We start from the raw sequence: 57,671 nt of genomic DNA, 5'->3' as shown, positions 1-57,671 counted from the left end.
TCACCTTCAGGGAACTTACGGAATGGGAAATCGATCACTATGTAGACCATTTCAAGCCCTACGACAAGGCGGGTGCCTACGGCATTCAGGAATGGATCGGTATGGTAGGGATTGGGAAGATTGAAGGTGATTACTACAATGTGGTCGGAATGCCTATTGGAATGGTTTGGGAGGCCTTGAAGGGTTTTGGAATGGCGTAGAATCGAATTTTGCGTCGCGAAGGAATTTTTATGGGAAATCTGATTCGAATTCACTAACTTTTGATTATGACCAAGTTAAGCGTAAATATCAACAAGTTTGCCACCTTGCGTAACGCACGTGGTGGCAACAATCCCGACGTGCGTCAAGCCGCGATTGATTGCGTGCGATTTGGTGCCGAAGGAATCACCGTTCACCCGCGTCCTGACGAGCGCCATATACGGCGCTCGGATGTCTATGAAATCGCTGATGCGATTGCTGTCGAATTCAACATTGAAGGCTACCCATCCGAGGATTTTTTGAAACTCGTCGAGCAGGTGAAACCTGCCCAATGTACACTCGTTCCTGATCCGCCGGGCGTCCTCACAAGCAATGCCGGTTGGGACACCCTCACCCACCGCGATTTTTTGCGTGATACCATTGCACGGCTTCATGCTTCAAAAGTTCGCACTTCCATTTTTCTGGGTACTGACCTCAAGCTCGTCGATGGTGCAAAGGAAACCGGAACCGACCGCATCGAATTGTACACGGAACCCTACGCCGCAGAATATCCGAAGGATCATGTGCATGCGATCGCGCCGTTCATTCGCGCGGCGCGCCACGCCCACCTGCTAGGACTCGGCCTCAATGCCGGCCACGACCTCAGTCTTGAAAATCTGCGCTATTTCAAGGAAAACATCCTCCACCTGCAGGAAGTGTCCATCGGTCACGCCCTCGTTTGTGACGCGCTGTACATGGGATTGGAAAAAACGATTCAGTCCTATTTGGGATGCTTAAAATGAGAAATGAGAAATTAGATGAAGAATGCCCACCATTTCTCATTTCTAATTGCCGCGACTCCTCACGTTAGCTGATTGCCATATTTTTTCTTGACTTCACTCACGACGGTGCGGATTTGTTGCTCGTTTTCCATTTTGCAGATCAGCAACACGTCCCCGGTATCGACAACGATGGTATCCGTTAACCCGTGAAGCACCACAAGTTTTTTGGGATCATTGACTTGTACCATGTTGTTGGCGGCGTCAAATGCCATGACTTGTCCCTTGACCGCGTTTCCAAGGTAATCCTGCGTCATTTGCTCGTAAACAGACACCCATGTGCCGAGGTCGCTCCAATCAAAAGAAGAGGGGATGACATGGACGTTGTGCGCCTTTTCCATGATACCCAGGTCGATGGATTCATTCAGGCATTTTTCGTAGGCCTCCCTGACCACGACGGCCTCGGTATCTGTTCCCAATTGTGGGCTGATGGCTTGGAAAATCTCAAACAGGTCGGGCATGAGCTCCGAGAAACTGTTCAGAATGGTAGTGGTCGAGAAGATGAACATCCCGCTGTTCCAAAGAAAATCGCCGCTTTGGAGGAAGGTTTTGGCCATTTCCAGATCTGGCTTTTCCGTAAACATCTTGACCTTGTAAAAAGGTTTTGGGGCTTCCCCTTCGATGTACTGAATGTAGCCGTATCCGGTGTCGGGCCTTGTCGGGCGAATGCCAAGTGTCATAATGACAGGTTGCCTGCGTGCTTCGTCAAGGCCCAGTGCGGCGTCTTTGAGGAAATTGGTGGTGTTGCGGATGAGATAATCGCTGCCCACCACGAGGATGCATGCCTCAGGATCGCGTTGTTTGATCTTAAATGCGGCATAAGCGACGCAGGGTGCGGTGTTTCTGCCGACCGGCTCAAGCAGTATTTCCGAATCCCGGATCCCCGACAATTGCGACTTGACCAAGTCTGCGTAGCGCTCGTTGGTCACAATAAAGATGTTTTCTCGCGGGATGAAATCGTCAAAGCGTTCGTAAGTCATCTGAATCATCGTTTTTCCGATGCCCATGATGTCGTGGAACTGCTTCGGAAGGCTGGTACGGCTCATCGGCCAAAACCGACTGCCGATACCGCCGGCCATGATAATCACATAGTCATGTGTGCGCATACATTCTACTTTCACGTGGTGGGAATCGCCCTTCAGGCTCCCAAAGCCGACCTTGGTCGAAAAGTCCAAGATTCGGCAATTTTTTCGACTTTTTTTTACAATCATCCTGCGGTTTTGGCCCAATCCTTGAGGGGTGCGCCGCGGATGGGTTGTTTTGGCTGGTTGTCTTGTCTTTCCTTGGTTGTCGCCAGTGGGAGGTAGGGCCAAGCCAAAGCCACCGACAAAGGCGAAACAAAAATAATCCCAAAATTTACCTTTTCAGGGAACGTTTTCGGTTTAAATTGTTATCTTAATTGAATGTTACGGTCGACATGCAATCTGTCGTGCGGCCATAGTCAAAGATTTGTAATGGAAGTTTTAGAAAAAGAAGATATAAGGGCCGCACTCAAACAGTACTTCGGGTTCGACGAGTTTCGTGGAAGGCAAGAAGAGGTTGTGCGCCATTTGCTTGATGGTAAGGATGCTTTCGTCATTATGCCCACAGGGGCAGGCAAATCCCTCTGCTATCAACTCCCTTCGATTGTCATGGACGGGACCGCCTTGGTGATTTCTCCTTTGATTGCCTTGATGAAAAATCAGGTGGATCAAATGAGTGCTTTGGGGATCGAAGCAGGGTTTTTGAACTCAAGTATGTCGCGCGCCGACTACGATGAGGTCAAGCGCAAGGCCATCGAAGGCAGCCTAAAATTGCTTTATGTCGCGCCCGAGTCATTGGTCAAGGAAGAGTTCATTGATTTCCTGCGCCAGGCAAAAGTAGCGTTTGTTGCAATTGATGAGGCCCACTGTATCTCCGAATGGGGGCACGACTTCCGTCCGGAATACCGCCGAATCCGTGAGATCTTGAACCACATTCACAACGTTCCGATCATCGCGCTCACGGCAACCGCTACCCCGAAGGTGCAGCTCGACATTCAGCACAACCTTCAGATTCGCGACGCAGAGGTTTTTATTACCTCCTTCAACCGCAAAAACCTGTACTACGAAGTCCGCCCCAAACACGACCCGATCACGGACATCATCAAGTACATCAAAAAGAATCAGGGCAAATCAGGCATTGTTTATTGTCTCAGCCGCCGCAAGGTCGAGGAGTTGGCTGATTTGCTCAAGGTGAATGGGATCAATGCGGTGCCTTACCATGCTGGCTTGGACAGCAAGGTCCGCACCAAGCATCAGGATATGTTCTTGCATGAGGACGTAGAGGTTGTTGTTGCTACGATTGCCTTTGGAATGGGCATTGACAAGCCCGATGTGCGCTACGTGATCCATTATGACGTGCCCAAAAGCATTGAAAGCTACTATCAGGAGACGGGTAGGGCAGGTCGTGATGGCCTCGAAGGGCATTGCATCCTCTATTATGACTTCAACGACATCATCAAGCTCGAGAAGTTCATGAAAGACAAGCCGGTGAGCGAGCGCGAAAGCGGCCGCCTCCTGCTGTATGAAATGGCGAGCTTTTGCGAGTCGGGCATGTGCCGTCGCAAGTACATGATGCACTACTTTGGCGAATTTTTTGACCATAGCAAGTGCAGCGGCATGTGTGACAACTGCCGCTTTCCTAAAGAGACCTATGATGCGACCAAACTCGCCAAGCAGGCTTTGGCTTGTGCAAAGCAGGTCAAGGAAAAGTTTGGTATTGACCACATGGTCAAGGTTTTGCGCGGCACTTCGAGTCAGCAAGTTGTTCTCAATGAGCACCACAACCTCCCCGTTTTTGGCCGCGGGAGCGAAATGGGCGACAAAGAATGGAAAGCGGTCTTTGCGCAATTGCTCGTGCAAGACTTCTTGGAAAAGGACATTGATGACTACGGCGTAATCAAGCTCTCCAAAAAAGGCCTTGCTTACATTGCCAACCCGGAGCCGCTGATGTTGATCAAGTTTCAAGACTTTGCCGAGATGGAAAAGCAGCGCGAAGCTGCGGAATCCATCGTCACCGAGGTCTTTGATCCTATCTTGTTTGATAAGCTCAAAAAGCTGCGCAAGGAGATTGCCCAGAAAAAGAGCATTCCTCCCTTTGTGATTTTCCAAGACCCGAGCTTGGAAGACATGAGCATCAAATATCCGATCACACTCGACGAATTCCAGAATATCATCGGTGTTGGACGTGGCAAGGCTGAGAAATTTGCCAAGCCGTTCATGGAAATGATCAAAAAGTATGTCGAGGACAACGATATCGAGCGTCCCGACTCACTCATCGTCAAAAAGGCAGGCAACAAGTCGATGAACAAGCTGTTTTTCATCCAACATGTGGATCGGAAAACGCCTCTCGACGAGATTGCAAGGCTCAAAGGCGTGTCATTCCCGGAATTGATGGAAGATTTGGAGCACATTATTTACAGTGGCACCAAATTGAACCTCGATTACTATATCAAGTCCGAAATGGACGACGAGGTTGTGGATGAAATCTACGACTACTTCCTCCACGCAGAAACGGATGCCTTGAGTGTTGCCGAGGATTCATTTGGCGGTGAGTATAGCCGCGAAGAAATTCAACTTGTGCGTGCCAAGTTCATCTCAGAGGTAGGCAATTGATTCGAAGGATAGATTTTTCACTGCACTTGCCGGTACGCAACCAACGTTGCCGTCGGCAAGTGCAGTTTTTTTTGAGCGTGCTTTCGCTCACTTTGTTCTTTGCGCCGACACGCGCGGCAGGTCAAGGATCGATCGCGGACAGTGTCACCACATTTTTGATTGACGCGAATCTGAAGCCTTTTTTGGGCTTTGGATGCGAGATCATTCAGCGGGGTGAGCCTGATTTTACTTTCAGCTACGGTTACACCAACAACGAAAACAAATACGACTGGAGCGACAGTACGATTTTCAACCTAGGTTCGGTTTCCAAGTTGTTCACGGCCATCGCCGTCGTAAAGCTCGCAGACGAGGGCTTGCTCAAACTGGACGATCCGGTGTACTATCATTTTCCGGAATTTCTTGAAATTCAGGGACTCAACCGTAAGGCGCCTGAAATCACCCTGATGGATTTGCTGGCACATCGCTCTGGCATCACGCAGAGTATGGAGGACTTTTATCCTGAAAAATTTGGGAAAGAAGCGATTCAGAGCGAGGATGCCTTCTACGAAAACACGCACAACTATCGCGCCTTTATGAGCATGGCCGATTTCAAGGAACGGTTCTTGATCTATGCCCGCATCGACGAAAAGCCACACCGGAAATACCATTTTTCCAACCTCAACTATGTATTGCTGGGCTATGTCGTCGAAGAAGTTGTGGGCCTGAACCTTGGGCAAGTGGTAACGAACAAGATTCTTGTTCCCTTGGAAATGAATGACTCGCATTATTACCAAACGCACGATTCCTTGTTGGGGCGTCTGGCTTGGGGATATTATCGGCTCACGGACGGGAGTTACCTGAATGTTCATGAGAATGAAGTCGAAAGCCCAAGTCCAACGGGCGACGGGGGCATCAAAACGAGCATGCGTGACATGCGAAAGTTTATGAAGTTTCTGCTCGGCGACTGGAAAAATCCGGTGTATGACGAAGTCATTTCCCGGTCAGCGCTGTTGTCGATGATGGCACCGCTTCAAAAAGGGCCTGACAAGGCTACTTGGGTCGGATTGGGATTCCACAATTTGCAGCCCTACAATTTTAGCGGACATGCAGGTGGTTGGGATGGGTTCATGGCCATTTTGTATGTGCATCCCGAGTCCCACTCCGGGCTGTTTTTGGTAACGAATCGGGAAGACAATGACCTATTCAGTTTCTTGCGGATTTACGCAGCCTATTCAATGCTTTACCGGGAGTTTGAGCCCGAGCGGTCGTCCAAGTAGGGCGGGTGACTTTTACCATTCTTTGCACAGAAACCGCTTTTTAGTTTCCTTATTCCGATTTCCTGATTAATTTTAGCCCTTCAATTTTTTTACCTAGGCAAAATTGTAAATCGTTATGAGTCTGGCAAAAACGCTTGCACAGCTAGAGGAAAGATACTACGACGAGCTCGAAGAAGATCGCAATGCAGTGATTGCCGAGCTTTCCGTCTTGCATGTCGCAGCCCTCAAGAAAAGTATCGAAGAGTTTCGGGCATTTTCGAAAGAAGCCATGGCAATCTGTGGTGGCGTCTATATTCCTTACGTGATGTGGGTGGAGCTTGCACAGTTCATCGAGCACCACAACAACCGCGAGCAGCTGTTTGGCATCATGCAAGCGTTTGTTGATTCGGGATTCGAAGAAGAGGAACGCAAGAAGATGAAGTCCATGTTGATCACTTACTTCGCCATCGAGCGCGAGTTTGAAGTCAACAAGATTCTGACACTCATTGTAGAGAAATCCCATCCATCCGTGGTGGAATATTTCAAAAAGGTCCAGACGTTTGTCCTCAAGAACAAAACCTCTGTGGACATGTATATTGAGAAATTTCAGATGTTGAAGGACGGTTTCCCTGATTTCGAGCTGCTTGCTTTGCCGCTGATCAAGCTCAAGGAGCAACTCTAAGTTTTGGAATCATTCTGAATTTTACCATTTTTGATGCAAAGGATATAAAATGCGCAAAAGATTCCCAGCCGTCACGGCATCGCTTTCTGCTTTGGCTCTCCTCATATTGTTGGTTTCTGCCTGCAAAAAGGATCCATGTGAGACTGAAATTTGTCTTCCATGCCCTAGCTCACGCATTGTGATGCAGTATGTAGACAGCTCCGGCAGCTGCCTGCCTACTTTTCATTCTTCGGCGAGGGTCTATGCATTGCATAGCCGCACCGCCGACACATTGTACAGCTATACCTTCAGCGACTCCTGCCAAGTAGGCTTTTTGGTGGCCGATTCCGTCGAATACCATCTCATCAGCACCGCCCACGGTGTCAATGACGTGATCACCCTCGACAATTGGGAATACCAAGAGCCGATCAACGTCACCGAATGTTGCCTTTGTTATCCCGTGAGTCATATCCATGGTAAGCTCAATGGCCAAGCACTGGAAATCGAGTTTCCCGTCGGTCAATACGAGAATACCCCCTTCATTCGTACGATCTAAGGATCACGCGAAGCAAGAAAAAGGTCGTTCCACTTGAATGGAACGACCTTTTTTATTGTGGCCCTTTGTCGGGATTATTTCTGCAAGGTCTTCAAAATGAGCATCTCTAAAAAGTCTGAAAGTTGCTCCTGCAACGCGGCCGGTGCACTGATTTCGGTCACGGTGGGGATATGCACGGCAAAAAACAACTGCTTTCGCGACCCTTCGATCACCGTAACCGCCAAGGCTTTGGGATACTCAAAGTCAGGGTTCACAGCGGCGATGATCCCGGCCAATTTGTCGACCAACTGAACATAACCCTCAAAAAGTCCTTGCTCGCGTTCGCCATCTACCGATTTGGTGAGAAATGCTTTGGAAGATTCTGCAATCACAATGCGGTGCAGGGAGGCCTCGTTGATGTGAGCTGTGAGCGGGTCTTCGATATTGGCATTGGCCAGCGCCTCGATCGCCAACCGCAGCCGACGCCGCGGATCTTCAATATTGTGAATTTGGTAGTCAATGGTGTAATCCAACCATGCCCAATACCAAGCCACGAGGTACACCAACAACTTGTGTTTGTTTTCGAAGTACCTATAGACTGAGGCCTCTGTGGAACCAATGGCTTTTGCGAGTTTCTTGAAGGTAAATCCTTCAAATCCCAACTCATCTATCAGTAAAATACTATGATTCAGGATCTTTTGCCCCAGTTCCGTTTGGTTGGGATCGCGAAGGCAAAGCTTCTGGCTCAATAACAGGCGGATGGAAACACTCATATTTTCAGATTTAAACGATGGTCAATCAAGTCCCCAATCCTCGTATTGGTAAATTTCGTGCATCTCATCGTTGTTGCGAACGGTCACCCCGAGGTCGCGAATGAGACCATCTTTGAGCGAATACACCCAACCATGCACATGAGGATGACTGCCACGTGTCCAGGCCTCCTGAATGATATTGGTTTTGCAAAGATTGTTAACCTGCTCGATCACATTCAGTTCCACCATCCTGTCAGACAATTCACGGCCCTGGATGCCAATGAGTTCTTTCATATGCAGGCGGTAAACATCCTTGATATTGCGTAACCAATTGTCGATCAGGCCATAACTTTTGTTGCTGAGCGCTGCATCGACACCGCCACATCCGTAGTGTCCGCAGACAATGACGTGCTCGACCTCCAGGACATCCACGGCATATTGCAAGACCGACAGCATGTTGATGTCGGTGTGAATGACCATGTTGGCGATGTTGCGGTGCACAAATATCTCACCGGGATTGGTCCCCGTGATTTGACTCGTGGGAACGCGGCTGTCGGCACAGCCAATCCAAAGGTAACGTGGCTTTTGGCCGTTGGAAAGGCGGTCAAACAGATCCGGATCTTCGGAATTGGTTTTTTCTACCCAATTGCGGTTGCGGAGCAACAGTTCTGAATAGGAATCTTCCATGCAGAGTAGTGTTTTTTCTGTTGCAATTATAGTCATAATTCCCTGAAGTCGAAGTATTGCTATCACAATGCAACCGTTCGCTAGCGACTAGCTGATGAAAACATTGTCGATATGCTGGAAATCAGATTTGCGCTTGGCCTTGCGCGACAAGGCCTCTTTGTCCCGAAATGCAATGACCATGGCTTCTACGCCTTGTTTCGGCTCTGGAATTTCACCGTCTTTTTTGGCCCGCAACAATACGTATTCCAGACTCTGACTTTTTAAGGCAATCGGTTGATCAAACTTAAACAGGAAATAGCGGTTGTCGCCATTCAGTGAAATGCGTGAAATGACTTCACCTTGAACCGGGAGCAAAGGGGCAAGCAGGCTGTCACTCGTTTTCGGAATCAATTGAAGGCGCATGCCCAATGCACGATTGTGGTGCACGCGGGAACCAAAGTCCCAAAGCCGCAGCCAAATCCATTCGCCTTGCACCACATCGATATTTGTGAGGTTCAGCACAACAAAAAACATCAGGAAACTGCCCATTCCCAACGAATTCAGCAAGGAATAATTTCCAATACTTGGCCCATAGACCAAGCTCAATCCGAAGTATTCAAAGAGCAACACCGCGATTAATCCGACTGTGAGAAAGCTTGCCAGTTTGGAAGGATTCAGGACCACTTGCCCCTTGGAAACGTTTGTATGGTTGAGTCCATTGTTGAGGTAGGCTGCATATTGAAAGGTGGCATAGATGAAAAATGCGTAAGTAAGGAAAACAAAGGGCCCTACGGATTCGCTGATGAGCCAGAAGTCGTAAAATCCATGGTAAAATGATGCGATCAAATAACCTACCAAAAACAGTGGAAGCTGCATTTTGCGGTATTTGAATTTGCCAAGCATCATCGCAAAGGCAATGGTCGAGGTCGCGAACATGTGAAATACCACACAGAGCAGGATACGCCCGTGCATGATGCCCACATGGCTTTCGTCAAAATACATGAGGTTCTCTACGAATGCGAATCCCATTGCCGAAGCGGAGGCATACAAGAGGTAGTTAATCGGCTTGTCGAGCCGCTTGCTGAATTGAAGCACGAGCAAAAACGGGATGATTTTGACGAGTTCCTCAATCGCTCCGATTCCAAAGACGCAGTAGGCAAAATCATGGAAGAAAGAGCTTCCATCATTGTAGAAGCCCAATTCGAAGTGGACAAAATCGTAGAGTACCAACGCGAAAAAGGCAAAAATGGCACCTCCCGTGAAGGTTCCCAGCAGCAAAAGCCAAGGCTCCTGCCGGTTGGGGTCCAACTTGCGCAAAAACAGCATCCACAAAATTGTTCCCATCAAGGCCCCCAACAGCCCAATCCACTGAATGTTGACCCACCAATCGCCCACGATGACCTTCATGTAGGGCACGATTTCTGATTTTTTGGTGTAGAGGTAGCGTTTGAGCCTCTGCGGAACGTAGGAATGCAAGGTGCTGTCGGTGATCAGCCGCTGCATTTTGTCAAAGGAATCCGGTTGCTGATAATACATCATCCAAGCCATGTCATTGACCGTGAGGTCAGTCGCTTCACCCAAGGCAATTTCCTTCCTGAAATGGTACTCCGCGGAGTCGAGTTCGCGCCAGCCGAGGTGAATGCGGCCCATGAACAGATGGCGGTAAGGCACGTTTTCATCCGTGATGGCACTCAACTGTGCCATGGCAAATGTGGTCTGCTTGGTATAATAACTCGCAATCCCAAGGCCCAGCCTGGACATGTCTTGCAAGCGTGGATTTTTTTCATTGCCCAGCCGGATGTAATAACGCTTGGGATCCTCTACACTTGGGTCGATGTTTGCATCCACCTCTCCGCTTTCCAATGCCCAGTCTTCGCGTTGATAATGGGCGGCGAGGTATTCGAAGTGGTATTTTGGGAGGCCGGGATACTCCTCTGCTAGCCTTCGGTAAGCCTCTTCAGCCATTTGAGGCATCTTTCGCAATTTGGAAATCTCCCCTATGTCATGCAAGGACTTGCTGCTGAATGGATTTGGAAGCAGAAGGTTGACCGTCATCACGATCACGGCCACAAAAATCCCCAGTTTAACCAGCGGGTTTTGCCAGGCATATTTCCGGAAGGACGCCTTGCCACCACCGGTCAGGTAGCGGTTTTTATAGGTCCAGCGCAAGGCCATTGTGCCGACGATTGCAATCAAGAGCAAAATCGTGAGCGACATGACCGCCTGGGAATAATTGACCCATTCGGCGTAGGTGATTTTCTTTGCAAAGGTGGGAGTGGCGGCCAACAGGCCCAATGTCAGGAGTAGCAGTTTTCGCATGTAAATGAAATTGTCTTAGCAGGAAAAAGAAGGTTCAAGCAAATACGGCGACCTTGAAATTTGGTTGAAGTGATTCGTCGAAAAAACAGCAACTGAACTTGCTGCCATTGCAATATCTCAAAAAAGCAACAGCCGGACAAATTGCCCGGCTGCTGATAAATTGGTTTCCTTTCTTGGGAAATCAGATGTCAAATACGATGCCTTGTGCCAATGGCAGGTCCTCGGACCAGTTCAAGGTATTGGTTTGGCGACGCATATAGGCCTTCCAAGCATCGGAGCCGGATTCACGGCCACCGCCTGTTTCCTTTTCGCCACCGAATGCACCGCCGATTTCAGCGCCGCTTGTGCCGATGTTGGCATTGGCGATGCCGCAGTCGCTGCCTTTTGCGCTCAGGAACAGCTCGATTTCCTTCATGTTTTCGCTGAAGATCGCCGAACTCAAGCCTTGCGGCACGTCGTTGTGCATCGCAATGGCTTCTTCGATCGTTTTGTACTTGAGCAAATACAAAATCGGAGCAAAAGTTTCCTCTTGGACCGATTCGAATGCGTTTTTAGCCTCCACAATGGCTGGAACCACATAAGTTCCGGTCTCAAAACCTTCGCCACCCAGCACTTCGCCGCCAAACAACACGACGCCACCTTCGTTTTGCACGACTTCCAGGCGATGTTGCATCATCGAAACCGCATGACGGTCGATCAATGGCCCGATCAGCGTGTTTTTCTCCAATGGATGCCCGATTTTTGCCTTCAGCGAACCATAGGCCTTGACCAAACTTTCCTTCACCGCCTCGTACATGCTCTCATGGATGATGAGGCGACGTGTAGAGGTGCAGCGTTGTCCGCAGGTGCCCACGGAACCAAACACCACAGCCGGAATGGCCAATTTCAGGTTCGCGTTGGGGGTGATGATGATGGCGTTGTTGCCGCCGAGTTCGAGGAGGGATTTGCCAAGGCGTGCCGCAACAGCTTGAGCCACAGCCTTGCCCATGCGGGTGCTGCCGGTTGCGGACACGAGCGCAACGCGCTTGTCATGTGACATGGCCTCGCCGATCACGCGGTCGCCCACGATCACGCTCATGATGCCTTCGGGCAAATTGTTCTTGCGCAACACATCTTGGATGATGTGGATGCAGGCGATCGCCGTCAGCGGGGTTTTTTCGCTGGGTTTCCAGATCGAAACGTTCCCACAAACCGCAGCCAACATGGAATTCCAAGCCCAAACAGCGACTGGAAAGTTGAAGGCTGAAATGATGCCGACGACACCAAGTGGATGCCATTGCTCGTACATGCGGTGCATCGGGCGCTCGCTGTGCATGGTCAAACCATACAATTGGCGGCTCAAACCGACGGCAAAGTCGCAGATGTCGATCATTTCCTGCACTTCGCCCAGGCCTTCTTGGTAAATTTTGCCCATTTCCATGGTCACCAATTTGCCGAGTGCCTCTTTGTGTGCACGCAGTGCATCGCCCATTTGACGCACGATTTCGCCGCGTTTGGGGGCTGGAACCATGCGCCATTGCAAATAGGCTGATTCTGCTTGCGCGATCACCGATTCGTATTCGGTGGTGCCTGCCATTTGTACGCTTCCGAGCAGGCGGCCGTCGGCGGGTGAATGGATGGCTGTGTATGCGCCGCTCGCGGCATGGCCGGTTTCAAGGCCGGTGAGCCAGCAAGGGTTTTGATCACCCAAACCAAGTTGGGTCAGAAATTCTTCAGTTTTGACCATTGTCCTGTCGGAAAAGGGGTACTTAGATAATTGAGAAAAGCTAATCAGTGTGCGCCTTCTGCGGAAGGTTCGATCAAAACGCCATCGGCCATGAAGGTGATGCGCTCCTCAGGCTTGGTGATTTTGGCGATTTCCTCGGCCGGTTCGCCGGCATCTTCTGCAAAGTGTTTCAATTCGTCCACGGAAACCATCTCGCGGTAGGCCCAGCCATCGACCACAGCGGCTTTGCCGGCAGCGTTTTTGGGAACGAAAAATCCGTAATCCTTGAATTTAACGGTCATTTCCCTGTCAGCGGTCAATGGCATTGTCATCCAGCAACCTTTGGCTTGGCAGCAGGAATTGATGTTGCCTTTGACTTTGATGCGGATCGAATCGGTTTTTTTGAGTTTGCCCAGCAAATCAGCCGATGCAATGGCACCTTCTGCGGTGACCGCTGCACCAAAAGTGCCGACCGCGTCTGGATCAGGAAAATTTTCCGTGGCCTCTTCGGCTGCAGCCTCCTTGGTGGAGTCGGTTGCCACGAGTTCGCCATGCTTTTCGCCCGCATCGGTGGATGTTGCGGTGTTTTCGCAGGCAAAAAGTCCCGCGCAAAGTATCATTACTGGAATCAACCTTTTCATATTCTGTGCTTTTAGAATTGAGCCAAATTTGTTGTTTGGCGGAAAATCGATACGCGCACCTTTTTTGTGAAAGTGGAGAACCATGATTGAGGTTGAGACTGCGAATTCCTACCTCCTACGATGTGAAAAAACTCCAAGGACGGGCAGTGGAATCCCAATTTTGATGGAGGTACTTTCAGATTCAACCGGAACCAAGGCATCAATGGTTTCACTACCAATGTTACTGATAAGAGGTCATCAGGAACCCAACCCTTGGTGTGCTAGGTGGGTGATTGATTTCGTTGGGTGACCTCGATGATGTACATCCCGCGGGGCCAATTGCCGGTTTCAATTCGAAGAGAAGATGAATTCATTGTTTGGGACAACATTTCATTTCCCAACATGTCCCAAATGCGAAGTGCCACGGGTCCTTGGGCCGTTCCTTCAAGTCGGATCTCAAACCAATTCCCGGCGGGATTTGGCGAAATTTCAAGCGTTTGCAATTGCAAATCAGAGATTCCGACAACCGTCGTGGTGATTTCGGAGGTATCACTTCCGCAAGCGTTCGAGCTGATCAATTGGATCGTGTAGCTGCCATCCGTCGCGTACGTATGCGTGGGGGAGGCCTGCGAACTCGAATCCCCATCTCCAAAATACCATGTTTGGGCAGATGCGCCAACGGAGGAATTGGTGAAGGAAAAGGTCAGATTGGACTGCGAATAGGTGAAATTGGCGCTGGGGATACCCAAAACTTCCAAATCCCCGCCATTGTCATTGCCGATGATCGACGGAGAGCTGCTGACGATGCGAATGCGGTAACCCAGGGCAGGAGGGGTATTCGCAGGAATCCAGCAAGCAATGGTTCCCGCACTCACACCATTCAGTTGGCCGATCGTGGTTGCGATACCGAAATTGCCATTGCTGTCTGACAATTCGACGGAAAAGACATTGCCAGCGCAAAAATCCGTGACCGTTGAATAGGGAACGGAAATGCTGTCTCCGGGGCAAAATACCTGCGGAGAGGCCAGGTTGACCTGCGCTGAATAGTTGCTTGTATTGGTGATCGATCCCAAAACTCCTTGGCTCAAATTGTAATAGGAACCACTGTAGCCCATTCGCAGTTCTTCGGCACGGACCATGTAGCGGTAATCGCCAGCCTGTTTGCAGGAATCTGTGAAAGTTGTCGCATTCGCAGCCACTTGACCGATGCGCCAATAGCGTCCATCCGTTGTGTCTTGCCTGAAAATGGCGTATCCCAAAATCGGATCGGGAGAAGCCGTCCAGGTCAGTTCATGCGAATTCCCTCCATTTACAAGTTGGATGGAAAGATTGCTCGGCGGCGCACAAACATGCATCCGCAGGCTAGGGTCACCCATCAGGGCAATATGAATGTTTCTTGCTCCGTATCCCGTCAGATAAGTACTGAAGTTGTTTTGGGTCACCCGCGCCGAATTGCCAATGGGTTCGCCAAGTCCCATGTGTTGAAAATGCCAATTGGGGCGACCGGCCCAGGCACAGCTCAAAATATGCCCCTTGCTCGCCAAAGCTGCACGCATGAAGTTGTCGTCGCTGTCCCAATCGCCATGATACGATCCGAATATCATCGAAAAAACGCCACGCAAGCTGTCCCCTGCAAAATCCGTTGTTGATCCGACCCCGCCTGCGCCTTGATACCATCCTCCGCCGCATCCATAGGCCCAGAGGTGGTCGCGCGCAGATAAATCCGTGCGAAAATCCCCTGCATACGTATGATTGGAACCGATCAAGGGCGCCATATTCCGCCATCCACTCGTCGCAAAAGCCTCGCCGCCAAAGAATCCGAAGTTGTCGTCCACCACTCCCGAATCGGCAACAGTGAAGGCTTTCATGCGCCAAGCATGGTCTTTTTCCAAGTATCGCCGCAAAAGCGCCTCTTCACCTTCAACAAAAGCAGGCATGTTGGCAAAATCCACCCGACCCACTTCCAGTTCCACATCCCCAGGGATGATCGAATTGTCAAACTTCCCGTCACCCAATGTATTGCGGTTTTGTGGTCTTGCGGCATTGATGTTGTTGACCGTATTGTCGGTCCAAGCACCGTTCATTTCGCCATAGTATACGTCGGCAGGCCAAGCACCTTGGTGGTCTGGATGCCCATCAGGATTTAAATTTCCGGAATAGGGAACGGGCACATGGCCGAATAAAAACACCGAACGCACATTCGCGGGATCTGCAAGCCATTCGTTTTGAATCCTTGCTTTAACATTGGGGACTGAATCGTTGCGATCCACCGCGATGCGAATCACCTGCCAGCCGTCCCCCCACAAATCTTCCTCCAATCTTGCCAATTCGGATGCCAGTCCTGTGGCAAAAGTGGTGTCCACGACCAACAGAAGCTTCCCGAAATAATCCTGTGAAGGCTTTTCGATGCCGGCATAGCAATAGCCTTGCCCATTGTAACCCGATGCGGATTTCAGAATCCTGTATTCCCAGCTTTCGCCAAGGAGAGCGGTATTGTCTGTAAACGTCGTGTCTGTGCCTGCAACAGTTCCCAAGGAAGTCGTCCAACCCACTGCCGTTTTTGCTTTGCGGAATATGCTGTACGTGGTCGCATTGGGGTCTTGCGGCCAATGTAACGTGATGCTCGGCGGTCCATTTTGCACCGTAGCATGTACTTGCACGGTGAGGTTTGCTGGGGTTTGGGCATCAATTCCCAGACATATCCCCAAAAACAGCACAAAGGAAAAAAGGCGGACAAGCATCGTGGACATCTTCAATTGATTGAAAAGGAAAGGTAGCGAATTCTTGAGGAAGTTGGCAAAATCGCTGCAGAAACCGCATTTGCCGAGTCCCAAAACAGGGTCGGCCCCGAGGAGGTTCCCCCGGGGCCGACCCTGCGATATCCAGAACTTCAATTATTTCTGTGCTGACCGAACCATTTTCACACTCGGCTCTGATTTCTGAAGTGTCGCGGGAATTGCGGAGGGTGCTTCGTCGGCGAGACTACGGGTAGCTTCATTTTCCGTGAGCGGCACAGCCACTGTTTTTGCTTGCGGACCTGGCGCAGGCGCAAAGCGCTCGTCTGAATACCTTGAAATGGTTCCGTCAGGGAGCGTTTCGTCGGCACGGTTGGCCACAATTGTATAGCTGAAGGGGGTATTCGATGTACCGCCGTTGAGTTCAGTGACATCGAAGCTGCTTCCAGTCTTGTTTTCGACGAATACACCTTGGCAATTGCCTTCGAGCTGCACAAAAACGCGAAGTGGGTGCTGTGCATTCACGACGATGTTGCGTGCAAAGATCGGATCGATTGCGATATGGGCGCGTCCGTTGACGAGTTGGCCTTGGCCGTAGTCTTGGAAAAGGTTTTCGGGTGCTTCAGGGCAGCTGAGTGCCACGCGGTTGCCTTGGAGGTCGGGAACAATCGTGTTCACGGTTCCAGGGCCGATGATTTTCCTAAGGACGCCGCCATTGTCACGTACGCCGACATAGGCCCAAGTCTGCGGCACTGCCGCGGCATCGACCTCAAAATAGCCACCTGCGGAGGCAGCTGCGCCGTTGGTGCCCGAACTTGAGCTACCGTTGGTATTGACGGTCGTCGTCGCAAAGCCCATGACACCATATTGGGCACCCGTCGCGGCAATGCCGCAGCCGGAGGCAGGCGTGAAGATCGATCCCGTCAAGTTGTTGCCGATGGCTACCACGCCAATCCCGCTTGCAGGCGTTTTTGCGATGGCAAATTCGCCGATTCCTGCGCCATTGACAGCTGTGCCTGTTCCAGTACCGAGGTAGGTTCCACCTGCGTTGTTTCCGACAACCAAAAGACCTGTTCCCGAGAGATTGGTATTCACGGCATCCATGCCAAACCCTGTGGCTGAAGCTGATTGGCCATAGACACCATAAGTGGCGCCGGAGGCTCCACTGCAGTCCCCACGGACGCCCATTACAAACCCGGTACCGGTGGGTGCAGCATTTGCGCTACCACGCACGCCAAAACCGTTTTGTCCGGTTCCGATTGCAGTCGCACTGTTGAATCCTCGAACGCCTGCAGCGCTGCCGAGGGCAGCTGTCTGCCCTTGTACTCCGTGTGCCGGCGCAGCGCTGACATCCAAATTGACACCAAACACACCCATCGCGGCAGGCGATTGTGTTTGTCCATAGACGCCGTGTGCAGCACCGGCAGTTCCAGAATTGACACCCAGCACACCCATCGTGAAGGCCGTCCCGGCGGCGCCGGTCGCCTCCCCGCGTACGCCCGTTGCGACACCGGCTGTAAGTCCCGTACCCAAAGGTGCGGTGCCATTGGTTCCCCAAACACCCTCGCTTGTGGTTGATGCGGTGGTTGCGGTTCCATAAAGGTTGCCCCAAACAGCGGTTCCCGCGCTTGACGCGCCACCATCCACTTCGCCGTAGATGCCGGTACCGTTGCCCGATGCATATCCATTGATCGCAAATGTGCCAATGGTGTTGCTGATCGAAGGCGTAGTCCCGTTGGTTGTATTGTTGGAGTATACGGAAAATGCATCTCCAGCAAATATCCCCGTGTTATTGACAATGACTTGACCAGGCGTAGCGCCTGCTCCGATCACACGCATGCGTTCGTTGCCAGCCGCACTACCCGCAGTTTTGGTGACAAAGTCTTGTGCATCACGTGTTCCAATGAAGTTTGTTGCAGGGACTGTTCCCAGATTCCCAAGCGTGTACCAAGCATCGGCATTGCCCGCACCTGCTGTCGCACCGCGGTACATGACACCGTTGGCATCTACAATGACCACTGCCATCGGTCCAGTGCCAGCCGCCAATGTGGTGGTCGTACTCAATCCATTGACCCGGATCGTCGCTGCATTGGGGAGTGTAGCATCGGAAACGTGCAATTTTTGCGTTGGAGCGGCATTGCCGATTCCGACATTTTGGGCTTCAAGGCTACCAAAGAGACATAAGGCAAGGGCTGTCGCAGACAGAATTTTCTTCATAACAGAGATATTATTACCAAGCCTTAAAATTGGATAAAAATGTGAATTGCTACAAGTGCGGCAATCGGCAATTTCAAACAACAGCCTCAGTGGGAAAGGCGCATCAGCAGGAACCGGCCTATCAGGCCTATGGTGGGCAGCAGTACGGTGAAAATCGAAAACCATCTGCCACCAGCAGATTTGTTGTGCAGGTATTCTTCCCAGAAAAAGGGCATTTCCAAACAAAGAATCATGAAAAAGAAGATTCCAGCTGTAAATCCCCAGTTGATGGGGGAGATGATCACATACATCATGTGCTGATTCTCCCAAAGATAGACCTTCCAAATCGCAGCGTACATCATTGCGATGAACACAAACAGCATCACGTCGCCAATCCAAACCCTGATTCCACCCGGGCGAGGAAGTTTTTCCCGTACGGTGTCCAGCAGCATCGAGCGAACGCCAAATTCCTTCATTGTAGCGTAAAGAATGATCGGCAAAAGGAAATAATCGGAAATGACCAAGGCCCCCATGATGTCAAATGCGAGGGTGGCAAATGCCCCGCTGATGAGCAAACGCGGAATGAAGGAGAGTCCAAACAATAGCGGAACCTTCCGATGAATGGAGTTTTCAAAAGAAAACAGCAACCTTGACTTGAACCAAATACCCGCAAACTCTAGAAAAAGCGCCACCATGAGACCAACTCCCAAGTAAAAATTGAGATTGCTGAGGTCAGGTATCAGTTGGAACCAGTATGGATCAATCCCGAAAATCAGACCCGCCAACAAGATGTTGAACACCAAAACGCGGTAGCGATATGAAAAACTGCCAATTGTGCTCATAAGGGCCAGTGGGTTACTTCAGACGGCCAATGCCGAAAATTAGCAAAAAAGAACATTGCAAAGTGAAAAGCCTTCGAAAGTAAACATTCCTTGCATTTGAACCTGCGCCCAGTTGCAGATTCCATCAGAAGGAGGAGGACGCACCAATTTCAAGCTTCAGCGGTCAATATCTAGCTTTGAACGGCCTTTTGCGCAGGCTGACACTTTGGTAACTTGCACCCGAAAACAATCCATCGTTTGCATTGCACCTTACTTCCAGCAGAAACCAAAAAGCAATAGTTTTATCATTATGAAAGAAGGCCCCATGGATCCGGCAAATCCGAACCCTACCTCGCTTGCGGGGTTTGTGACTGCGCTTTTGCAGGAGGGCAATGTTCTTCTTGCCCCGGAATTGACGGATTTTGAGGAAGCCGATCGCTTGCAAGTGGAAACATTGATGGAAAGCTACCACCGTTGGGATGCTTTTCATCTGCCACGCAAAGCGCCTGATTATCAACCAAAAGCCGCCGTTTGGGCCGCGGAATATTTGTATCGTGCCTTGCAGTTTCTTTTGTTGCGCAATCTTGGCGCTGAATTGATCCCGCTGCATTTGAAAGCCTTCCCAGGCGAAATCACGCCGGAGTCGGTTTATTCGGCGGATCTTTTGCTGCGCAATCTGCCACATGTCTATGACCTTGCCCGCAGTCTTTCCCCGTCGGATCCGCTTGTCGTCCAGATGCAGGAAATTGCGTCACAATGGCCTTTTTCGGCGGTCGGCATTCCGGTCGAATCGATGTCCCCGCTACCGGATCATGCCGGGTTGCAATTGGCGTATGCAGATCGGGTCATCGCGGCACGCGACAGGAAATTGTCCCGCATTCCGCAACTCAATGCCCTGATCCAAGCCGCCGTCGGCAGTCACGGAAAGTTGTTTTGGCCAGATTTTGAACCCCTTACATTCGAAGAATCCAAAGTATAAATGGAAAATTCATCCAATACGGAAATGCCCCTGATCGACAAGCTCAATGCGGTTCTGAGGCATCTGAAAAGCACATTTGTCGGCAAAGACGACATCATCGACCTCATGGGCATTTGCCTCGTGGGACGCGAAAACCTGTTCCTGCTCGGACCTCCCGGCACAGCCAAAAGCGCCATGGTGCACGCTTTGGGGCAACTGATCGAAGGACATACCTTCGAATACCTGCTCACCCGCTTCACCGAGCCCAACGAGCTCTTCGGCCCCTTTGACATCCGCCGCTTGCGCGAAGGCGATCTCGTCACGAACACCGAAGGCATGTTGCCCGAAGCCAACCTCGTGTTCCTCGACGAATTGCTCAACGCCAACAGCGCCATTCTCAATAGCTTGCTCATGGTGCTCAACGAGCGCGTGTTCCGGCGCGGCCGCGAAACCCGCGCACTCCCCGCGCTCATGATCGTGGGCGCGAGCAATCACCTCCCCGAAGACGAAAGCCTCCAAGCCCTCTTCGACCGTTTCCTCATCCGCGCCGAATGCGCCAATGTCGATCCGGCAGATCTCGAAAAGGTGCTGAATGCGGGTTGGAACCTCGAAAAGCGCATGCGCGACAACCTGCCGACCATCGCGGCAGACGACATCCGGCAATTGCAGCTGATGATTTCCGGCGTCGAATTGCAGCAGGTGCGCCCTGCCTACATTGGCCTCATCCAAAAACTGCGCAACGCCGGTCTGGCAGTTTCTGACCGCCGCGCGGTCAAATTGCAGCGCCTTTTGGCAGCAAGTGCCTTGCTCTGCAAGCGCAACCACGTCATCCCGAGTGATTTCTGGGTCCTGCGCTACATCTGGGACACTGAGGAGCAACGCGAAGTGATCTCGAGCATTGTCAACGCTGCCGTGGAAGCCGATACGGACAAGCAAAATCAGCATCCGCGCGCGAGTCAAAGTGCAAGCCCCGACGCAGACGAAATTCATCGCGAAGTGCTCAAAATGACCGCGGCTTGGGAAAATCCTGAGACCCCGATCGCCGAGCGTTCCTTGATCAAGGATCGCCTTCGTTATCTGAATGGACGATCTGAATGGATCGTCAACGATACGCAACGCATTTATGTCCAGGGTCCAATGAATGCTCTCTGGGAAAAAATCCTGCGGTCCTCATGAAAGAGCAAGTTGTCGTAATCGCTGCAGCCGATCAGGAATTCCTGGGTCATGTGCGTTGCATTGCCGGCTTGCGTGTCGCAGTCCGGGCAGATCAAATTTGGATTCGCGGTATCCTTGACGATGGCAATGTGGACCTGCGGATTCGGCAATTGCCAGCGATTCATCGATATATCCTGAGCGACAATGATCAATTGTTCCCTCAAAATGGACATACGCCCATTGCCTACCTCCCGCGAATGGATTGGACGTCGATGCTTCAATTTTTGCCCCTGGAATTGCCCACAGCGGCCTTTTCTGGACAATCATCGGAGCGAATCGGAATTCGGTTGGTACCGTCAAGCCAAGTTCAAAACCCCGTTTTGTTGCGCTGCAACCTGATAGATCTTCAATCTTGGGTCGATTCCGCACCAGAAATCCGAATCAAATGCCTGAAAATGGTGGCCGACCGCGATCAAAACGTGCTGGTGATGGGCCATCCGCTTCCAAACATTCCCGGAACCTCTTTTTGGTCCTGTGAAGGGCTGTTGTTGCCTGCAGGATTTGTCCTCGAATTCCCCGTTTTGGCACCGATTGTACTTTCGAAATGTAATCCTGAGGGTGATGCGTTGGTGATGATCCACACAGACGGCTCGTGGCAGCGAATTCCCTTGGCATTGTTTGTTGCTGCGAGTCGCAGTGGCATTCGACAGACCCCTTTAGAAACGACATGATCCCCGTAGACAAAAACATCCAATTGGGAATCCAATATTTCCAGGCTCCTGTAGCCTTTTTTTGGCGCTGGGGTAGCGATGGGAAGACCATTGATTGGCAAGATGGCCGCACACTTTGTTTCAAGCAAGAATTGGAGGGCTACCTTGATGCCTTGAAGGACCAAGGTTTGCCTTCGCTTTCATCTATTTTGCTCGTGATTGCGGCTGCAAAAGGAAATCTGAAGGATTCGCTCGTCACGAGGGAACGTTTGCTGAAATTTGCAGAAGCCTTTCAAGAGGCTTTGCCGGAGGAATTTCCCGAAATCTGCCATTTGCTCATGCGGATCAACGATTTGCCCCAAGCATTTCGCAGTCAAGAAAACCGTGGATGGTTGTTGCGTGCCATTTTGCCTGACAATGATCCCGCCCACGCGGCCGTTTCATTTTTGGATACCAAAGATGTGCTCCACGCCTTCAAACAAGGCAAAATTGACCCTTGGCTGAACCATGTTGCGATTTCGGAGACGGGCGAATATGTCAATGAAGCGTTGCGACCGTTGATCTGGGCATCCAGGGAGTTTCCGACCTATTTCGCCTTGGATACGTTTGTGCGGACTGGTTTGAAGGATATTCCAAAACCGGCAGACATAACGCTCCCGCCGCCGCCCGAGCCTGAAGGCGAACCGTCGCTGATTCAGGAATTGCTGGAAGACAACCGTACGTGCGGCATTGCGCATTTGGCGCAGCACCTCGTCGCGGCGCTCAACATTCCGATGCAAGCGCGCGGCAGCAACGACATGCCGATCGGTGGGGTCTCGGACATCACCAATAAAGGCAACTTGGATCGCCTCTTGCTCAGCGAATTGGCGCAGGATGACTCCACCCTCATGGCGCGCTTGGCCAACAACGAGGCGTTGTACCTGCGGCGCGAGGAGCCGCCCTTGAAGGTGGAGCGCGAACGCATCGTGCTGCTCGATGCCACGTTGCGGCTTTGGGGTTTGCCCCGCGTTTTTGCGATTTCGGCGGCACTTGCTTGCAAATTGACCTTGGAAGTTGGATTGCCTTTGCGGGCATTTTCCCTCGGGGGGACCAATTATTTTGCGACCGATTTAAGCGCCAAATCCGGGGTGTTGGATGCACTATCCAGGTTGGATGCCCATTTGGATTGCAGCGAATCCTTGGAAAATTGCCTCAACGAGGTCGGCCACGCCGGGAAGGAAGTCATTTTTATCACGGGCTTGGAAAATCTTGATTCGCCTGAATTCGCCGCAAAGGTCACCTCCCTGCAACCTCAATTGGATGTCTTGATCGGCTTGGGACGCGACGGACGAATGGAATTGTATGAAATCAAAGGCGGCCGTCGCAAACTGCATTCCTCGGCAATGTTTGACCTCGGAGACTTGCTTTTTCGCCTTCCGGCGCGCAAAAAGGCATCCGACCGTGAACCACAGCGCCCGGTGGACGACTTGATGCCGGCCTTTTTTGGTCAAGTTCCAGCGCCATTGCATTTTCCGGCCATCTCGATGCGCCTCCGGAGCACGAATACCCGAAAGCTGACGTCCACTCGCATCGCGGTGATCACCGATTCGCGACGGGTATTGCTTTGGCAAATGGGCGGAATGGGTGCTTTGCAGCTTCTGCCATTCTTGGAGGAGGCCGATTTGATCTGTATCGAGGAGGAAGTGCTGGCGCGCGCTGTGTTGATTTTGATGCAGGATTGGGCCAAGAAGGTCCTGAAAATTCACCGTTACGACCTGACGTCGCATGAACTCCAGACCTTGGATTTGACGCATCTTGAAACGGGCCACTACGTTTCGTTTGGTATGGATGATGGGAAACCCATTGTCCATTGCCAGTTTTTCAGTGGTCAACTGCGGGTGAAAAATTTCCGTTGTGATGTCCAATCCGGGCAAATTGAAGAATTGCCCCCCAATTTTTCCTTTGTCAAACGCTTGGACCCAATGGGGTCTTATAAATTTCACAAGGCGGATCTCAAAAACGTCATCAATTCGGGTTACAGCACGATTTGCAAGGCCAAGCGCCTCGGGATTACCGAGGATGGTCATTTGATTTTTGATGGTAATCGTCTCATCATCACTGAAACTTTTCACAGGGAATTGATTTGGCAGCAAAATCACACTGAAAAACGGCCGGTCCGGCTCGGTCATACCGAGCCGGAGGTGCAGGCTTTGCCATTGTACGCGGGTGGACCACCCGCCTTGCGACGTACCACTTGGGCAGATGGAACGATTGCCTACATGGATCCACGGGGCTTTTTGCACCTGCGGAGCAGCGACTCCAGTTTGCCGGAAGTGAGCATCGCCACGATTGTCGGTCAACCCACTGCAGCTTGGGCTTCCGTCGGTGATCGGGTCGGGAATCACTATTTCTTTTACCATCGCCGGGACCAACAAATCACCATCGAAGCTTTTGTGGCGAAGTATCTTGAACCCATTTTTCAACGCATCCTGAATCACCGATGAAAACACGCCTGATCTACAAGGATTTTTCCAGGCAGAAGGTCCAGGCCGCCTTCTTGCGTGGCTCAGATTTGCGCGAATGGCTGCTCACCATCCAGCCTTGGGGCATTCCTTTGGTGCAATTGGAAGCTTATCTTGTTCCCGAAAGCCTGAAATCTCGGAATCCTGCGGGATTGCTGGTGATTTTTGCGAATTATTCAGGCCCAGTCCCTGAAAATTTGCTGCAACCCTGCTATTTGTTGGGCAAAAAGTTGGTTTTGCCAGTGGGGGCCGCTTTGTTTCCGGATGTTACTCCCGCCGAACTCGATCGAAACCTGCTTTTTGAGCGACAGTTTTACCATCCTAGTCTCGGAATGGTGGGATTTGAAGCTTCTGATCGTATTGACTGGGTAGAATGCTTCGAATTGGGCGAAGAAAAGCAAGGAAATTGGGGGCATGCCCACCCGGGATTTGCGCCTGTGCCACCATTGCAAGATGCGCGGGTGCCGCAGCCGAGTTTGGAGGAGGCCATGGATCAACTGCGCGGCAGCAAGGAACGAAAGTCCTTGGACGATATTCCAGGTGCAGACAAGGACGACGACAGCATTGTGAATCGCTTCAAATCGGGCCTTTTCAAAGGTGCTTTGTCGATGACCAAGGGCCTCATGGAGCAATTCCCCGAGGGGCATGGCGAGGAAGGCGAAGGCTACAAGGCATTTGCGAAGTTTGCGAGTTGGCTTGGCGAAAGGACCAAAGGGCTCGACGGCAAGCGCATGGATGCCCTTGACCGCCTCATGGAAATGCTTGACAGAAACTTGGATGAGGCGCTGAAATATGCCATTCCCCTGGACAATCCTTTTGCGAATCGCGGCACCGGGGAGGCTGGGAGCGACCTTCAACAGCGGGACACCCGCTATGACTGGAACAAATTCAGCGGCGGCACGAGTTCCGGCACCTGGAATGTTGATTCCAGCCGCTACCAAACCTTGCGCGACCGCTACCGCAACGCTGCCAATGAAGCCGTAGCAGCGGGTGATTTTGCCAAAGCGGCCTATATTTTTGCCCACTTGCTCCACGATTTCCAGGCCGCCGCCAACGTTTTGCAACAAGGGAAAATGTACCGCGAAGCGGCATTGATTTACAAGGAGCATCTCAAAAACCCAAAAGCCGCCGCAGAATGCCTCGAAAAGGCCGGTCTTTACCTCGAGGCGATCGACATTTACCTCGAACTCAAGCAGTGGGAGAAGGCAGGTGACCTCTACCGCCTGCTGTCCAAGGAAAAGAAGGCACTGGAGCAATATGAGCGCTGCGTAGAGGCCGCCTTGGAGCAGCTTGATTATCTGGAGGCTGCACGGTTACTGCGTGCCAAGATGGATCGGCTCGACCGCACCTTGGTGACCCTGCTGTTGGGTTGGCACGATCTCAAACAAAGCGAAGCTTGTCTGCGCCTGTATTTGAAGGAAGTGAATGTCCCGGCGGTGGACATGGCCACGCAAATTCAAGGGCTTTACAATCAACATACCGCCTACGAACGGCGCGGAACCTTTCTGGCGATTTTGGCTGATTTGTTTCCCCAATTGCGCGGCGCGGAGGCCCGTGAAGTGGCGAAGGAAATCGCCTACGGTTTTTTGAGTGCGCAGGCCAATCAAGGCAATCTCTCACAGATGCACCTGTTGAACGTGTTTCTGAAGCCCGACAGCCTGGTCAGTACGGATATCGGCCGGTTTACGAGTGCCTTCAATGCCAGAAGTAGATCCAAGGACTTCAGCTTGCGGCTGAACAAGAATATTCGTTGGTATGGGGGAAAAGAGGCTGGTGATCAGAATCTCACCTTGGGTCACGAAGGCAAACACCTTTGGCTCGCCCGGTGGAATTGGAACGGCGATGTTGAATATTTCCACTGGCCGGAAGCCATTGGGGAGGGCGAAGAAGTCTTGCTCCTGCAAGAACCCAGCAACCGAACCAAGATGTTTCTGTACTCACCAGAAGGCTCAGGCTTGTCAGGCAAAGTGCTTGGAGTCCAATTCCAAGTTCGGGAAGGATATTTTGATCCGCACAGCCGCCAATTTGCCCAGCCTGCCCAAGTTGATGGCTGTGTTCCAGTGCGATGGCGACGAATTGGTGATTGTCTGCCGCGACGATGCAGACACGGTCAAGCTCGAGCGATACGGAATTGATGGAAGCTTAAGAAGCAGCAAGGACTGTGTCCTGCAGGAAAACGGTATTTTGTTTAGCTGGGACTTTGTCTGGGCTGGTGAAATGTGCGAGGTGTCAGATGGATTTATTTCGATTTGGCAGGATTTGTTGGTCATTTTTCGCAAGATGGCAAGGTTACGACGCAAACTTGGGAAGTCAGAAGGACGCGTTTTGGCCTTTGCCGAACCTTGTCTGTGTTGGCTTATTGGTACTACCGAAGGATGCTTTCTGCACTTTGCCAACCGGCAAGGCACTTGCAGAAAATGCCGCTTCTGTCCGAATTGTTTCGGGCAACGTAAAGAAGTTGAGGTTTGTAGCAAATGAGCGATTGGTGTACGTGAAGGAAGATTCGGTGGGCGTTTTTCAAGTGCGACAGGACCTGGATCATGGCTATATCATCGGCGAAATTCCGCTGAAAGGCAGCGTGAGCCAAATCGTCTGGGGAGAAAGCCTTGACCTTTTCGGTTTGGTCTTGTCTGATGGGCGCATTTTGCGTTATCAGATTGAAGACAATGGCGATCGCAAGATGGACAGGCGCATTTTCCAGGTCGAATAATCAGGTTGAACCTTTTTCCCGTTGCTGCTGCAAAATTTCCTTCCTATTTCGAATCGGAAACCTCCTCAAAAACAGCTGCAAGTTGCGCAGCGAGGTGCTTGAAATCGAATTGCGACACAAATTCTGCATCGGCGACATATTTGCTTGCCAAGATGTCCTTGTCCAAAATCAACTGACGCAGGCTTTCTGCAATACCTTCTGCATCATCCGGGCCATGAACGACGCCCAAACCTGACTTTTTCATGATGTCGAGCGCATCCGAGTCTTGCCCGATGGTGAGGACCGGCTTGCCGGCTTGGAGGTATTCGAAGACTTTTCCTGGAATGAGCAGCGGTTTGTAACCTGCTTTTGCGAGTTCCAGCGGCAAGAAGAGCGCATCGCAGGCATCCAACTTTGCGCGCGAAGCCGCACGCTCGCGGTAGCCTTCGATCGTCACGATGTCTTGAATGCCCATCGCATTCACCTGCCGCTGATTTTCCGGATCGATGTTTCCCCAGATTTCGACTTGGAGTTGCCCCGCCAATTCGGGATATTTTTCCTTGAACTTGGCCACACCACGGAAAAGGTAAAAACCACAGCGTGAGGTCGGAATGAAGAAGTCGGGCCGGTATTCCCAAAACCACGCCTTGACCATGCGGCTCAAGGATCGCCGATCGTCAATGCCGGGCCGGTGCCGGAACAATGTCCCGCCAAATCCCAGTTTCAGAATGGATTTGCTTTCAGAATCCATTGGTGATCACGGTGATTTTGTCGGCTGTGGTGACGCCGCGTCGCAAATATTGGTCCTTGAGCGCCGGGCAGGTCACGACGAGCTTATCCGCCTTGCCCCAAATGCGCTTTTCCATCCACCGGCTGAAAAACCAGTGCCATTTGGTCGGCCACACCCAGAAGTAGGCCTCCGTAAAAGGGTCCCGCAAATCGGCTACCCATTTGATCTTGCGGCGTTTTTTGAGGCGATGCCCGAGCAATGTGGCGACAAATGGCCCCGAACTCGTCCAGACGAGGTCGATCCCTTCCCGGTCGATAATGTCCAAGGCGGGCTGCAAACAATGCCGCGGCCAACGTGCAGACGGCTCCCACCACCTGAACCAAAACAACATCCAAACGAATCGCATGATATGCAGCTTTACCAGCTTGTCACGCAACTTGGCGTTGTAATCGATCGATATGCGGGTGATTTTGAGGTCTTTGGGCAATGCCTTTTCCATGGATTCATCCGAAGGATAGGCACCTTCCTTGATGTCACTGAGGGCCACGGTGAGAACATGGAGTTCATAACCCATCTCGGTCAAGTGCTGCGCAAAGCGCGTCGCACGGTACACACCCGGGCCCCCCAAGGGCGGGAAGTGGTGTGCTATGAACAAGACCTTTTTCCGCTGTTGTTCCATCCAAAATCAAAGGATTCCTGCGAATCCGCGCGACGAAGTTACCACCGCGACACGGAGCATTCCAAACTTGAAACGGGCATGTCTCGTTTCAATTGCCGATATTGCACCCGAATTTATTGGTTGAACGATGAGTATCGAGAAAACATTGGAAGAGCGCAGCGGATCCGCCTGCGAATTGTGTGGCGCAAAAGACCATTTGGATGCCTTCGTGGTCGCACCCAAATCCGGGGAAAGCGCTGACGACTGCATTTGGGCCTGTGCCACTTGTCGCACGCAGTTGTTGGAACCTGAAAAAATCGATGCCAACCATTGGCGTTGCCTCAATGACAGCATGTGGAGCACGGTTCCGGCTGTGCAGGTCGTCGCCTACCGCATGCTCGATTTCCTGCGTCCGCAGGGTTGGTCGGGAGACCTGATCGACATGCTTTACCTCGACGAGGCAACACTCGCTTGGGCCCAAGCAGAACTCGACGAAAAGGAAGAAGTGACCGTTCACAAAGATGCCTTCGGAGCCATTTTGCAAGCGGGCGACACCGTGATTCTCACGCAGAGTCTCGATGTCAAAGGTGCCAATTTCACTGCCAAACGCGGCACTGCGGTACGCAACATCACGCTCGTCCACGACAATGCCGAGCAAATCGAAGGCCGCGTCGAAGGCCAGAAAATCGTGATTCTTACGAAATACGTTCGGAAAAGCGCCTGATCTTGCGCTCAGACCCTCATCATCCATGCGCCGAGACTTGCCAAGCGGAAAAGCTGCTTGCTGTCTAGTTGCGCAAGTGATTTTGTTGGCCATGGATTGACCGCGCCACCCTCCAACGCGGCTTGAGCATAGCCCTCAAATCGGCTGCGGAATTCCATGATCCATTCCTCGTGCGGCGTCGTAAAACCTTTTTTGTCCTTACGATAGCGAATTTTTTCAGGCAGATCAGGCATAGCCTTGCGAAGAATGAACTTCTGCCAGCCCTCCCGGATTTTGTATTCGTCAGGAATCGTCATGGCAAACTCCACGATGCGGTAATCGAGAAACGGCAAACGTGCCTCAATTCCAAATGCCATCGAGTTGCGGTCTTCGTAACGCAACAAGCTAGGCATGATAAACGAACTCAAATCCAGTTTGAGCACATCTGAGAGGGATGCCGCTGCATTCCAAGCCGTGATTTGTGGTGGTCCGGGGAGTTTGCTGCCCAACTTGAGTTTCAGATATAATTTTACATCGTCGCGAACCGTCTTTTTGACCGTTTTGGCATCCCAGCCTTTGAGCAAACTGTACTCATCGACCAGTTGGTTGGAGGCATTGACTTTGCCTTGGAGCATCAAAGCGCGGGCATATTTGTAAAAATGGTGATGGTAGCCGCCAAACAGTTCGTCGCCGCCTTGACCATCCAGCAATACCGTCACATCGGTCTGCCCCACCGCTTTCATGACTGCCCATTGTGCATACATCGAGGTGCTGACAACGGGTTGATCCTGGTGGTACATGAAGCGCTCAAAGTCCTCAAAATCAAAATTTTCCAGGGGATTGGTGTACTTTGCATCAAGACCCAATTCACCCTCAATGAAGCGTACAAAGGCCGATTCGTCCCCATCCTTGCCCGGGAAAATTGCTGTAAATGTGTGGATGGGTTCGGTTTTTCCAAGCTTGAGGTGCAGTTTGTAGGCAGCATAAACAATGCTGCTGCTGTCGAGTCCGCCTGAAAGGGTGGTCCCCCAAGGGACATCGGTGCGCATCCGCAGTCGGATGGAGTCATCGAGCAAACTCCGGAGTTCCTGCGTTGCATCCTCCAAGCTGATCTTGCGAATGCCCGTGGTTGGAAAATCCCAGAATCGCTGCTTGGGTGCGGTCGGCAATTCTTGGACTCTAGCCTTTACAAAATGACTTGGAGCAAACCGTTGCACATCGCGCAAGACCGTTTGCATCGTCAAATCGATTTGCCCGTATTTCAAGAAAAAGTCCACGGTGGCGGCATCAAGTGCTTTGGGGCCATGAGGAAGGGTGCGAATCGCCTTGATTTCGGAGGCAAGCATCCATTCCTCGGCATTGCCCCATTGGTAGAGCTGTTTGATGCCAATGCGGTCATTGGCCACGAAAACGCGCTGCTGAATGGCATCCCAAATGATCATCGACCACATGCCATTGAAGCGTTGTACGCATTCGGGACCCCATTGCCGGTAGGCTGCGAGCACAACCTCGGTATCTGACTCCGTGGTAAACTTGTGGGCCCGGGTTTTTAACTCGTCGCGCAGCTCATACCAGTTGTAAACCTCGCCATTGAAAACAATGACGTTGCCTTTTTGGTCGCGCATCGGCTGATATCCACGACTCGACAAGTCAAAAATGCTCAGGCGCCGTTGGGCGAGCAAGAGGTCGGCACTGCCTTCGGGGTATGATTCGGCGTTTAAATCCGTGACGATATCGCTTGGGGTATCCTTGGTCTGATACGTCCATGACTTGCCTGTATGGCTGTCGATGAGACAGATGCCTTCGCCGTCTGGGCCGCGGTGATTGAGCGCCTGCAAAGCGCGTTGCGCATGCAAGATGTCTTCTTTCCGAAATCCACCAGCCTTGTAATATCCTAAAATGCCACACATAGGAAAGCGAAGTACGGATATGTCAAAGGATTGCGCAACAGGTGGAAGAAAACTTGCGCAAACTCGACGCATCCACCTTCAATACGTAAAGTGCATTATGATGCACGTTGAATTGTTTTTTGTCGATTTTAGCCTATCATAACCAGCAATAAGTGCTGTTTGATGCACCTTTGGATGGAAATTGCCTTCTCTTCACAATTAAATTCATCAAAAGGGGCTGTGTATTGCCTGTTTTCTTGCTTTTTGGGGCAAAATGGCGTAGATTTGTTCACAGAAGTGCTGAGTATGGCATTTTTGAACCGTAATAATGTGGTGGTGGCGAATCGGAATTTGAAATGGAAGCTCAGCATGTAATTTCGGAAATGAGAAAAAGGCGGGAAACCTTGGCCATGACCCAAGAGCAGCTTGCTGCATTGGCGGGCGTCGGGCTGCGCACTTTGAAGGCCTTGGAAACCGGAAGGAGCAATCCGACCTTGGGGACATTGACGCGGTTGGCAGATGTGTTGGGTTTGGAATTCGAATTGGTACTCAAGAAGGCTAAATAATGCGTTTGGGGCTTGTATACCGCAATGACGAACTTGTCGGGCGGCTGACCGAAGACGATCAGCGGCAGTATTGGTTTGTCTACGACCCGCTTTGGTTGCGGGATACTACCAAGCCGCCGCTGAGCCTGACCATGCCCAAGAAGGAAGAGCCTTATCAGAGCGCGATCCTGTTTCCATTTTTTTTCAACCTGCTGAGCGAGGGCGCCAACCGCAAATTGCAAAGTCATGCCCTCAAAATCGATGAAAATGACCATTTTGGCTATTTATTAGCCACCGCACAATACGATACGATCGGCGCCATTACTGTAACACCTGAAAACGACCTCCCATGAGTTTTCCTGATATCCGATTTTGCCCGGGGACATTGTCAGAAGGCCATGCCACCTACAGCCCGACCTGTCTCAAGCGCGTGTTTGGCGGCAAACTCGTGAGTCATATATTGCCATTTGACCTCAAGACACCCGACGAAAAGACCCAAGAACTGCTGCTCGAAAACCGAAAGCAGATGTCTATTTCGGGTTATCAGGAAAAACTCAGTTTGGTTCTGGAAAAGAACAAATTGCGGCTCACGGCACATGGCGAGCAAGGCGAATTCATTCTGAAACCGCCGCCCCGCGACTTGAAACGGGTAGGGGACTTCCCTGCCAATGAGCACCTTACCATGCAGATCGCGCGGCAAGTATATGGGATTGACACTGCTGAAAATTCCTTGATCTTTTCAGCGGATGGAACGCCTTGTTACATCACGAAGCGGTTTGACGTCAGGCAAGGTGGCGGAAAATGGGCGGTCGAGGACTTTGCTTCGCTCGCCGGTCGCACGCAGGAAAACGCAGGCGACAATTATAAGTACGACTTCAGCTACGAAGAAATGGCCGGGCTGATCCAACAATACCTCCCGGCTTGGCGTGTGGAGGTCGAAAGGTTTTTCAGGTTGGTGGTCTTCAACTACCTGTTTTCCAATGGAGATGCGCACCTCAAGAACTTCTCCGTGATCGAAACCCGTGACGGGGACTTTGTCCTCAGTCCGGCGTATGACTTGGTCGACTCGCGTTTGCACCTGACAGATAGCGATTTCGCCCTGTCGAAAGGCCTTTTTGCGGATACGGTCCGTGTGAAGTATTCGACACCACCCGATCCCGCGACGGGCAAGGATTTCAGGGAGTTTGGAAAACGTATCGGGGTCATGGCCACGCGTTTGGACAAACTCTTGCAGCCGTTCATCGATCCGCAGCCCAAGGTGGTGGACATGGTCGGCCGTTCCTTTTTGTCGGATTCGTCACGCAGCAGCTACCTCAAGCATTACCGCACCCGCAGAAACAACCTCGAGCGTTGATTTTACTTGATTCTTGCTGAAATCAGTCGTTCAAGCCGCCGCCCCAGACGTTGTGGCGCAATTGCCATTCGCCGCGGTCATTCTTGCCCCAAAGGTGTGGAGACCGGAATTTGTCGACCAATTCGCCGCGGAAATAGTCTGGATCGATTTCCAGGTATTCCATCACTTCGTTGAAGTAGCGGTCGGGAAATTCGCCATCAAAGCGCTTGACCAAGGCCACGCCTTCTTCGCGGGTAATGTGGCGGTTACGGATTTCCTGCGAAGCATCGTAGGTCGCCCGGCCGATACCAAACTTGATATGCGTCGTGTAGTAATGCAGGTCGTCGATCTTGTCGTCGATGCTGTTGTACTTGCTGTAGGTGCCTTGGGTGCGGAAGGGGCGGGCTTTGAAGCCGGTATTTTCCACTGCGTAGTAATAAACCTCCTGCGGCACCCATTTGAGGTAGTATCCCAAATAATGCACCTCGATTTTGGACCTTTCGACCTCCTCGACGGGAGCCGGCAAGAACGCAAGGATGTCGCTGAGGCGCACATCATACTTTTCCTGCAATTCGCGGATGCTCACCCCGCCAAGATAAATCTCGTCGAGGTTTTTGAAGCTGTAATAGCTCTTGTCGCGCAAGGAAGCCACATTGTCCGCGATCGGATTGCCATATTCGGCCTCATTTTCCCCGTAAAACACGAGCGGAATGTCAAATTTTGCAGCCAGTTTCGGCGCCAGATTCTTTTGACCGAGGATAAAGGTCTGGAACGGATGCAGCAGGTTGAGGATGCTCAAGCGTGTGAGCAGCTTCATCACCTTGCCGTTGCGGTTGAAGCTCAGGTTGTCAAAGCCCGCATCGATCCAGTTTTTGAAATTTTTCTGGCCGTAGTCGGTGTAGAGAATCGGCGGCCACGTGACGGTCAGCGGATTCATGCCATACTTGTACTTGAGAATATGGGCCGCGTAGGCACTGTCCTTGCCGCCTGAGCCGGGCACGAGGATGTCGTAATAGCCGTCGTTGCGGCGGTATTGGTCAAGGAGCTTGATCAATTGCTCTTCGCGGGCGTGCCAGTCGATTTGATCCTTGATATCGGCCTGCTTGCAGGCATCGCAAAGGCCACCTTCATCGATCTTGAGCGTGGTCTTTTTGCTGTCGATCGTGTGCTTGAATTCGATGGCGGATGCGGGACGTTGATTGCTCATCACACAACGGCTGCACCACGTGACTTGGCGCGGAAGGCCATAATAGGTCTCCAACACTTGATTTTCCTTGTTTCCAGACATATTCCATGGGCCACCTGCTTTGCAGGCGGGCGGCGCGAAATTACGAATTAATCCTTAGTAGGCGCAGGGAATCGGAGCGCAATCGTTGTCAATGTGCCTTGCGGCGACGGCGGCGCATACGTCGCTGCCAAAGTGCGACAATCAAGGCTGCAATGCTGCCCCAAATCAGGTAAGGGGTCCAACTTTTGGGGCCTTGCGTGAGGTAGGGGCCTTCTTCGCCGATCATGACCATCGAGGCCCAATAATGGGGGTGATACTGCATGCCGTCAGCCGGACCTTCGGTGCGCAAATATGCCATACGGGCCTCACGCAGGGCTTGGGCAGCAGGCTTGCCGACCTTCATGGTCTTGTAGAAGTTGCCGGTGAGCTCGGCATTGTTTTCGTTGTCGATGCGCCAAAGGCTCAACATTACCCGCGGACAGCTTGCCGCAAAAAACGTTCGCGCAAGCCCCATCACAGCTTCGCCCGATTGAAGTTCGCCTGAGGAAGTCGCGCATCCGCTCAAAACCGCCATTTCTGCGGAAAGCTGCAGGCCGGTGATTTCATGGAAAAACAGGCTGTCAATGGACTTGTCGTCTTTTTGCAGGCCGATCCAGGATTGTATGGGATTCAAACTGTCTGCAATTGTGGGACTCGCAAAATGCAAAAAGCTGTAATCGCGGCTATTGTCGAGAAAGTCGTTGCGGCTTGCTTTGTCGATTGATTTCCCGTTTAACGCATCCGCAGCCAACCGACCTTCACGTTTTGCAGTTTCCAATTTTGGCATGCCGTCAGCCTGTGGGGAGGCCGACAATGCTAGAATGCTTCGCATAAATGCCGTTTGCGGATGCCCTGCAGGCTGATTCTGCCGGGCCAAAGTTGTCGCTGAATGCCCATAACGAATCTCACAATCCCGCATCAAGTAGGCAGCATGCCTGAAGGCCAAATCGCTCGGCGCCAACAAACGCTGTGTGATCAAACATTCAAATGGGATCAAGGCCAATCTGCCATCGGGTACGATGATCAGCGCGCGGGGAATTCTCGTACGGAAATTCCCTTTGATCAAAGGTCCGATCAACTGCCCAAATAGATAATAGGCTGTGCGCTCATACTCAGAAAAGAGCTTGCGAATCCGGCCCTCGGGTGGCGTGCGAAGCATATTGCCAAACCGTTCAATGGCCTTGAAGAACTCGGGCTTGAGGGGTGCTGAATAGCATTGCGCGTGCTGCTGATCAATGGCGAAAATGAAAAGTTGCTGATCGCCAATAAAATACTCCAAAAAGACTTCGTCCGCATCGAGGTCTTGTTGTACCGAGGCAACACTTACCATGCCATACCGCTGCGTCAATGCGGCAAAACCCGGTGCAACGGTATCGATTCCGCTGGCAAGCTGCGCGGCCTGTTTGTCAAGTTTGGTGAGGAATTCGATGCTTTTTTCTGTTGGGTGGCGATGCATTTCAAGTCTTCGGGACTGAATTGTACGCCATTGTGCGAGCAGCGAATCCGGCAATTGATAGGCAGGGTAGGCACTTGCACTTTGGAGAGAGAGCAGGATTTCATTGGTCTTGCGGCATTCCATGAAATGGAACACACGCTCCAAGTCGGCGGGGGATTTGGTTTGGCTTGCATGTGCAAGGGCAAGCTTCAGGGCGCGTTCGTAGGAAGGATAAATGGCCTTGGAGCTGAATTTTCCCACCTCCTTGACGTGATGGCCTTCGCGGAGATGGTTCAGATAGTCGAATGCATTTTCATAACAGCGCAACGATTGCTCGACCAAACCCAAGGCTTCAAAGGCATGGGCCTTCTGAAGAAAAATCTCAAAAAGCGCTGGATCGTCTGCCCATAAATTCGGATCAGGATTCATGCCAGGAAGGCTGTCTTGGAATCCCGGGACGAATGCCATCAACGCCGCTTGGCTGGCAGCCAAGGCATTGGTCGGTTCTTTCCTCGCCAGCCAAGACTTGGCACGCAAGGTATGAATGGTGCCCAAAAGCCGTTTTGAGGCCAACGAATCCGCATTCGCTGCCTCTAATGCAATGTCGGCTGCCTCTAACGCAGGTTCAAATTCCTGTTTTTGGTAATGATATTCGCTGAAGGCCAACCACAACTTAACCGTTTCTGATTTTTTAAGGTTGTTGCGGAGGTTTTTTGTTTGGTCCAAGTACCAAAAGGCACTGTCAGGCATGCCCCATCCGTTGAAATCATGGGCGACTTCCACCACCGCATCGATATAGGTAGAAGTCAAATTTGCCTTCAAGACAGGTTCCTTGACCCCCTTTAATAATGCTTGTTGCATTTTTACTGCCCTCTGTGCCAGGTCGGTGGCCTCCGCATATTTGCCGGCAGTTCGGAGCATCCGAGCCAAATCCAAAAACATCCCGGCTTGTTGCGTTGGCAAGGAATCGGTCAAACGAATGGCATTTTCGAAGGCAGCACGCGCCGCGTTCCATTGTCCGAGCGTCGTTGCTGAAAGCCCAAGGTTTCGCGAAATCTGAATCAATTTTTCTGAATCCCCAGTGACCAATTCGCGCTTTTTTTGAAGCAAATTGAGGGAGATTTGATAGTTTTCCTTTGCTTTCTGTGGCTCATCCAATTCAGTATACCAAAGGCCAAGTTGCAAGTGCCAATCGATTTTCAAGGAGTCTGCATGTGCCCAACCCAATTCGGCATTGGACAGCAAGGTAGACAAGTCGGATGCGGCGGCGTATTGGTTCGACCTTGACTTCGCCGAATTCCAATTCTCCTTGATTTCCCCGAATTCCTTGATCGCCCCTTGTTTGTCCATTGTTTGGGCATTCAAACCCAAAATGGAAATTGTTCCCAAGCCGATGCATAGGCAGAAAATGCGGAATTGATATGGAATCCTGAGGAAGGGCACGATCATTTTAGGGGCAACTTTCTCCGAAAAGCTAGGGAAATTTCGGCTGACCACCAATTTTGGTGCAAACCGGAGCGCATTGGCAACCTGATTTCACATCCGATTTTCAAAGAAATTCAGCTCGAATTCAGGCCAGGAAGGGTATAGGAAGGCTTAAAGCAATCCGTTGATCGCTCCCCAACTGCGGTAAATTTCCACACCCTCCGGACCACTTTTTTCGGGATGGAATTGGAAGGCCAGGATGTTGTCGCGTTGTACGCCTGAGCAGTATTCGAGGCCTTGATAATTGGTGACGGTCAAGACGTCTCCGGGCACTTCAGGCTGCACGAAGTAGCTGTGCACGAAGTACATGTAACTCTGATCGGGGAGATGTTGCAAGGGTGTACCCTTCCACGACTTGAAAGGCGGTGGCGTGATTTGGTTCCATCCAATTTGCGGCACCCGTGTCTTCTCACCGCGAATTTCGGCAGGGATGCGTACCACGTTGCCGGGCAGCAAATCAAGTCCGCGTTCCTGCGAATCAAATTCGACGCTATGGGTGAAAAGCAATTGGAGGCCGAGGCAGATACCCAGAAAGGGCTTGCCGGCGGCAACTTGGTCCTTGAGAGCTTGCTCGATGCCGAGCTTGCGCAGATTGGCCATGGCCGCACCAAATGCTCCAACGCCAGGAAGGATCAAGCCGTCTGCCGCAGCGATTTTGGCCGGATCATTGCTGATTTCGGCATCCAGACCTACGTGGAGGCAGGCTTGCTGTACGCTGAAGAGGTTGCCGAGCGCGTAATCGACGATAATGGTCTTTTTGCTCATTGGGCTATGGGTGTAAAGGGCCGGCACGGGAGACCTTGAGAAAGCAAGAAATTTTTGATTTCGGGCAAGGTGCAGGTTTCAAAATGCTTGTGAATACGACCGCTGCGCAAAAATTCGGTATTGCCTTCAGTTGCGGATGCTGCTGCACTGGCAAATTTGCCGATGTAATCGTAATGGAGCATACCAGCAACTGCAATTGCGCTTGCTCCCCCTTGCGTCAACACCTCCTGAATATGCTGCAATTTTCCTGGCCCGCCATGGGCGATCACCGGTATGCGTACCGCATCCGCGACCTTGCGCGTAAGGGCGGCATCATAACCTTCGCCCGTGCCTTCGCGGTCGACGGAAGTGATGACGATTTCGCCAGCGCCGAGCGCTTCTGCTTCTTGTGCCCAGGCCACCACTTCGCGGCCGGTATATTCCCGACCGTTGTCGGTGTAGGCGAGGTAGCGGCCATCGCTTTCGCGGATGGCCTCGATGGCCACGACGATCGTCGAACTTCCAAAATCCAGCGCGGCTTGCCGCACGATGTCGGGCTGCTTCAAAGCGGCGGTGTTGATCGCGACTTTGTCGGCACCTGCGCGCAACACACTACGGATGTCTTCCAGCGATCGCAAACCGCCACCCACGGTTAACGGAATGAAAATCTCACGGGCGATCTTGCTCACGATGTCATGCAAGCTGTTGCGCTCGTACAAGCTTGCAACCACGTCCTGGAAAAACAATTCGTCGGCACCGTTTTCGTAATAATGGCGGGCAAATTCCTCGGGTTTACCAAGCACCCGCAGACCTTCCAAGTGGATGCCTTTGACCAAATTGGGGCCCTTGATATCAAGCCTCGGAATCACCCGTATTGCTGCAGTCTGCATTCTCTCTCTTCGATTTCAGGGCCAAAAGTATTGACTTTGTAGCATTTCAAAGCCGATACCCATAGAAATATCTGTCGGGAAGTCCATTTTGCACTCAGATGCAGGTCCAGCCGCCATCGACCATCAAGTTGTGTCCTGTGATGTACCTTGCCTCCTCGGAGAGCAAAAAGCTCACTGCAGGTGCGATGTCATCGGGCTGCCCAAGACGGCCCATGGGCACTTTTTGCTCATAACGTTCGATAAAGGAAGGATGCTGCTGATCGCGAATTCCGCCTGGAGACACGCAATTCACACGAATGCCGCTCCGTCCATAATAGGAGGCCAAGTAGCGGGTGAAATTGACGAGACCACCTTTGATGGCGGCATAGGCGGCTGGCGAAGTGCCGCCATAAGCTTCGTAAAGCGAAAAATCATTGCCAACGACGCCATAAATCGAAGCGATGTTGACAATGGCGCCGCTACCTTGCGCCTTCATGATGGCAAGCACCTGCTGACTGATCACAAAATAACTGTTCAGCTGCATGTCCACATTTTTTCGCCAAGATTCGGGATCCACGTCTTCGAATCGTTTTCCCCAATCAGCCGTCCTTGGATAAGCATTGTTGACCAAGCCGTCGATGCGCCCAAAATGAGCAAAAATTGCGGCAATCGCCTCCTTGACAGCATCGTCGTTGGTGATATCTGCCTGCCACGTGCCATTTTGTAGGTCAGAAGGAACATTGAGATCGATGTTGATCGGTCGCCCACCCTTTGTTTGGATGTCGCTTACCATGGCCTTGCCGAGCAAGCCTGAACCTCCGGTGACGATGATGATCTTATTTTCTAAAGTCATGGAGCGAGACAAATAGTGAGGACGTTGAAAGCATCTTGCAAAGAATTGAAGGATGCTTGTCCATTGGCAAGCAGCTCCGTAAAATACTGCATTTGCAGCAAATATGTATCCGCGACTGTTTGTTTGGAGGCAAACAAGGTCTGTCCGTTGCAGGTGATCGCATTCGCACGCAGGTCCACCACCCAGGTTTCATCCTCCCAAACGAGCTCAAGGGTGCGTTTGGGGTCGCGCCGGTAGTAGTTCAAGACGACGCTTGCGGCAAAAAGCGGATACTCTAGTATATAGTTGGCATAGTCGAATGCACTGATTCCCAAAGAGGATCGATTGCGCGCGATGCGTGTCACCTGCGCTGGCATTCCAAACAACCAATAGAGGTAATCCAGTTCATGGATCAGGTCGATATGTACACCGCCGCCCATTTCGGCATTGGCGCTATAGGATTTTCTGAAATCTTGCCCCACCCGCCATTCCGGGAGATAGGATCCGCAATAGACATTGACCTCGTTGAGCCGCTTTCCTGCCTGCACGGGGATTTGCTCCTTGATGAAGCGCAGGCAATCCAGAAATCGCAGATTGCAGGCGACGTAGGTTAAAACACCCCGTTCCGTGACCTCCGTGAGCAAATCGGCGATTTGCAAGGTATCATGCAGAGGTTTTTCAACAAACAAGGGGCATTTCAGGGGAAGGAGCAATTCGATGGTCTCCGCGTGCAATGCGGTAGGATTGGCGACAATGGCGAAATCAACTCCTTCGTCAGGCAATTCCGACAATGAAGTAATGTTGGTGACGCCAGGATAAGCTTCCGAATCTGGCTGCGAGCGCAAGGCAAAAATGCGGCAATCTGGATGGATGGAAAATAGCGCAGCAACATGCCGTTTCCCGATCGAGCCCAATCCAACGAGAAGTGCCTTCATAACTCGAAATCAAGTTTGTCGTTGGCGATCAACAGCGAGAGTATTTCAAAATCGATGGGGTGATCAAGGTCAAAACAAAGATGGGGGACGACATAAATCAAGCTACGGTCTGTGATCGCACCTTTGTAACCAAGTCGGAAAAATTCACGGCGATAGAAGTAAAATGAAGCATTGAGGTCGTATACTTTTGGCGCGGATTGGCGGGTTAGCAGCATACCTTCTGGTTGCTTGACCTGTGCAAAGAACCCGTTTTCCTTTTGTTCCACCATGTTAAAATACGGGCTTCGGTTGGCGGGACTCACAGAAAACAGGTTCACGGCTTCCGGGTTTGCTTCGATTACTGAAAATGCATCCTGTAAATCCTTGAGATTTCGAAGGGGGGAAGTGACGTCAAGATCCAGCAGGTATTCAAAAGTGCAATTCAACCGATTTTCCTCATATTCCAGTAAGTGGGCGATGGTTTCCACCTTACCTGCATGGTCTCCTGCCAAGGACTCAGGACGCAGGTAATCGGTAACAAGTCCAGCTGCGGCAGCAGCTTCCTTGATTGCCAGATCGTCTGTGGACAGTGCGATGGTCACATTTCCGAATGCAGCCTGATAAGCCTGTGCGGTCGCGATTGTATGGGCAATCAGGGGTTTTCCTGCAAGCATTCGCAGGTTTTTTCCTGGAATGCCTTTTGATCCACCGCGAGCGCAAATTGTGACCAGTATCGCCATGAACTTGAGGTTACTTCAGCATTTTCTCTTGAACCAGCCCCGCATAGGTCCATTCATTCAGCAACTTTCCGTCCTTGAGCTCAAGGATACGGTCACAGTTGCGGAGGGTGGTAAGTCGGTGTGCAATGACAAATACGGTTTTGTCCAGCTGCAACGCTTGGATCGATTCCGTGATCATATTTTCCGTTTCTGTGTCCAAGGCACTCGTAGCCTCGTCAAAAATCAGAACGTTGCTTTGATAATAAAGTGCGCGTGCAATCCCGATGCGCTGACGCTGACCTCCGCTTAACCGCGCGCCCATTTCGCCGACTTGCGTATCCCAACCATGAGGAAGGGTGCTGACAAACTCCGTCAGGCTCGCCTGTTCAAGGGCCATTTTCAGCCTTTCTTCATCAATTTCCAGGGGATTTTCTCCAAAAGCTACGTTTTGTTTGAGTGTGTCATCGATCAAAAAGACCTGTTGCTGAACGTAACCCACTTTGGCCCGCCAAGAAGCGATGTCTTCGTATTCGATTTTTTTGCCATCGACGTAGATTCCGCCATCATCTTCACGCAAAAAGCGCAACAGGAGGTTCATCAAAGTGGTCTTGCCTGAACCTGATTCGCCGATGATGCCAATCTTCTCGCCTTTTTTAACGGTGAAATTGACCTTTGAAAGGGCAGGTTTCTCAGCACCTTTAAACGTGAAGCTCACGTCTCGGAATTCGATACTTGTGTTGTAATCCATTGGATGGACATCCATCTTATCCATTTTGGTGGGCAATTCGCCCTCCTCCAGCACTTCCATGGAAAACATTTGCCCTTTGATGCCCATCAGCGCGGCAAGGCTGCGGTTCATCGAAGGAAGTACCCGGAAAGCAGCAGCAGCAAAAATGGCCACAAATTCGAAAATGGTGTTGGAGCCTTCCCCGAAGAAAAAGGCATAGGAAAAGATCACAAGTATGCCGAGCACGGCAATCACTTCCAAAGCGCGACTTGGCACCATGGTGATCGTATGCTTGATTTTGAAGGATTCGTTAAGGGAAATCTGTTCTTTTTCGTAGGCCTCCAAAAAATGAGTTTCCTTGTTGGTCAGGCGCACATCGACAAACCCAAATATTGCTTGGTTGATTCTGGAAAAGGTAATGGCCCCAAGCCGCAATTGTTCTTGCCCAATGGCATACAGCTGGTTTTTTGTGAGTCCGTAAATCGCAAAACCACTGGGAACCAACACCACTAACAAGGCACCAAAAAGTTTGATGTCCACGATTGCAATCCCGATGATGATCAGTAACAAAACGGCGATCTCCGTCAGGAAGTTGATCAAGGAAATGAGCACCCCTCCCACGTAAAAGACCGGGATGTTGATGATATTGTTGACGATATCGGCACTGTTGGTTTCCTTGAAGTAGGTATAGCCGCGGTTGTAATACTTCATGTATTGCCTGCGGGCAAGGTTTGTGGCAACATCGTAGGCAAACTTGGATTGCAAATAGCCGACAAACAGCGTGATGCTGTTTTTGATGAGGAAAACAACCAAGACCAATACTGCTAAAAAGAGCATGTAGGATTCATAGGTTTTGAATCCGAGGGCGAGATACAATTTGCGTAGCAGATTGGTATCGGATGGCAAAGAACTGCTGACGGATGGGTTGACTCCGGCTGTATTGGACTTTGGTTTCCGGTAATCAAGCGCAATCGGTCCGATACTTGTGGTGTCGGGGTGAATCGTAAGCGCTAGCTTTTTCGGAAACACAAAGACTAAATCTTCGTCCGGAAGTGGCGAATCGGGATGTATGGTTACAGCCACCTCATTTTGAACAGGCCCGGTCACCAAACTTGGATCATTGGCAGCCATCATCACGGGAATCAACATCGATAATCCCGCGACGTCGATGAAAACGCTGATAATGGAGTAAATCGCCATCTTCATGGCCCGCTTCGACTCAACAGGGGTCAACAAACGTGCACTTCGCCTCAAAGTGCGGATCACAAGATTCTTGTTGAAGCGATCCTTTAGTTTCACAGCAGTCCGCAGTTCGTCAGAATCGTTTTGATTTCCGTTTTGTCGATCAGGCGACCCATGCCCAATTCCATAATTTCTTGGTAGTTGTCGTTTTCTACCTTCAGCGGATCAAACGGCGAACTGCGAATCACAAACATGTCATCCATCACCGTGATGTGCGGGGCTTCGTCTTCGGTAAAAAGGTATTCGTGGATCTTTTCGCCTGCGCGTTTGCCGATGTATTCGATTTGGATGTCCTCTGGACGAAAGCCATACTGTGGCGCCACCTCGGCAATCATCACCTCGGCAATGTCCAAGATGCGCGCAACGTCCATTTTGAGCACAAAAACTTCGTGCCCGACCATGCGCTCCGCTGTTGCAAGGGTCAAGGCAACCGCCTGCGGAATCGTCATGAAGAACCGCGTCATTTCGGCGGTTGTGATCGTAATCGGCCCGCCTTTGGAGATTTGCTGCCTGAACATCGGAATCACAGAGCCGACAGAACCGAGCACATTGCCAAAACGCACACAAGCGACCTCGATGCCACTCAAGCCGATCGGCGCATTCACAATCAGGCGTTCGCTGAGGAGCTTGGTCGCGCCCATCGTATTGATGGGGTTGACTGCCTTGTCGGTGCTGATGCCGATGAATTTCTTGACACCATGCGAAATGGCAGCATCGATCACATTCTGCGTGCCGACGACATTGGTGCTTACCGCTTCGAATGGATTGTATTCGCAGAGGGGAACATGCTTCAATGCTGCTGCATGAAAGACAATGTCCACACCTTCCATCGCCCGCGCAACGCGGTCGCGGTCGCGCACGTCACCCACAAGGTTGCGCAAAATCGGCGTGTCCAGTTCTTGGCTCAACCGCCAATGTCCCGATTCGTCATTGTCCAGTACCCGTACCCGCGATGGCGAACAACGCAGCAATTGACGTACAATTTCTGATCCGATGGAGCCACAACCGCCTGTGACCAAGATGACTTTTCCTTCAAAAATATTCATTTTCGGTCTCAGGCATTCGCACGCAGGGTGGTCATGGCAGCACGCAGTTGCCTTTCCACCCATTGCATCTGTGCATCGGTAATCGAAGTGAAAAACGGGAGGATGATCGTTTCCCGGCTCAATTTTTCTGCAATTGGGAACATTCCTTCGGTGTACCCGAAGTCACGCATGTAAAACTCTTGCAGGTGAATGCAAGGCGAGAAATAGGCCTTGCTTTGTACGCCATTGGCGTTCAGGATTTCAAGTAAGGGATCGCGCAAAGCAGCATCCACGCGCAGGGCGAAGACAAACCAGCTATGAGCGGCCTGTTCCCAACCCGCAGGGAAGCGCAGACCGGGAATGTCTGCCAGCATTTCCATGTATTGCTGCGCCTTTTCGCGGCGAAGCTGCATGATTTCCGGCAATTTTTTCATCTGCTCTACGCCCATGGCTGCCGTCACCTCGCTGATGCGGTAATTGTAGCCAAGTCGCACGTGCGTGAGCCATTGCATGTCAGTGGCGCGACCTTGGTTGCGCGCACTCAGGCAATATTCGTAGATCGCATCGTCATTGGTGACGATCATACCGCCTTCGCCGGTCGTGATCTGCTTGTTGGGATAAAACCCATACACAGCCACATCCCCGAATGTTCCGGTCATTTTGCCCTTGTAAGTGGCTTGTATGGCTTCGCAGGCGTCTTCGATCACCCGCAGGCCATGCCTTTTGGCAATGTCCATGATCGGATCCATGTCGGCGCTTTCACCAAACACGTGTACCGGCAAAATCGCTTTCGTTTTGGGTGTGATCGCGGCCTCGATTAAATCGGGATTGATGTTGAAGCTTTCATCCGCATCCACAAATACTGGTGTCGCACCTTCAAAGAGAATACAATTGCTGCTTGCGACAAAGGAGAATGGCGTCGTGATGACTTCGTCACCCGGTCCAAGACCGAGCGCTTTCACCGCCAAATGCAGCCCTGATGTGCCGCTGTTGACTGCCAAGGCATATTTGACGCCGATGGCTTCGGCAAAAAGCCGCTCGAATTCGGCGGTAACCGGACCCAAGGCAAGCCTGTCGGAGCGCAAAACCTCTACGACGGCATCAATTTCCTCTTGCCCCATATAGGGCTGTGAAAGCGGAACGTTCATACGATTTCCTTCACGACTTTAGCGGGTTGCCCCATTGCAACAACATTGGGCGGAATGTCTTTGTTCACAAAACTGAATGCACCGACGATGCTGTTTTCGCCGATCGTCACCCCCGGCATGACCACCGAATGTGAGCCAATGCAGGCCTTTTTTCCGATGGTGACCTTTCCCTGCTTGCCATCGATGGTACTAAGGGAGTAAATCGAGCAATGAGATCCGATTTGGACCTCATCGCCGATTTCTACTTCATGTCGGGCGTTGATGTAGGTAAATGCGCCGATATCGGTGCGAAAACCCAGTTTAAGCCCGGCTACACCTTGTACCACCCAGTTCCACTTCGTGGGCACACCGTCTTCGATGTGCGGTGGCTTCCATTCCCCGAAGCGGTCCTCGCTCATGGCTCAGTAAGTGATCTGCTTTTGGATCAATTTCTTGTCGAGTTCCACGGTTGAGAGGACGTCTACGATGCGGCGGCTGGCATTGCCATCGCCGTAAGGATTTACGATATTCTCCAAGCTATCCATGAATTCGTCGGCAATGACCTGATCGATGGCGGTTTCAATCGCCTGACGGTCATGACCTACATGCACTACGTTGCCCGCACATTCGCGACCTTCTTGACGGATGCCGATGTTGACCACGGGGATCTTGAAGGTTGAGCTTTCGATGATACCGCTGCTGCTGTTGCCGACCATCACGGAGCAATGGTTCATGAGGCTCAGGAATTCGCGGTGAGGAATCGAAGGGAAAACATGGTTGCCCGGCTCGGTCTTGATGCGCTCCAATTGGGCAATGATTTGCAAACCACCGGCATCGGAGTTGGGATAGATGAAGATTTTCTCTACATCAAAAGCATCCAATGCAGCGAGGGTTTCTGCGAATTGTTCACCGGCAATTTCGGCCTCCGTTGTCACGGAGTGTTGGAGTACCAAAAACCAAGGACGGTCTTCTGGCAAGTTAAACCTTCTGGCAAGCTTCGAGCGGCTCAGCGGGTTCACATTCAGAATGGTATCGAGGGCTGGTGCACCGACAGTATGGATGCGCCATGGTTCTTCACCCATTTTGAGGATGCGTTCAGCGCTTTGCGGCGTAGCTGCAAAGTGAATCGAGGCCATTTTGGTGACAGCATGACGGGTCGACTCATCCGTACCTCCGCGTGTGACGTCTCCACCATGAATGTGGGCAATCGGGATGTTAAGGTACAGTGCGGTAATCGCACCGGCCATCACTTCGGTACGGTCACCGAGCAAGAGCAGAATGTCGGGCTTCAGCTTTCCAAGCACCTTGGTCATGCCACGGATGCCATCACCCATGGCAAATGCCATGCCTTTGCCGCTATCTTCGGGCGGGTGCATCGGCACGCGACCTGAGATCGGGAAACCGGCACCTTCGATCGCTTTGACGCTCATGCCAAACATTTGCTCGAGGTGCATCCCCGTTACCAATACTTGAAGTTCAAGGTCAGGATGTTGTTGAATGGCCTCCATGACTGGGCGCAGCAAGCCAAACTCGGCTCTGGTTCCAGTCAGTACACAGATTTTTCTAGCACTCATTTTTTGTAATTAATGAACAGCACAAACTTAAAAAAACAGGCATTTCCAATGAAGGAAAAAGAACAATGTGGAGTTTGGTTAATCCTCTCAAAGGTGCCTGACAGGGGAATAAAGCCTTATTCGAGCATGTCCCACGTGATGATGGTATCTGCCTCGATCGTGACTTTTGCCCTTCTGCCCGTCAAATCTTGCATTTTTTTGGGAGAAATTCCTGTTCCGGGTCGTTTTATATCCAAAAGCTCTACCGAAATTAACGTTCCGGCTGGGATATCCTTGGCTGCAACGATACTTTTTCGTGCCGCTTCCATGATCCTTAACTCGCTGGGATTGGGAATTTTATCACCGTGGCCCATGATTTTTTCCACCTGACGAATGCGTTGAATCATGTCCTTGAGTTCATGGGGTTCCAAGGATGCTTTGTGGTCGGGACCTTCCATGTTACGGTCCAAAGTATAGTGTTTTTCGATCACACAGGCACCTGCAGCCACGGCAAGTTGCGGTACCAAGATGCCATCGGTGTGGTCGCTGTAGCCTACCAAGCATTTTAATGCTGCTCCCATCGTCTGCATGGCAAGCAGGTTAACCTCCTCCTCGGGGCAAGGGTAATTGGTTGTGCAATGAAGTACGACCAACCCGGGATCGCCCGCCTCCCGAATGGCATTGACCGCGTCGTGACATTCTTCCAACACAGCCATGCCTGTGGAAATGATCATCGGCAGGCCTTGTGAGGCCATTTTCCGTAGGTATGGGAGGTTGGTCAAGTCTCCAGACCCAGCCTTGAAAGCGACCACCCCCAAGTCTTTCAGAAAGTCAATGCCTTCCAAGTCAAAGGGCGTACTCAGAAAGATCAGCCCGAGCGACTCGGCGAAATCTTTGAGCTCCCGATGTGCATCGTATTGAAGCTCCAATTTGCGCAGCATGTCGAGCTGCGAACTTTCCTGTCCGGTATTCTGAACTTGGTAGTCCGCCATTTTGGCTGACTTTGTGACGAGTTTTTCGGCTTTGAAGGTTTGGAATTTAACTGCATCGGCGCCTGCCTCCGCGGCCGCGACAATGAGCTCACGGGCAAGGGCTGGGTCACCGTTGTGATTCACGCCTGCCTCGGCAATGATAAAGCAAGGAAAGCCGGGACCTATTTTCCGGTCAGCGATGGAAATCAAATTCATGGGCGATGACTTTGGCGATTTTGAAATCGAGGAGAACTTGGATGTCGAGGTTCTTGGTTTCTTCCAGCAGGCATGGAACTCTTCGTGGGCATCATCCTTAGCCCCTGGATCTCATCGATCACTGTGAAGGCCTTGGCTGCTGCATTCGGAAATTGGGTTATCGAGGAGCTTCTTGGCGGTAGGGCCTTCTTCAGAGAAAGCCCAATGCTACGACCCCTTAAATGGCTGCGTACGGCGATACATTGATCTTTGTACATAGGCTGAAAAACAAAAAGGTTGTCACAGGCTGGAATTCAGCAGTCTTTCACCATCAACCAAATGCCTCAACTCCTTGCTGGAATTGTATGTCTTTTGTAACGTATCGAGCTGCAAAGGGCGATGGAGATCGGTTCCGATAAAATCGATCAAATCCTCTTTTGCCAAATCGCATGCGATGGTGGTAGCGCGCTTGCTGTAACGGCCACCGAAGGAGGTCAGGTTCACCTGGATTTTCATTCCCCGGTTACGCATCATGCGCACCTCCTCCACAGCATCTTCCGCCCATAGGTATTGGTAACGCTCCGGATGGGCCAAGACAGGGGTGTAGCCTTGGGTGAGCAAGGCGAAAATGACATCGTGCATCCCCATCGGCTTGGCCACATAACTCGTTTCCACCAGGAGGTATTTTTTATCTCCTCCAAACGTGAGCAATTCGCGTTTCCCGAGGGACTGGGCAAATCCATCGTCGAGATAATATTCGGCAGCACCTTCCACTTCGATTTCGATCCCCGCGATCTTGATGTTTTCGCGCAGTAGCTCAATTCCCTTCCGTATGATCTCAGGCGTGTTGCGGTAGGCATCAGACATGATATGCGGGGTGGTGATGAGTTTGCGATAGCCCAGCTTGTAAAGGGCACGAATCATCAACATGCTTTCTTCAAGGCTTGACGATCCATCGTCGATCCCAGGAATCAAATGCGAATGAATGTCTACCCCCAGCTTCCCAAAGGGTGCTGCCTCGGACGATTGGCCCCCAAAGATGCGCTGCAAAAAACTCATATCAATTAAGACTTTCGGCGGAAAAATTTCCACACTTCCCACCATTTGGGCGGCGTGTAATCCTCTGAATAATAACCTTGTCCATATACTTTGTATCCGTATCCGCCGTACCGTTTGTTGGCGGTGCTCACGGAATTGAAAACGATGTAGAGGTTGCGAATGTTGTGATCTTCTGCAAGCTGATCGGGATTCCTCACAAAAACGCGCTTGGAGTAATCGGCACGAATGACATAAAGTGCCACGTCAGCACTCATGAGCATGGTGGTGCCATCGGTCACCAAACCGATGGGCGGGGTGTCGATCAGGATGTAGTCATAATTTTTCTTCAATTCTTCCAGCAAATCCTGCATCCGCTGAGACAGGATCAATTCTGAAGGATTTGGGGGGATTGGACCCGAAGTGATCAAGTCCAAATTTTTGTATTCGGTATTCTTGAGGGTGTCTTGCAGGGAGCTTTTCCCTACAAGCAGCGTCGAAAGCCCCACAGAGTTGTCATTTCCAAATGAATAGTGGAGCTTGGGCTTGCGCAAGTCCATGTCGATGATTACGACCTTAATGTCTAGCAGGGAGAGCATGCCCGCCAAATTGATCGTTACAAAGGATTTTCCTTCGCCAGAGACTGTACTTGTGATGGCAACGACCTTGGTGGTTTTGTCGGCAGCAAGAAACTGCAGGTTGGTTCGGATACTCCGAAACGATTCGCTCAGGCCAGATTTTGGATTTTCCACGCTCATCAGGCGCGGATATTTGTGGTTGAGGCTTTCGTTTGCACGTCGCACCACGCCAATGATGGGGGTGAAGCTCATGGCTTCAATTTCTTCACGATAGGAAATCGTGTTCTTGAGAATGCCTGCAATCAGAATCAGCAACAGTCCAAGCGTGATTCCTAAGCCGCAACCGACAATGTAGATTCGTCTAGGATTGGGCGAAATCGGGTAGCTTGGAGTGAGCGCGCGGTCCATGATTTGAACGGAGGATACAATCGACGCTTTTCCGATTTTTGCCTCGGCTTGTTTTTCAAGAAGCGTCAACAAAATCTTTTCCTTTACCTCAAATTCACGCATGAGGCTTTGCAGCACACGCTGCGTTGCGGGCAAGCTTTTGAGCTGTTCCTTGCTTTTTGCGAGCAAACCGTCAAAATATTGGATTTTTTTGTCGTTGTCTTGGCGGAGCGAGGCTACGTTGCCCAAGATGGATTTCATCAAGCCATTTTGTTTGACTTTGAGCTCCGTGACCACGGGGTGCCGCTCAGTATAAAGTGGCAACGCGGCTCTTTTTTCAAGAACGACCGAATTGTAGGATGCGATCAATGAAGTCAGCAATTGGTCATTGAAGCCCTCAAGCGTGAACGAAACCGCAGAAATCGTGTCTCCAGATTTTAACTCGCTCTCAAGGCGATCGATCTCCAGCTTTCTGATCAGCAATTGCATCCTGCTTTCCTCCTCCGAATGCAGGTTTTCCAAATCAAAGCCGATCTTCATTTCAACATTGAAAAACTCCTTTTCCTGCTTGAATGCCTGCAAGACATCCTCGGCCATGTTTACACTGTTCTTGATCGTATCGATCTGGTTTTGGATGAACTGCAACGCCTGATCAGCCGCCTCGGTCTTGCGGGCAATATCTTGAATCTTGTATTCATCGATCAGGGTATTCAAAAAGTCCGAAGTGAACTTGGAGACATTGTCTTGCAAAGAAATTTTCAAAATTGGCACCAAATAGCCCGATTGCTCGACTTTGAGGCCGCTCATGGCGCGACCAATCATCGATTCGGGCATGACAGCCATCCATTTGAACTCAACCTCCGGCGTCAGTTTGTAGCGATCTGTTTCCCGTTTAATGATTTGGAATTTGAATCCCCCAACATTGATGTTCTCCCCAAAATAGTATTGTTTCTCTACCCGATTTGGCCCGTCTTGATAGCTGAGCTTGAACTTGTTGCCAGCCAAATAGAAGATCGAAAACAACTCATTGTACCTGACATTGGAGGTGGAATCGTAGATTACAACAAAGGGGGCGTCGTCTTTGTAGATTTCCGAAGTTACCAAGGTGCCGACGAGATAGTACAACGACGTGAAATTCATGTTGTTGATGGCTTTTTCAACCATGGACCGCGACTGAACCAACTGAATTTCGGACTGAATATCATCTTGCATGAGCCCGAAGCCAAACGACTCCATCATGCCAAGACCCTGATTCATTTGTTTGTTGTCTTGCACTCTCAACGTTGCCTCGGCAGCAAAAATCGGCTTGGTGTAGCGCAAATACAGCTTGCAGACGATCATCGCCACCACAAACGATACCACGATATAGTACCAACGCTTGCGAAAGAGGTCTAAAATCTTCGCGAGGTTGATTTCCTCGGTGTTCGTGTTTTTGGATTGAAAAACCTGCCTCATTCTGAATTCTTATTTGCCAATGTTGAGGACGATCACTGCGAGGGTACTGATCGTAGAAAACAGAGACAATACGTTGGTATAGGGTTGAAGTGCGTCTGCAAGTACCCGAATATCCCTTGGCTCCACATAAACAATGTCCTTGTTACGCATGTACATGTCTTCAGTGCGGATCGCGTCAAGCTGTCGCAGGTCAAAGATCAAAATCTCAGGTTCCTTGCCTTGCCCCACTCCGCGCAGTACTTTGATCACGCTTCTTTTTCCATATTGACTCACGCCGCCGGCGGCTGACAAAACCTCGATCAAGGTCGTGCGCTCTCTGAGAAGTGGAAAGACACCGGGCGAGCCAACCTCGCCTTGCACAGACACACTCAAATTCAAGATGGCAATTTCAACTTTCGGGTCTCGGTATTGAACAGCATACTGCTTCTCAATGGCTTCTTTGGCCTCCTGCTTGGTCATGCCGAGTACCTTGAGTTTGCCAACTTGGGGCAGGTCGATTTCGCCGCTTTTGTTCACGAGAAAGGGCACTCCCGTAGCGCTTGTGCCTTCAATCAATGCTAGACCCTTGGTAATGTCAATATTGTTGAGAAAGCGTACTCCGATCTGGTCATCGCTTTCAATACGATGCTCGTATCCTGCTGCAATCCTGACCGAATCGGGATTCAGGTGAACCACCGGGATGTCGAGCTTCTCGTAGGCTTTAGGTGTGTTGAACAGGACGTTACGCAAACGTTGTCCCTTCAAAATAGAAGAGGGTAGGAGCATCAGGGCAGCCCCGAGCGCCAACCCGATGATGAAATTCGAAGCTGTTTGAGATCTCAAAATGCGTACTTTTTCCAAACTTCAGAAAACAAATCGCGCAAAGATAAGCAAATCGGCGAAATATCGACGCTGACAAAAGGATTGTCAGATCTCAAGTAGACATTCTTAATGCGGTCGCCAAGAATAAAGCGTGCGATGCCCAAACAACGAAAAAGCCGCGAGGATGGTTCCCCGCGGCTTTTACAATCGTTTCGAGGATCACCGATGGATCGGTTCCTCAGTTCATCAAAAGATAGGGTCGCCATTCTTCCTGAACCTTGCCATGAAAGTCACGGAGGTACATGATGAAGCTTGGACGAAAGGGTTGATGCCGCATCTGCATCTCCGCTTCCTCCGGCGTGCGGTCACCCTTTTCTGTATTGCAGCGTTGACAGGCTGTGACAAGATTGTCCCATTGGTCGCGTCCGCCGCGCGAGCGAGGAATGACGTGGTCCAAGGTCAAATTGTCCTTGTTTCCGCAATACACGCAGGCATAGCCATCGCGTTTGTAGATGTTGACGCGGCTTAAGGCAACGCGCTTGAACGGCAGATTTACAAACCGATTCAGCCGGATAATCGAAGGATATTGAAACTCCTTGGATACCGAACGCAAAACCTTGGCCGTCCGTTCGCTGATCATTTCGGCTTTTTGCAGGAACACAAGCACAAAGGCGCGCTCCGCCGAACAAACTGTGACTGCCTGATAATCTTGATTTAAAACCAATACTTTAGAGGCCATAGTGGTGAAATTTAAACAATCCGCTTGATATTACATAATGTATGTGTCTGCTTTCCAGTGTACTTGCCGATGATGCCTTCTTGCACCAGCGGTGAGTCATGCACGTGACCCGAAGCATGCCTGACGTTTCCGTCGGGCAAGACGACGCCCACGTGATGTATTTTGCCCTTGGCATTGACAAAAAATGCCAAATCGCCTGCCATCCGCTCCGCGAATGCGATTTCCCTTCCATGCTCGGCTTGTTGCCAAGCATCCCGCGGAAGTTGAATCCCGCAAATCCCGAAGACCAATTGGGTCAGACCCGAGCAATCGATGCCCCAAATGGATTTCCCGCCCCAAAGGTAGGGCGCTCCCAGGAAGCGCTCAGAAAGCTCGACCACTGCCTTGCCGCTCGGCTGCGTGTAGTGGCAGACATCCTGTGTGCCGACTTCAAGCTGCCAATTCCCAATGGCAACGCGCAATCGATCGTCTGCAAAGGGTGGTGTGCGGGGAATGCGCGCCCCCAGACTCAAATGCAAGGGGAGGGCGGAGCCCGCCCAACTTCCATTGAGCTGCAAACTCGGGACCAGCACATATTCCCAGCCGACGATGCCGTCAAGCCAGGCCTGATCCACAGGCAAAACCATCTTTTCGTCGATCCAGCCCTCGTAGCCGTCTGCCGTGTTGCGTACCTGCAGCCATTGTCGGTCACGCGCCAAAACTTCGACGACATCGCCAAACACAAGCTGCGTGACCATCTCTGCCGCGTCTGAAGGATTGGCACGAACGGGTACCAATGATTGGAACGTGAACTGCTGTTCCGACATACAAATCGATTTTGAGCTAAATTACTGATTTCAAAGTCCGAAGGTTGCGGACTTTTCAACGATAACAGGTGTAAATGCAGAATTTCCGGGACAACTGCTCCCGGAATCAGAAAAACTGAATACTGCCGGAAGGAAACCTATTTGTTGGCTTTGTAGGAGCGTACCAAGTCTTGGAAGAGCGGAAAGCCTTGTTTGTAGTCGTCCGCAGTCACCGCACTGTAACTGAATCCAACAAAACGCTCCCCTTGATCCGCATAGGCCCAGGCCATGTACTTTTCGCTGTATTGTGTCGAGTCGTCTACAACGAATTTGGGTATCTCGATCTGCAGAAGCTTGATCTCGTCTCCATTGAGGGTGCCGATCGGGTCTTCACCGACGACTTTGCCATTCCGTTCGGTTCCAACATACAGCCCTTTGAGCCAAGTGAATAGGCTGTCAACGGTGCTGCAACCGGGCAAGGCTTTGGACATATATTCGACCCGAACCTGTGGAGCAGAGAGGTCTCTCGCAAAGCCCGGGAAGAAATAATAGCCCAATTGGCCATTTTCTTCCGTGTCAGGCATGTAATTGGCCCAGGGCACCGAGTCGCGATCCACTTGCCGCATACCTTCGATTTCTGCCAAACTGAAGTTGACACCACCATGTTGGTATTCCTTGCGTGGTAAGCTTTCGAGGGCTTTGACACGTGCTTGCTCATCGGAGCTGATGCCACCTGATTTACAAGCGGCGATCTGCAAGAAGACAAACAATGAGGCGGTATACAGCAGAACTTTGTGCATGACTGACAAAAGTGAGCTGCAAAACTAACACTTTTGCCTTACGAATGGCGGTTTGCTCTCCTGTGTGGTCAGATTGTATGGTCAAACGGACGGTATGCAAGTCTCAGCGGGACGGAAGACGTTGGATTTTTGCCGAATCCAGGCGCCATGACCAAGATTCAAGCCACTAAATCCCATGCAGTTCTCGGAGGCGCTGAAGAAAGTTGCGGTTGCTGCGGTCAAGGATTTGAAAAACATCTTCAAAGCCCTCGGGTCCCCCGTAATAGGGGTCCGGAACGTCGTGGCTATCTTTTGCAGGGTCATCATCCCGCATGAGAAAGACTTTGGCGTTGACAGCCGTTCCAGGTCGCTGTTTTGCCTGAATGTCTCGCAACACCGACCGGTCCATGGCTGCGATGTAGTCAAATTCCTGAAAGTCCTGTTGACGAAACGGACGCGCACGTGAGACGAGCTGAATGCCATGTTGAAGTGCGGTTTCACGCATCCTACGATCGGCAAGCTCGCCTTGGTGGTGGCCGCTTGTGCCTGCAGAGTCAATGACAAACGCGGATTCGAGACCTGCCTTTACAGTCAAATCGATGAAAATGCCTTCTGCCATCGGCGAACGACATATATTTCCCAAGCAAACAAACAAAACCTTTACGGGCATCATCCTTCAAAGATAATGGGATTTGGATGGCGATGAACTTCGACGAATGCCTAACGCGAGGAACTCCTTACCAATGGTACATTTTCCATTCGCCGTCCGTTTCTGTCAACGATACAGAACTAACCCGATCCCCGTTTTCGATGCCCGGCGTGATCACTTCGAAGGTGGAGACTTTGTATCCGTCGATTTCTCCTTCCGTGCGATCTATAAGTTTGCTGTCGGGATGGAACATCGTTTGGAGTCCCTTCCATAACTCAGGGGAACTTGTCAAGAGCAAGACCATGCCGTCATTGTTGGCGCGGTCAGGATGCCAACACTGCGCATAGGTCTCGATGTCCTGGTCATGAATGGCGTTGGCCATTGTCTGAAATGTGGCTTCAGGGCTATCCAGATTCACCTTTTTTCCACCATTGCAGCCGGAGGTGAAGAGTAGAATCAGTGAAATGGAAAAGGCGAAATGCAACTGCTTCATCTCGGGAAAATAGGATTTTCTGATGAAATAGTCAATTCCTTGTCAGCGGGATTCGGCCACTATCCGGCGGAAATAAAAAGGGCAACCTCGGAAAGCCGACCTGCCATTTCGTTGCCAATTATTCAGAAAGTAGGCTGATTTTGAATAGTTTGAGATAGTGTGGGCACATTTTCGTCGATTGGATTTCGCTTTGATCCCGAGTGCCGTTGTAGCTTACCTTTTTTCCGACGAATTCAGCCAAATCGCCGACGACAGAAATATCGATGATTTCACAGCCCTTTTCGGCAGTTTCCAAGCAGTAACATTTCCCGCAAGCACTTTCACCCATTGTGTAGGTGCAGGTGCGGATGATTCCAGATGGCGGAGTTGCTACCGCCGCCTGCGTATTTTGTGGGGTACAGCCCGTTTGAAAGCCAAAAGCGATCATTCCGAGGAACAAAAGGGACAAGAGCTGTTTCATTGCTGAATGATTTAACTGAGATTCAGGAATTGTTGCGATTGCGTTGCAGCACTGCGATGATGCCATAGGCTGCCGCATAAGCCACCGCTGCAACCAACAAATCTTGAAGAAAACCTGTTTGGCGACCCTGCATGATCACAAACTTGTAGGGAACGAAAACAGCGAGGATGACAATGACTTTGATGAGGAGTTGCGTACCTTGACTCATGGCAATGCGAAATAAGTGCAGACGAAAGGTATGCAATTGTAAAACAATTTTTAAGGGTGTGGCACCTTAATCGATCAGAAACTGACGATAATCAGGTGATTGCTGCTTATTTGCGCAACAATCCGATCGATTTTCCAATGATGCGGTCCAGCATACGGTCGGGCAAAAGTTTTGGGATGAACCAATCCTTTAAAAATCGGGGAACAAATACGTAACGCGACTTGGGATTGGGTGTTTCATGGATTTTAACAAGTCTTTCGCCGAGAAACGAAGCGGGAAGGCCCATTTGACCACCTTTGACAAAGGACTTCTGGAATTTGAGCATGGCCGGCGCGTAAATCGTGCCTTCGTAAATCCCCAGCTCATTGGCGGATGGCTTGTCCCAAATCGGCGTTTTCACTGCTCCAGGTCCGACGATGATCACGTCGATGCCATACACCTGCAATTCGCGACGCAATGAATGGGAAACAGCTTCCAAGGCGTGTTTGCTTGCAGAGTAAGGTCCCAGAAAGGGCGCGGCAAGTTTGCCACCCACCGAACTGATCATGATGATGCGACCGGGGGCATGCCCCGGATTTTCTTTTGCGCCCAACAAGGGCAAAAATGCCTGCGTCACCGCCATCAAGCCAAAGAGATTGACCTCAAACTGGAAACGCAATTCGTCAATGGGCACCAAATGCATCGGACCGGAAACAGCAACTCCTGCATTGTTGACCAGGCAGGCCAATCCTTCTTTCCCAATCTCCGCTTCCAATTTCTGCGCTGCAGCCTTGATGGCGGCCTCGTCGGTCACATCAAAAAGCAATGGCGTAAATCCTTTTCCGAGCCGCTCTTGAAGCTTTTCTGCGTCGATTTGTTTGCGAACGCTGCCGTAAACATGGTAGCCCTTGGCAATAAAAGCTTCTGCGGCAGCAAAGCCGATGCCCGTGGAAGCTCCGGTAATCAGGACGTGTTTCATCTTTTGAGGGTCAAGGATTCTGGCAAATTCAAACCGAGGTAACCTTTTAGCAGGCAAATTGTTTTGAACCCAGGTATTTGGGGCCTTTTTGCGGGTTTCTGCCTTGATTCTTTTGGATATCCTGCGATATTCGGGAATAAATGGGGGCAATGGACGCATCTTTCAAGTGCAGCATCAAGGCAATCGCTTTGCGATTGACCCTTCTCCTTGTTTGTGGAATTACAGCCTTGAGCGGCTTGCCCGCGCAGTCTCCTTCTTCCACAGGTGTTGGTTTGTACGTTACCTCGCTGTACGACCTTGATTTGGCAAGCAAATCCTTCAACGTGGACTTTTGGCTATGGTTCAATTACACTGATTCGACACTCAAGCCTTTGGAAACCGTCGAAATCGCCAATGCCAAGGACTTTGCCTATACCTTGCCTGATACCGATATCGAGGAGGGGAAGATTTGGGCTTGCCACAAATGCAAGGC

General features: G+C 51.1%; 54 protein-coding genes (2 of these 54 cut by a window edge). 18 read left to right on the top strand and 36 right to left on the bottom strand.

Features of this window, described 5'->3' with window-relative positions; all coding sequences use genetic code 11:
- Positions 1–200 carry the 3' portion of a septum formation protein Maf gene (maf, locus tag IPN95_20175; GenBank protein MBK9451685.1) on the top strand. 376 nt of this gene lie to the left of the window's left edge, so only the last 200 of its 576 coding nucleotides appear in the window; its start codon lies beyond the left edge, outside the window; its stop codon occupies positions 198–200.
- Between the two features lie 66 nt (positions 201–266).
- Complete coding sequence (locus IPN95_20170) at positions 267–980, top strand: pyridoxine 5'-phosphate synthase (GenBank protein ID MBK9451684.1); 714 nt, start codon at positions 267–269, stop codon at positions 978–980.
- A gap of 59 nt (positions 981–1,039) precedes the next feature.
- Here the strand turns inward: IPN95_20170 and IPN95_20165 are convergent, their stop codons facing one another.
- Entirely contained in the window at positions 1,040–2,122 is a 1,083-nt protein-coding gene (locus tag IPN95_20165) for a mannose-1-phosphate guanylyltransferase (GenBank protein ID MBK9451683.1), read from the bottom strand.
- A 348-nt stretch (positions 2,123–2,470) separates the two neighbouring features.
- Between IPN95_20165 and recQ the strand changes: the two genes are divergently transcribed.
- The 4 genes from recQ (at position 2,471) to IPN95_20145 (ending at position 7,103) form a co-directional block, all read left to right on the top strand.
- On the top strand, positions 2,471–4,651 hold the full coding sequence (gene recQ / locus IPN95_20160) for a DNA helicase RecQ (protein MBK9451682.1): 2,181 nt from the start codon (positions 2,471–2,473) through the stop codon (positions 4,649–4,651).
- Between the two features lie 77 nt (positions 4,652–4,728).
- Complete coding sequence (locus IPN95_20155; GenBank protein ID MBK9451681.1) at positions 4,729–5,907, top strand: beta-lactamase family protein; 1,179 nt, start codon at positions 4,729–4,731, stop codon at positions 5,905–5,907.
- A gap of 115 nt (positions 5,908–6,022) precedes the next feature.
- A complete protein-coding gene (locus IPN95_20150) occupies positions 6,023–6,568 on the top strand; it encodes a hypothetical protein (GenBank protein MBK9451680.1) in 546 nt (181 codons plus the stop codon).
- Positions 6,569–6,746: 178 nt separating this feature from the next.
- Positions 6,747–7,103 carry a hypothetical protein gene (locus tag IPN95_20145; protein MBK9451679.1) on the top strand — a complete coding sequence of 119 codons (357 nt, stop codon included), beginning with the start codon at positions 6,747–6,749 and terminating at the stop codon, positions 7,101–7,103.
- A 74-nt stretch (positions 7,104–7,177) separates the two neighbouring features.
- Here IPN95_20145 and IPN95_20140 read toward each other — a convergent pair whose 3' ends face one another.
- The 8 genes from IPN95_20140 to IPN95_20105 form a co-directional block, all read right to left on the bottom strand.
- A complete protein-coding gene (locus IPN95_20140; GenBank protein MBK9451678.1) occupies positions 7,178–7,855 on the bottom strand; it encodes a TetR/AcrR family transcriptional regulator in 678 nt (225 codons plus the stop codon).
- Between the two features lie 21 nt (positions 7,856–7,876).
- Complete coding sequence (gene can, locus IPN95_20135; protein ID MBK9451677.1) at positions 7,877–8,521, bottom strand: carbonate dehydratase; 645 nt, start codon at positions 8,519–8,521, stop codon at positions 7,877–7,879.
- A gap of 87 nt (positions 8,522–8,608) precedes the next feature.
- Complete coding sequence (locus IPN95_20130) at positions 8,609–10,819, bottom strand: PrsW family intramembrane metalloprotease (GenBank protein ID MBK9451676.1); 2,211 nt, start codon at positions 10,817–10,819, stop codon at positions 8,609–8,611.
- A 181-nt stretch (positions 10,820–11,000) separates the two neighbouring features.
- On the bottom strand, positions 11,001–12,545 hold the full coding sequence (locus tag IPN95_20125) for an aldehyde dehydrogenase family protein (protein MBK9451675.1): 1,545 nt from the start codon (positions 12,543–12,545) through the stop codon (positions 11,001–11,003).
- A 44-nt stretch (positions 12,546–12,589) separates the two neighbouring features.
- Positions 12,590–13,165, bottom strand: a complete 576-nt coding sequence (locus IPN95_20120; protein ID MBK9451674.1) for a DUF4920 domain-containing protein — start codon at positions 13,163–13,165, stop codon at positions 12,590–12,592.
- Between the two features lie 260 nt (positions 13,166–13,425).
- Positions 13,426–15,894: a T9SS type A sorting domain-containing protein gene (locus tag IPN95_20115; protein ID MBK9451673.1), complete on the bottom strand. Its 2,469-nt coding sequence runs from the start codon at positions 15,892–15,894 to the stop codon at positions 13,426–13,428.
- Between the two features lie 144 nt (positions 15,895–16,038).
- Entirely contained in the window at positions 16,039–18,096 is a 2,058-nt protein-coding gene (locus IPN95_20110) for a hypothetical protein (GenBank protein MBK9451672.1), read from the bottom strand.
- 86 nt (positions 18,097–18,182) lie between these two features.
- Positions 18,183–18,917, bottom strand: a complete 735-nt coding sequence (locus IPN95_20105; GenBank protein MBK9451671.1) for a hypothetical protein — start codon at positions 18,915–18,917, stop codon at positions 18,183–18,185.
- 289 nt (positions 18,918–19,206) lie between these two features.
- Between IPN95_20105 and IPN95_20100 the strand changes: the two genes are divergently transcribed.
- The 6 genes from IPN95_20100 to IPN95_20075 all read left to right on the top strand — a co-directional run bounded on the left by IPN95_20100 (position 19,207) and on the right by IPN95_20075 (position 26,930).
- Positions 19,207–19,875 carry a hypothetical protein gene (locus IPN95_20100; protein MBK9451670.1) on the top strand — a complete coding sequence of 223 codons (669 nt, stop codon included), beginning with the start codon at positions 19,207–19,209 and terminating at the stop codon, positions 19,873–19,875.
- Positions 19,876–21,030 carry an AAA family ATPase gene (locus IPN95_20095; protein ID MBK9451669.1) on the top strand — a complete coding sequence of 385 codons (1,155 nt, stop codon included), beginning with the start codon at positions 19,876–19,878 and terminating at the stop codon, positions 21,028–21,030.
- Entirely contained in the window at positions 21,027–21,740 is a 714-nt protein-coding gene (locus IPN95_20090) for a hypothetical protein (protein ID MBK9451668.1), read from the top strand. The genes IPN95_20095 and IPN95_20090 overlap by 4 nt, the downstream gene beginning before the upstream one ends.
- Complete coding sequence (locus IPN95_20085) at positions 21,737–24,202, top strand: hypothetical protein (protein MBK9451667.1); 2,466 nt, start codon at positions 21,737–21,739, stop codon at positions 24,200–24,202. Before IPN95_20090 ends, IPN95_20085 begins: the two co-directional genes overlap by 4 nt.
- Positions 24,199–26,355: a hypothetical protein gene (locus IPN95_20080; GenBank protein MBK9451666.1), complete on the top strand. Its 2,157-nt coding sequence runs from the start codon at positions 24,199–24,201 to the stop codon at positions 26,353–26,355. The genes IPN95_20085 and IPN95_20080 overlap by 4 nt, the downstream gene beginning before the upstream one ends.
- Positions 26,356–26,678: 323 nt before the next feature.
- Positions 26,679–26,930, top strand: coding sequence for a hypothetical protein (locus IPN95_20075; GenBank protein MBK9451665.1), 252 nt, complete (start codon positions 26,679–26,681; stop codon positions 26,928–26,930).
- Positions 26,931–26,973: 43 nt separating this feature from the next.
- On the opposite strand, the gene IPN95_20070 is transcribed toward IPN95_20075, so the two are convergent.
- Together IPN95_20070 and IPN95_20065 are read right to left on the bottom strand one after the other, a co-directional pair.
- Entirely contained in the window at positions 26,974–27,660 is a 687-nt protein-coding gene (locus IPN95_20070; protein ID MBK9451664.1) for a glycosyltransferase, read from the bottom strand.
- Positions 27,650–28,318, bottom strand: coding sequence for a glycosyltransferase (locus IPN95_20065; GenBank protein MBK9451663.1), 669 nt, complete (start codon positions 28,316–28,318; stop codon positions 27,650–27,652). The genes IPN95_20070 and IPN95_20065 overlap by 11 nt, the downstream gene beginning before the upstream one ends.
- 127 nt (positions 28,319–28,445) lie before the next feature.
- Between IPN95_20065 and IPN95_20060 the strand changes: the two genes are divergently transcribed.
- Complete coding sequence (locus IPN95_20060) at positions 28,446–29,021, top strand: PhnA domain-containing protein (GenBank protein MBK9451662.1); 576 nt, start codon at positions 28,446–28,448, stop codon at positions 29,019–29,021.
- 8 nt (positions 29,022–29,029) lie between these two features.
- On the opposite strand, the gene asnB is transcribed toward IPN95_20060, so the two are convergent.
- Complete coding sequence (gene asnB / locus IPN95_20055; GenBank protein ID MBK9451661.1) at positions 29,030–30,910, bottom strand: asparagine synthase (glutamine-hydrolyzing); 1,881 nt, start codon at positions 30,908–30,910, stop codon at positions 29,030–29,032.
- A 174-nt stretch (positions 30,911–31,084) separates the two neighbouring features.
- Between asnB and IPN95_20050 the strand changes: the two genes are divergently transcribed.
- From IPN95_20050 to IPN95_20035, 4 genes are read left to right on the top strand one after another with little or no spacing between them, the layout of a single operon-like run.
- The gene (locus tag IPN95_20050) at positions 31,085–31,264 is read left to right on the top strand and encodes a hypothetical protein (protein ID MBK9451660.1); all 180 of its coding nucleotides are present in this window, start codon (positions 31,085–31,087) and stop codon (positions 31,262–31,264) included.
- On the top strand, positions 31,246–31,455 hold the full coding sequence (locus IPN95_20045; GenBank protein MBK9451659.1) for a helix-turn-helix transcriptional regulator: 210 nt from the start codon (positions 31,246–31,248) through the stop codon (positions 31,453–31,455). The genes IPN95_20050 and IPN95_20045 overlap by 19 nt, the downstream gene beginning before the upstream one ends.
- A complete protein-coding gene (locus tag IPN95_20040) occupies positions 31,455–31,787 on the top strand; it encodes a HipA N-terminal domain-containing protein (protein ID MBK9451658.1) in 333 nt (110 codons plus the stop codon). The genes IPN95_20045 and IPN95_20040 overlap by 1 nt, the downstream gene beginning before the upstream one ends.
- Entirely contained in the window at positions 31,784–32,788 is a 1,005-nt protein-coding gene (locus IPN95_20035) for a HipA domain-containing protein (protein MBK9451657.1), read from the top strand. Before IPN95_20040 ends, IPN95_20035 begins: the two co-directional genes overlap by 4 nt.
- A 22-nt stretch (positions 32,789–32,810) precedes the next feature.
- Here the strand turns inward: IPN95_20035 and IPN95_20030 are convergent, their stop codons facing one another.
- The 24 genes from IPN95_20030 to IPN95_19915 all read right to left on the bottom strand — a co-directional run bounded on the left by IPN95_20030 (position 32,811) and on the right by IPN95_19915 (position 57,199).
- The gene (locus tag IPN95_20030; GenBank protein ID MBK9451656.1) at positions 32,811–34,055 is read right to left on the bottom strand and encodes an N-acetyl sugar amidotransferase; all 1,245 of its coding nucleotides are present in this window, start codon (positions 34,053–34,055) and stop codon (positions 32,811–32,813) included.
- An 88-nt stretch (positions 34,056–34,143) separates the two neighbouring features.
- Positions 34,144–36,819, bottom strand: coding sequence for a CHAT domain-containing protein (locus tag IPN95_20025; protein MBK9451655.1), 2,676 nt, complete (start codon positions 36,817–36,819; stop codon positions 34,144–34,146).
- A gap of 246 nt (positions 36,820–37,065) precedes the next feature.
- Complete coding sequence (gene hisH, locus IPN95_20020; GenBank protein ID MBK9451654.1) at positions 37,066–37,719, bottom strand: imidazole glycerol phosphate synthase subunit HisH; 654 nt, start codon at positions 37,717–37,719, stop codon at positions 37,066–37,068.
- Complete coding sequence (gene hisF, locus IPN95_20015) at positions 37,716–38,588, bottom strand: imidazole glycerol phosphate synthase subunit HisF (protein MBK9451653.1); 873 nt, start codon at positions 38,586–38,588, stop codon at positions 37,716–37,718. Before hisF ends, hisH begins: the two co-directional genes overlap by 4 nt.
- Before the next feature lie 94 nt (positions 38,589–38,682).
- The gene (locus IPN95_20010) at positions 38,683–39,420 is read right to left on the bottom strand and encodes an SDR family oxidoreductase (protein ID MBK9451652.1); all 738 of its coding nucleotides are present in this window, start codon (positions 39,418–39,420) and stop codon (positions 38,683–38,685) included.
- On the bottom strand, positions 39,417–40,334 hold the full coding sequence (locus IPN95_20005) for a Gfo/Idh/MocA family oxidoreductase (protein MBK9451651.1): 918 nt from the start codon (positions 40,332–40,334) through the stop codon (positions 39,417–39,419). The genes IPN95_20010 and IPN95_20005 overlap by 4 nt, the downstream gene beginning before the upstream one ends.
- Positions 40,331–41,053: an acylneuraminate cytidylyltransferase family protein gene (locus IPN95_20000; GenBank protein ID MBK9451650.1), complete on the bottom strand. Its 723-nt coding sequence runs from the start codon at positions 41,051–41,053 to the stop codon at positions 40,331–40,333. The genes IPN95_20005 and IPN95_20000 overlap by 4 nt, the downstream gene beginning before the upstream one ends.
- A gap of 10 nt (positions 41,054–41,063) precedes the next feature.
- Positions 41,064–43,058, bottom strand: coding sequence for an ABC transporter ATP-binding protein/permease (locus tag IPN95_19995; protein MBK9451649.1), 1,995 nt, complete (start codon positions 43,056–43,058; stop codon positions 41,064–41,066).
- The gene (locus IPN95_19990; GenBank protein ID MBK9451648.1) at positions 43,055–44,047 is read right to left on the bottom strand and encodes a polysaccharide biosynthesis protein; all 993 of its coding nucleotides are present in this window, start codon (positions 44,045–44,047) and stop codon (positions 43,055–43,057) included. The genes IPN95_19995 and IPN95_19990 overlap by 4 nt, the downstream gene beginning before the upstream one ends.
- Positions 44,048–44,055: 8 nt before the next feature.
- Positions 44,056–45,174 carry a DegT/DnrJ/EryC1/StrS family aminotransferase gene (locus tag IPN95_19985; GenBank protein ID MBK9451647.1) on the bottom strand — a complete coding sequence of 373 codons (1,119 nt, stop codon included), beginning with the start codon at positions 45,172–45,174 and terminating at the stop codon, positions 44,056–44,058.
- Complete coding sequence (locus IPN95_19980; protein ID MBK9451646.1) at positions 45,171–45,572, bottom strand: acyltransferase; 402 nt, start codon at positions 45,570–45,572, stop codon at positions 45,171–45,173. The genes IPN95_19985 and IPN95_19980 overlap by 4 nt, the downstream gene beginning before the upstream one ends.
- A gap of 3 nt (positions 45,573–45,575) precedes the next feature.
- The gene (gene neuC / locus IPN95_19975) at positions 45,576–46,727 is read right to left on the bottom strand and encodes a UDP-N-acetylglucosamine 2-epimerase (hydrolyzing) (protein ID MBK9451645.1); all 1,152 of its coding nucleotides are present in this window, start codon (positions 46,725–46,727) and stop codon (positions 45,576–45,578) included.
- Positions 46,728–46,843: 116 nt separating this feature from the next.
- On the bottom strand, positions 46,844–47,893 hold the full coding sequence (gene neuB / locus IPN95_19970; protein ID MBK9451644.1) for an N-acetylneuraminate synthase: 1,050 nt from the start codon (positions 47,891–47,893) through the stop codon (positions 46,844–46,846).
- 279 nt (positions 47,894–48,172) lie between these two features.
- A complete protein-coding gene (locus IPN95_19965; GenBank protein ID MBK9451643.1) occupies positions 48,173–48,931 on the bottom strand; it encodes a capsular biosynthesis protein in 759 nt (252 codons plus the stop codon).
- A 5-nt stretch (positions 48,932–48,936) separates the two neighbouring features.
- Positions 48,937–51,327 carry a polysaccharide biosynthesis tyrosine autokinase gene (locus IPN95_19960; protein MBK9451642.1) on the bottom strand — a complete coding sequence of 797 codons (2,391 nt, stop codon included), beginning with the start codon at positions 51,325–51,327 and terminating at the stop codon, positions 48,937–48,939.
- A gap of 9 nt (positions 51,328–51,336) precedes the next feature.
- On the bottom strand, positions 51,337–52,149 hold the full coding sequence (locus IPN95_19955) for a polysaccharide biosynthesis/export family protein (GenBank protein MBK9451641.1): 813 nt from the start codon (positions 52,147–52,149) through the stop codon (positions 51,337–51,339).
- Between the two features lie 217 nt (positions 52,150–52,366).
- Complete coding sequence (locus tag IPN95_19950) at positions 52,367–52,867, bottom strand: HNH endonuclease (GenBank protein MBK9451640.1); 501 nt, start codon at positions 52,865–52,867, stop codon at positions 52,367–52,369.
- Between the two features lie 11 nt (positions 52,868–52,878).
- Positions 52,879–53,673 (bottom strand): C40 family peptidase, encoded by a 795-nt coding sequence (locus tag IPN95_19945; protein MBK9451639.1) that lies wholly within the window; start codon positions 53,671–53,673, stop codon positions 52,879–52,881.
- Between the two features lie 137 nt (positions 53,674–53,810).
- Complete coding sequence (locus IPN95_19940) at positions 53,811–54,452, bottom strand: hypothetical protein (protein ID MBK9451638.1); 642 nt, start codon at positions 54,450–54,452, stop codon at positions 53,811–53,813.
- A gap of 166 nt (positions 54,453–54,618) precedes the next feature.
- Entirely contained in the window at positions 54,619–55,104 is a 486-nt protein-coding gene (locus tag IPN95_19935; GenBank protein ID MBK9451637.1) for a low molecular weight phosphotyrosine protein phosphatase, read from the bottom strand.
- 64 nt (positions 55,105–55,168) lie between these two features.
- The gene (locus tag IPN95_19930) at positions 55,169–55,573 is read right to left on the bottom strand and encodes a hypothetical protein (GenBank protein ID MBK9451636.1); all 405 of its coding nucleotides are present in this window, start codon (positions 55,571–55,573) and stop codon (positions 55,169–55,171) included.
- A gap of 118 nt (positions 55,574–55,691) precedes the next feature.
- Positions 55,692–56,033 carry a hypothetical protein gene (locus IPN95_19925; protein ID MBK9451635.1) on the bottom strand — a complete coding sequence of 114 codons (342 nt, stop codon included), beginning with the start codon at positions 56,031–56,033 and terminating at the stop codon, positions 55,692–55,694.
- Between the two features lie 22 nt (positions 56,034–56,055).
- The gene (locus IPN95_19920; GenBank protein MBK9451634.1) at positions 56,056–56,241 is read right to left on the bottom strand and encodes a hypothetical protein; all 186 of its coding nucleotides are present in this window, start codon (positions 56,239–56,241) and stop codon (positions 56,056–56,058) included.
- 106 nt (positions 56,242–56,347) lie between these two features.
- Complete coding sequence (locus IPN95_19915) at positions 56,348–57,199, bottom strand: SDR family oxidoreductase (protein ID MBK9451633.1); 852 nt, start codon at positions 57,197–57,199, stop codon at positions 56,348–56,350.
- 194 nt (positions 57,200–57,393) lie between these two features.
- Between IPN95_19915 and IPN95_19910 the strand changes: the two genes are divergently transcribed.
- On the top strand, positions 57,394–57,671 hold the 5' portion of the coding sequence (locus tag IPN95_19910; GenBank protein MBK9451632.1) for a hypothetical protein. The gene runs 661 nt beyond the window's last position; the window shows 278 of its 939 coding nt (coding positions 1–278); the start codon lies at positions 57,394–57,396; its stop codon lies off the right edge, out of view.

It is taken from the genome of Bacteroidota bacterium (assembly GCA_016718825.1).
In the GTDB taxonomy this organism is placed as follows: Bacteria; Bacteroidota; Bacteroidia; order J057; family JADKCL01; genus JADKCL01.
The sequence above is the reverse complement of the archived record's forward strand: the minus strand, read 5'-3'. Positions and strand labels throughout refer to the sequence as shown.

What these genes read in the sequence shown, in the direction of transcription:
- IPN95_20035 (MBK9451657.1), top strand. Translation starts at nt 31,784, where the DNA reads ATGAGTTTTCCTGATATCCGATTTTGCCCGGGGACATTGTCAGAAGGC.
- IPN95_20050 (MBK9451660.1), top strand. Translation starts at nt 31,085, where the DNA reads ATGGAAATTGCCTTCTCTTCACAATTAAATTCATCAAAAGGGGCTGTG.
- IPN95_20025 (MBK9451655.1), bottom strand. Translation starts at nt 36,819, where the DNA reads ATGGACAAACAAGGGGCGATCAAGGAATTCGGGGAAATCAAGGAGAAT.
- asnB (MBK9451661.1), bottom strand. Translation starts at nt 30,910, where the DNA reads ATGTGTGGCATTTTAGGATATTACAAGGCTGGTGGATTTCGGAAAGAA.
- IPN95_19985 (MBK9451647.1), bottom strand. Translation starts at nt 45,174, where the DNA reads ATGAACGTTCCGCTTTCACAGCCCTATATGGGGCAAGAGGAAATTGAT.
- IPN95_20090 (MBK9451668.1), top strand. Translation starts at nt 21,027, where the DNA reads ATGAAAGAGCAAGTTGTCGTAATCGCTGCAGCCGATCAGGAATTCCTG.
- IPN95_20085 (MBK9451667.1), top strand. Translation starts at nt 21,737, where the DNA reads ATGATCCCCGTAGACAAAAACATCCAATTGGGAATCCAATATTTCCAG.
- IPN95_20130 (MBK9451676.1), bottom strand. Translation starts at nt 10,819, where the DNA reads ATGCGAAAACTGCTACTCCTGACATTGGGCCTGTTGGCCGCCACTCCC.
- IPN95_20140 (MBK9451678.1), bottom strand. Translation starts at nt 7,855, where the DNA reads ATGAGTGTTTCCATCCGCCTGTTATTGAGCCAGAAGCTTTGCCTTCGC.
- recQ (MBK9451682.1), top strand. Translation starts at nt 2,471, where the DNA reads ATGGAAGTTTTAGAAAAAGAAGATATAAGGGCCGCACTCAAACAGTAC.
- IPN95_19980 (MBK9451646.1), bottom strand. Translation starts at nt 45,572, where the DNA reads ATGAGCGAGGACCGCTTCGGGGAATGGAAGCCACCGCACATCGAAGAC.
- IPN95_20120 (MBK9451674.1), bottom strand. Translation starts at nt 13,165, where the DNA reads ATGAAAAGGTTGATTCCAGTAATGATACTTTGCGCGGGACTTTTTGCC.
- IPN95_19915 (MBK9451633.1), bottom strand. Translation starts at nt 57,199, where the DNA reads ATGAAACACGTCCTGATTACCGGAGCTTCCACGGGCATCGGCTTTGCT.
- hisF (MBK9451653.1), bottom strand. Translation starts at nt 38,588, where the DNA reads ATGCAGACTGCAGCAATACGGGTGATTCCGAGGCTTGATATCAAGGGC.
- IPN95_20030 (MBK9451656.1), bottom strand. Translation starts at nt 34,055, where the DNA reads ATGTCTGGAAACAAGGAAAATCAAGTGTTGGAGACCTATTATGGCCTT.
- neuC (MBK9451645.1), bottom strand. Translation starts at nt 46,727, where the DNA reads ATGAGTGCTAGAAAAATCTGTGTACTGACTGGAACCAGAGCCGAGTTT.
- IPN95_20170 (MBK9451684.1), top strand. Translation starts at nt 267, where the DNA reads ATGACCAAGTTAAGCGTAAATATCAACAAGTTTGCCACCTTGCGTAAC.
- IPN95_19960 (MBK9451642.1), bottom strand. Translation starts at nt 51,327, where the DNA reads ATGAGGCAGGTTTTTCAATCCAAAAACACGAACACCGAGGAAATCAAC.
- IPN95_19930 (MBK9451636.1), bottom strand. Translation starts at nt 55,573, where the DNA reads ATGAAGCAGTTGCATTTCGCCTTTTCCATTTCACTGATTCTACTCTTC.
- can (MBK9451677.1), bottom strand. Translation starts at nt 8,521, where the DNA reads ATGGAAGATTCCTATTCAGAACTGTTGCTCCGCAACCGCAATTGGGTA.
- IPN95_19965 (MBK9451643.1), bottom strand. Translation starts at nt 48,931, where the DNA reads ATGAGTTTTTTGCAGCGCATCTTTGGGGGCCAATCGTCCGAGGCAGCA.
- IPN95_20125 (MBK9451675.1), bottom strand. Translation starts at nt 12,545, where the DNA reads ATGGTCAAAACTGAAGAATTTCTGACCCAACTTGGTTTGGGTGATCAA.
- IPN95_19940 (MBK9451638.1), bottom strand. Translation starts at nt 54,452, where the DNA reads ATGCACAAAGTTCTGCTGTATACCGCCTCATTGTTTGTCTTCTTGCAG.
- IPN95_19950 (MBK9451640.1), bottom strand. Translation starts at nt 52,867, where the DNA reads ATGGCCTCTAAAGTATTGGTTTTAAATCAAGATTATCAGGCAGTCACA.
- IPN95_20060 (MBK9451662.1), top strand. Translation starts at nt 28,446, where the DNA reads ATGAGTATCGAGAAAACATTGGAAGAGCGCAGCGGATCCGCCTGCGAA.
- IPN95_20000 (MBK9451650.1), bottom strand. Translation starts at nt 41,053, where the DNA reads ATGGCGATACTGGTCACAATTTGCGCTCGCGGTGGATCAAAAGGCATT.
- IPN95_20045 (MBK9451659.1), top strand. Translation starts at nt 31,246, where the DNA reads ATGGAAGCTCAGCATGTAATTTCGGAAATGAGAAAAAGGCGGGAAACC.
- IPN95_20005 (MBK9451651.1), bottom strand. Translation starts at nt 40,334, where the DNA reads ATGAAGGCACTTCTCGTTGGATTGGGCTCGATCGGGAAACGGCATGTT.
- neuB (MBK9451644.1), bottom strand. Translation starts at nt 47,893, where the DNA reads ATGAATTTGATTTCCATCGCTGACCGGAAAATAGGTCCCGGCTTTCCT.
- IPN95_20070 (MBK9451664.1), bottom strand. Translation starts at nt 27,660, where the DNA reads ATGGATTCTGAAAGCAAATCCATTCTGAAACTGGGATTTGGCGGGACA.
- hisH (MBK9451654.1), bottom strand. Translation starts at nt 37,719, where the DNA reads ATGAGCAAAAAGACCATTATCGTCGATTACGCGCTCGGCAACCTCTTC.
- IPN95_20105 (MBK9451671.1), bottom strand. Translation starts at nt 18,917, where the DNA reads ATGAGCACAATTGGCAGTTTTTCATATCGCTACCGCGTTTTGGTGTTC.
- IPN95_20040 (MBK9451658.1), top strand. Translation starts at nt 31,455, where the DNA reads ATGCGTTTGGGGCTTGTATACCGCAATGACGAACTTGTCGGGCGGCTG.
- IPN95_20110 (MBK9451672.1), bottom strand. Translation starts at nt 18,096, where the DNA reads ATGAAGAAAATTCTGTCTGCGACAGCCCTTGCCTTATGTCTCTTTGGT.
- IPN95_20150 (MBK9451680.1), top strand. Translation starts at nt 6,023, where the DNA reads ATGAGTCTGGCAAAAACGCTTGCACAGCTAGAGGAAAGATACTACGAC.
- IPN95_20100 (MBK9451670.1), top strand. Translation starts at nt 19,207, where the DNA reads ATGAAAGAAGGCCCCATGGATCCGGCAAATCCGAACCCTACCTCGCTT.
- IPN95_20165 (MBK9451683.1), bottom strand. Translation starts at nt 2,122, where the DNA reads ATGCGCACACATGACTATGTGATTATCATGGCCGGCGGTATCGGCAGT.
- IPN95_20115 (MBK9451673.1), bottom strand. Translation starts at nt 15,894, where the DNA reads ATGTCCACGATGCTTGTCCGCCTTTTTTCCTTTGTGCTGTTTTTGGGG.
- IPN95_19920 (MBK9451634.1), bottom strand. Translation starts at nt 56,241, where the DNA reads ATGAGTCAAGGTACGCAACTCCTCATCAAAGTCATTGTCATCCTCGCT.
- IPN95_20095 (MBK9451669.1), top strand. Translation starts at nt 19,876, where the DNA reads ATGGAAAATTCATCCAATACGGAAATGCCCCTGATCGACAAGCTCAAT.
- IPN95_20065 (MBK9451663.1), bottom strand. Translation starts at nt 28,318, where the DNA reads ATGGAACAACAGCGGAAAAAGGTCTTGTTCATAGCACACCACTTCCCG.
- IPN95_19990 (MBK9451648.1), bottom strand. Translation starts at nt 44,047, where the DNA reads ATGAATATTTTTGAAGGAAAAGTCATCTTGGTCACAGGCGGTTGTGGC.
- IPN95_19925 (MBK9451635.1), bottom strand. Translation starts at nt 56,033, where the DNA reads ATGAAACAGCTCTTGTCCCTTTTGTTCCTCGGAATGATCGCTTTTGGC.
- IPN95_19935 (MBK9451637.1), bottom strand. Translation starts at nt 55,104, where the DNA reads ATGATGCCCGTAAAGGTTTTGTTTGTTTGCTTGGGAAATATATGTCGT.
- IPN95_19945 (MBK9451639.1), bottom strand. Translation starts at nt 53,673, where the DNA reads ATGTCGGAACAGCAGTTCACGTTCCAATCATTGGTACCCGTTCGTGCC.
- IPN95_20010 (MBK9451652.1), bottom strand. Translation starts at nt 39,420, where the DNA reads ATGACTTTAGAAAATAAGATCATCATCGTCACCGGAGGTTCAGGCTTG.
- IPN95_20080 (MBK9451666.1), top strand. Translation starts at nt 24,199, where the DNA reads ATGAAAACACGCCTGATCTACAAGGATTTTTCCAGGCAGAAGGTCCAG.